A 57158-nucleotide genomic window follows, 5' to 3' on the forward strand; every position below is an offset into this window, starting at 1 on the left:
GCAGCTGCTGGCGTTGACCAGCACTGATGCCCGCACGTGGGAGTTGACGACATTGCGTCTTCGGTTGTTCGCGATCGCGGCTCGGATCGCTCGGCCCGCCCGTCAGCGACGGCTGCGGTTCGATGCCCGTGCCAAGTACACCGGTCTGCTGATCGCCGGGCTCGATCGTCTCGACGGCTACCCGAACAGCACGTGACCAGCGTGTCCTGACGTATCCGAACGACCTGAAAGACACCCTCCGGGCCCGTGAAACCCGGCCGTGATCCGGCGGCAACCGGCCAGCCTGTCGTACCCGAACCGCAAAATCAGCCCTGCCGCAATCAATCCGAACCGCTCAGGCAGGGATAGGCACCGGATGAAAGATCGAGGCTAAAACGCCGATTTCAACCGACGCGCTGTGATTACTGTTCTTCCCATGTCATTCGGGGGGATTGCACAAACAGTCAGCGATGCCGACCTGCTGGCAGCTTGTGCCAGGTCAGACGGCTCGGCGTTCACCGAACTGGTGAACCGGCATCGACAACATCTGTGGGCGGTGGCCCTGCGCACGACCGGCGATCCCGACGATGCCGCCGACGCCCTCCAGGACGCCCTGCTGAGCATCTTCCGGACCGCCGGTCACTTCCGGTCCGACTGCACGGTGGTCAGCTGGATGCACACCATCGTCGTGAACTCCTGCCTCGACCGCCGACGGCGGAACAAGTCGCACAGCGTGTGCCCGCTGCCCGAATGGGACGGCGCCCTGGCCGACCACGTCCAGGACTTCACCGACAACGTGGACCTGGCGCTCTCGATCGGCCGGGCCCTGGACGTCCTGCCCGCCCACCAGCGGGCCGTCGTCGTCGCCGTCGACGTCGAAGGCCGATCGGTTCAGGAGACCGCCCGGCTGCTCGGGATCCCGGCCGGCACCGTCAAGAGCCGATGCTCGCGGGCCCGGCTCAAACTGGCCCTGGTACTCGGCCACCTGCGCGAAGACGACTGACGCCCGAACCGGACTCGCCGCTTGGCGCGACATTCGGATCTTCGTGCTCCCGATCGATCGGGAGCGCGAAGATCCGGATGTCGCGTGAACGTTCGGGCGGGACTACTCCGGGAAGCCGGCGAGGACCGCCGCGGTTCCCGAGAGCCCCAGCCGGCTGGCACCGGCCGCGATCAGCTCGGCGGCGAACTCGGCGGTCCGGATACCGCCGGAGGCCTTCACCCCGGCGTCGTCTCCCACCGCCGCGCGCATCACCCGCACCGCCTCCACGTCGGCCCCGCCGGCCGGATGAAATCCGGTGGAGGTCTTCACGAAATCCGCACCCGCCTCGACCGCCCGTCGGCAGACCTCGGTCAGTCCGTCGGCACCGATGGTCTCGAGCAGCACCGCCGATTCCACGATCACCTTGAGCACGGCGTCGCCGCAGCCCTCGCGGACGGTGATCACGTCGGCGAAGATCTCGTCGAACCGTCCGTCCACAGCGGCACCGACGTCGATCACCATGTCCACCTCGTGGGCGCCGGAATCGACCGCCAGGCGCGCCTCGGCGGCTTTCACCAGCGAATGATGTTTGCCCGACGGGAATCCGGCGACCACACAGGTCCGCTGCTCACCGGTGTCGATCGGCAGCATCGACGGCGACAGGCACACCGCGTAGACGCCCAGCTCGGCGGCCTGCGCGACGGTCGCCTCGGCATCGCCGCGGGTCGCTTCCGGCTTGAGCAGGGTGTGGTCGACCATGGCCGCGACCTCGGAGCGGGTCAGCTTGTTTTCTGTCACGCCAATGAGCTTGGCACACTGGAGCGGTGAGCAACGCCCAGACCTCCCCACGGCCGGACCCCGCCGGCACCGACGAGCGCCGCTACGTGCTGACGCTCGGCTGCCCGGACCGTACCGGCATCGTCGCCGCCATCTCCGGATTCCTGGCCGAGATCGGCGGCTGGATCACCGAGGCCGCCTACCACTCGGACCCCACATCGGGCTGGTTCTTCACCCGGCAGGCGGTGCGCGCCGATTCGGTGGCGCTTAACGTCGAGCAGGTGCGTGAACGCTTCGCCGCGGTCGCCGACGGGCTGGGCCCGGAGACCGAGTGGCGGCTCACCGACACCGGTACCGAGAAGTCGGCGGTGCTGCTGGTGAGCCGGGACAGCCACTGTCTGTCCGACCTGCTCTCCCGGGCCGCCCGAGGCGAGTTCCCGGCGGCGATCCGCGCCGTCGTCGGCAATCACCGCGATCTGCAGCCGCTCGCCGAGCACTACGGGGTGCCCTTCCACCATGTGCCCTTCCCGTCGGCCGCCGACGGGACGCCGGAGGAGCGGGCCGCCGCCAAGACCGCGGCATTCGGACGGCTGCGCGAGATCGTCGACGCCTACCGGCCCGACGCGGTGGTGCTGGCCCGGTTCATGCAGATCCTGCCGCCCGAGCTGTGCGAGGCCTGGGCGGGACGGGCGATCAACATCCACCACAGCTTCCTGCCGAGCTTCGTCGGCGCCCGGCCCTACCATCAGGCCTTCGAACGAGGGGTCAAACTGATCGGCGCCACCTGCCACTATGTGACCGCCGACCTCGACGCCGGACCGATCATCGAGCAGGACGTGATCCGGATCAATCACGATTACAGCGCCGCCGACATGGTGCGGCAGGGCCGCGACATCGAGACCCTGGTGCTCGCCCGCGGCGCCCGCTGGCACCTCGAGGACCGGGTCCTGGTGCACGGCCGCAAGACAGTCGTCTTCGCGTGACCACAGCCTGCGCATGACCACAGTCTGCGCCTGACCGGCCCGCTCGTCCCCGCTCAGCCGAGGCCGGCGGTCAGCACTTGACGTTGGACGAGTTGCTGACCGCCGAGGCCGAGTTCAGGTCGACGTCCTCGCCGAGGAAGCTGAAGTCGATGCCCTCGTCGGTCACCTTGAGGTTGTGCACCTGGATCTCGTCGAAGATCGGGCCGAGCATGCTGTCGGTGACCTGATCGACGAGCTCCTGCGCGAAGTCGTTGGGCAGTCCGAAGACCAGTGCACTGGCCTCCTCCACCGTGAACTCGACCCGGCCGTTCTGCACGGTCGGTTTGACCCGGACCTTGGCCGGCACCGAGAGGAAGGCCAACCGGTAGGTCGAGTCGATCTGCAGGGTTCCCGACTGGGCATCACCGGTGATCGAGTCGATCGTCGGCGAGCCTTCGTCACCGGTGTCGGCGAGTTCCCGCACCCGCGAATACGGCACGAACGCCGTGCCCTCGATCTTCGAGGCCTTGGTGCCGTCGTTGGCCACGTTCTCGGCGCGCGCATGCAGATCCATCTCGCCGGCGTCGCGCTTGCCTTCGGTGTCCACCTGCACCCACTGGACCTTGCCGTCGATCCAGTTGATCAGCATCGGGCGCCGCGGCATCGAGACCTCGGTGGTGCTGCCGGTGAGATTGCCGAAGGCGTTCTGCAGACAGTTGGTGACCTTGCTGCGGAAGTAGAGTTCGGTGCTCACTCCGGCGATCACCAGCACCAGCACCAGCGCCACCGAGACCAGAGCGATGGTGCGGCCGCGGTGACGGCCGCCCTTCTTCCCGGCCGGCGCCGCCCGCACCACCTCGGGGGAGGACGGGGCGGGATCGGCGTGCGGACCACCGGAATCGATGGGCGTGAAGCCGTCGGCGGCGGGCATCTTCGCGGTGGCGGGGCGGCGCGGATCGCTCGGCTCGGACAGCGGCACCCGGGTCTTGGGTCCGTTGGCCTCCGGGCGCGGTCCGCCCGAGGCGTAGGCGTGCCCGGCCGGCGTCGTCGCCTGCGGATCGATCTCCCGGGTGGGCAGCCGCCGCGGATCCACCGGCCCGGTCGGCCGAGCACCCTCCGCGGGCGCTGCGCCCTCGATGGCGGCAGGGCCCTTCGGGGTATCGGCACCCGCCGCGGCCGGGGAGTCCTGCGCAGCCGGGGAATCCTTCGGGGCCGGGGAATCCTTCGGGGTCGGGGAATCCTCCGGGGTTTGAGGCTCTTTCGGGGTTTGAGACTCCTGGGCGCTCTGGGGATTCTCAGTACTTTGAGGCTTCTCGGTACTTTGGGGCTTCTCGGTACTTTGGGGCTTCTCGGTGGATTCCGTCGTCGAGTCGTCCGGTACCGCAGGCTGCGCGCCGGTGTCGTCGGCGTCGCCGGTACCGGGAGTGTGTTCGCTCATCTGCCTCTACTCTGTCCGGTCCAGCCGGGCGATCGGGCGCTCATTGGCCAAGACGGCCAGCGCATCCCGCGCCCGGTGGGCGGTGGTCAGGTCCAACTCGTGCACGCCCAGCGTCACGCCGGGGCCGTAGTCGGCGACTACGCTACCGAACGGATCTGAGATCCGGCTATGGCCGATGCCGGTCGGCGCCGACGATGCGGCGGCCTGCGGGTCGTCGGGCAGCGCCTGCCCCACCGCGGCCACGAACGTCGTGCTGTCGAGCGCCCGCGCGGAGGCCAGGAGCTGCCACTGCGGCAGCTTTCCGGTCCCGTCACCCCACGACGCTGGGACGACGATCAGTTCCGCGCCGCGCCGCGCCAGTTCGGTGAACAGCCGCGGGAACCGGATGTCGTAGCAGGTGGCCACCCCGATGCGGTGGCCCGACAGCTCGAAGACCACAGGCTGATCGCCCGGTGCCACCGTCGCCGACTCGGCGAAGCCGAATGCATCGAATAAATGAATCTTGTCGTAGCCCTGCACCGGCCGGCCCGGTACGGCGATCACCAGGGTGTTGCGCACCCGGCCGTCGCCGGCCGGAGTGAACATGCCGGCCACCACCGCCACCCCGGTCTCGTCGGCGAGCGCGGCGACGGCACCGGCCCACGGACCGTCCAGCGGCTGCGCGACCGTGTCCAGCCGCACACCGAAGCGGCACATCATCGCCTCCGGGAAGACCACCAGCTCGGCGCCGTCGGCCGCGGCCGCCCGCGTGTGCTCGCGGACGATCTCGAGATTGGCCTGCGGATCGGTGCCCGAGTTGACCTGTGCCAGTGCTATCCGCATGTCACTTCCAGTAGACGGTGGTGCCGGTCGGTCCGCGGCTGGAGCTGATCAGTTTGGCGAAGCAGTCGTCCGGGGAGAATCCCTGCTGACGGCACCAGCCGTTGGCGGCCTCCGGGGTGGTGAACCGGTCGGCGATGACGGTCACCCACCAGTCGCTGTGGTTGAACACCGGCCACTGCCCGCTCCACAGCAGCTTGGCGTTCGGATAGCGCGAGGCGAAGCTCTGGTACTGCTCGAGGATGTCGGTGTCGTACCAGGTCTTGCCGTCGGCGACGAGCCCCTGCTGTTTGGCACTGATCTGCGCCGTCCAGGTGTTGTTGAGCGGGCCGGCCATCTGCGCGTAGTCGGCGTCGGCCTGCTGGCGCAGCGCCGCACCGGGGTTCGCGGGCGTGCTGGTGGTGGTGGTGCTCGTCGTCTCCGAGGTGGTGGTGGTCTCGGTGGTCGTGGTGGTCACGGCCGTGCTCGATCCCGAGCCGCCCGGGCTGTCGCCGCTCTGCCACTTCCAGAGCAGGAATCCGCCCACTGCGAGCAGCACGACGATCAGCACGCTCAGCCCGATCTGCACGGCCTTGGCCGAGCCTCCGCCGGAGCCGCCGGGCGGCGGCATCATCGGATACTGACCGCCGGCCGGATACTGACCGCCCGAGGGATACTGACCACCCGCCGGATACTGGCCGCCCGAGGGATACTGACCACCCGCCGGGTACTGCCCGGCCGACGGGTACTGGGTGGGATACGTTCCGCCGATCATGGTCGGTTCCCCGTACGCCTGGTCCCCGTACACCTGGTCCCCGTAAGCCCCGTCGCCGTAGGCCTGTGACCCGTAGGCCGCCTCGTCGCTGTAGGCCTGGCTCCCGTAGGCCGTGTACGGGGTGGTGCCGCTGCCGTACGGATCGGCGGCGGCCCCGTCTTCGGCGGACTGACCGTTGCGCTCGTCGGGCGTGCTCATGGCAGCATCGTAAAGCCCGCCCGCGACTCCGTGCGGTCAGGCGATCAGCTGTTCGGCCGAACGAACTCCCAGGGTACGGTGAGTAGATTGTCCACTTGCCGGCCCCGCCCGCACGAGACCGGGACGCCCCGGTCCCGCATCAGGCCGGCCGCCGCCCGCCACCGGGCGCGCGGGCCGAAGGGTTCCTGGCCGGCTGCCATCTCCCAGCAGCGATCGGCCAGGGCGAGCAGATCGTGCACCCGCTCCCCCGGCACATTGCGGTGAATGAGCGCCTTCGGCAGCCGCGGGGCCAGCTCGGAGGGCCGGCCGGTGTGCGCCGGGGCCCAGCACAGAGTCAGTTCGAGCGGCCCCTGAGCGTCGAGCAGGATCCAGCACACCCGGCGGCCGATCTCGTCGCAGGTGCCCTCCACCAGATAGCCGCCCGGCGCGAGCCCGGACTGCAGCTGGGCCCAGGCGCCGGCCACCTCGTCCTCGTCGTACTGCCGCAGCACATTGAAGGCGCGCACCAGCTGCGGCCGCAGTCCGGCCAGTTCGAAACCGCCGAGGGCGAACTCCACGCCTCCGCGCGGGCCGACGATCCGCTCGGGATCGATCTCCAGCCCCACCAGCGCGAGCCGGGGATTCACGGTGCGCAGGCGGCTCGCCATCTCCACCGCAGTATCCGGGCGCCCGCCGTAGCCCAGGTCCACGGCCAGCGGCTCGGGGACGCCGGTCAGCGCCGCCGCGATGCGCCGATCGTGTGCCATCCACCGGTCGATGCGACGCAGCCGGTTGATGCCGGTGGTGCCGCGGGTGATGCGTCCGGACGGGCCGCCGCGGCCCGGCCCCCGTCCGCCGGTCACCTCAGGACAGGTGCTCGCCCACCCAGTACGAGGTGAACTCGCCCTCGGCGCGGAACAGGTCGACGAGGTTGACCAGCATGAGCTGCTCGAGTTTGCCGTTGACGAAGGGGATGAAGACCTTCACCTGCGTGGTCTTGCGCAGCGTGCAGCCGGTCTCGGTGGGCACCAGGACCTGCTCGCCGGTGAGGCTGCCGGGCCCGGCCGGGATGGACGCGGTGTAGGTGCCCGGGGTCTGCGCGTCGTCGAAGCGCTCGAGCGTCTCCACCCGGGTGATCATCATGTCCTTGACCATCACGGTCTGGGCGATCGGCGGCAGCATGTCACGGGTGATGGCCTGCTTGAGGACCACCCGCATGCCGTCGTCGCCCGACTCGAACTCCTCGACCTCGGAGATGGGCGTGAGCATGCGGAAACCCGCCATCATGTCGTCCCAGTACCGACGTTCGAGGTGGGCCTTGTAGATCTTCTCCGCTGGATGCGTGAAGCGCGCGGAGTAGCTGAGCTGCCGTGCCATGAAAGCCAGCGTAACGACGAATTAACGCTGCTGGAAATCGACGGTGGCATCCCTTTCCGCGTCGAGGAGCTGCTCGACCTGCTCGATGACCGCCTTCTCGATCTTCCCGCCGACGAACGGAATGCCCACCTCGGCCCGGCCTTCGTAGCGGGCGACCGCGGGATCTCCGCTGATCACGATGTCGCCGAAGATCTTGGCCGGGGCCCCGGTGACCGAGGCCTCCATCCGCCCGGTGATCCGGTCCCCGGCGCGGCGGTAGACGATGCTGCGCGGGATCTCCAGGTCGCCGGGGCGCACCTTGGTGATCACCGACGGCAGGTTCTCGGCACCGACGCCCTGCTTGGTGGTCACGGTCAGCTCGTCGCCCTCGGCCGAGACGGACTCCACCGATCCGTGGCCGGCGTTGGTGGCCTCCATCAAGTCGTTCCAGTACTGCTCACCGGTGATGAGCTCCCACAGCCGCCCGGTGGAGAACGGGTACTCGACGGAATGCTCGAAGTTGGTCGCCATGGCGTTCAGGCTACCGTTACCGATGTGAGCGCACAGCACCGGAACCTGGCCGAGTTCACCACCCTTCGTCTGGGTGGCCCGGCGCGCAACCTGACCGTCTGCCGCACCACCGAGGAGCTGATCGCGACGGTCACCGGCGCCGACCGCGCCGGCGAGCCGATCCTGCTCATCGGCGGCGGTTCCAACCTGGTGATCGGCGACGACGGCTTCCCCGGAACCGCTGTTCTGGTGGCCACCGACGGCATCGAGTTCGGCGCCGACGAGACCGGCCCGCATGTCACTGCGGCGGCCGGGGTGAACTGGGACCGGCTGGTGGCCGAGACCGTCGAGAACGGCTTCGGCGGCCTCGAATGCCTCTCGGGCATCCCCGGCGCCGCCGGCACCACCCCGGTCCAGAACGTGGGCGCGTACGGCGTGGAGGTGGCGCAGGCACTGCGCGGTGTGCAGCTGCTGGACCGCCGGACCGGCGAGATCGCCTGGCACGCACCGGAAGACCTCGGCCTGGCCTACCGCACCAGCCGGCTCAAGGGCCGCGACGACGAGGTGGTGCTAGCGGTCTCGTTCCGGCTCGGCGACGGCGGCCGGTCGGCACCGATCCGCTATCGCGAACTGGCCGCGGCCCTCGGGGTGGCCGAGGGCGAGTCCGCCGACGCGGCCCTGGTGCGCGCCCAGGTACTGAAACTGCGCCGCGGCAAGGGCATGGTGCTCGACGACGCCGACCACGACACCTGGAGCGCCGGTTCGTTCTTCACCAATCCGATCGTTGCGGCCGGTGAGCTGCCGCAGATCCTCGACCGCATCCGTGCGCGACTCGGCGACGAGGTGCGGATCCCGCAGTTCCCGGCCGACGGCGGCACCAAACTGTCTGCCGGCTGGCTGATCGAGCGGGCGGGCTTCGTCAAGGGCTTTCCCGGCCCGCAGGCTCCGGCGCGGCTGTCGACCAAACACACGCTGGCGCTGACCAACCGGGGCGCGGCGAGAACCGCTGATCTGATCGAGCTGGCCGCCCGGGTGCGCGACGGGGTGCGGGCGGAGTTCGGCGTGAGCCTGCACCCGGAGCCGGTCTTCGTCGGCTGCGCCCTGCCGGCCTGACCGGACGCGGCGGGTGGTTCAGCCCGCGGCGCTGTCCTCGGCGATCCCGGCCAGCACCTGTTCGAGCACCGCGTTGAACTCGGTGCTGCGTTCGATCGGCACCATGTGCCCGGCGCCGGGGTAGTTCACCAGGCCGGCGAGCACCCCGTTGCGGGCCAGCGTCGCGGCCATGAACTCGGACTGCTCGACGGGGGTCAGCAGATCCGCCGAGCCGACCACCACGGTGGTGGGCACGCTGATCGCCTCGAGACCGGCGATCACGTCCAGGTGGTACATGGCGCTGCCCCATGCCGCACGGGTGGTGGGCGGGTTGCCGGCGATCAGGCTGTCGCTGAACTCGACGTGCGCGGCGCGCACCTGCGGGCCGAGCGCGATGTAATGCGAGAGCACGCTGGTCTGCTCGTTGCTCGGCAACGGGACCGGCAACGAGGTGAACGCCCGGGCGATCAGCGGATTGACCGGGGCGGTGAAACGCGGAAGGGTCGGCGGGGTGAGCTGCTGATTCTGCACCACGTCCCGGGCCGCGGTGTCGACGAGAACCATCGCCGCGATCCGGTCGCTCATCTGCGCGCCGAACTGCTGCGCCCAGGACATCAGGGTCATGCCGCCCATGCTGTGGCCCACCAGCACCGCCCGCTTGCCGGCCGGCAGGGTGGCCTCGAGGACCGCCTCGAGGTCCTGCCCGAGCAGCTCCACGCTGGGCTTGGTGCGGCCCATCTCGGACAGTCCGTGCCCGCGCTGGTCGTAGGCGATGATCGGCCGCTCACCGGCGAAGTGGTTGACCTGCGCGTTCCAGAATCGGGTGCTGCAGGTCCAGCCGTGCGCAAAGACCAGCACCTCATCGCTGGGATGCGTCTCGAGGTCGGTGGAGGTCTCCACGTGCAGCAGCGCGCCGTCGGCGGCGCCCACGGCGGACGAGCGCATGTTCCGCGGCGGTGCCAGCAGCGGGTCCGGACCGTCCTCGACCGGCCGCGGATAGCGGTAGGCCGCCCGCAGGATGCCGCCGGCCACCACGGCGACGTCGGCCGCGGTCAGGGCGGCGAGGGCTCCGCCAACCACCAGGGCTGCGCGGCCCAGGGTGCGCGCCAGGCTGCGGGGCGCACCGGACTCAGGATTCTCGCTCATCACTCTCACCATTTTCATCGAAGTACGTGCTCGCCTCGCCGATCGCCTTGGAGATCTCCGCGTCGAGCGCCTTGCTGAAGGTCGATTCGACGATCTGGTAGGCCATCGGCCGAACCGTCGCGATCAGCTCCGCCAGCTCCGACATCGACTTCTCGCTCAGATTCGGCAGGTTCTCGTCAAAGAACCGGTCGGTGATGATCGAGACGAAGCTCGACGCTACATCGGATAGATCTGACTCTACGCGCACCCACCGTTCGAGCAGCGATTCGATGTCGACGCCCTGCTTGACCAGCAACTCCGCACTCTCGAGGACTTCCGGGCTGCGAACGGCGTAGTGCGCCCCGTCCTTGGCCAGGAGCCCGAGTTTCTGGCTCAGGCTGATCGCGCGGTCGGTGGCGCCGAGGGACTTGCGCAGCTCCGAGATGGTGATGGTGGCGGCCCGTTTGAAGCTGCGTATCCGGCCCGGCTTGGGGGCGGCGCGCAGCATGTGCTCGACCTTCATCCCGTGCTGGGCCGCGATCAGGAGCTCGCTGATGGTCGCGAAGGTGTAACCGCGGTCGAGCAGCCGCGCGATCAGGTTCAGCCGGACCAGATGCTCCTCGGAGTACCAGCCGGTGCGGCCGCGGAGCTCCGGCGGCGGCAGCAGCCCGCGGTCCTGGTAGACGCGGATGTTGCGGACGCTGACGCCGGAGACCTCGGCGAGCTCGTTGATCCGGTACTCGGTCACGCCGACTTCCGGAACCAGGACTTGCCCTGCACCTCGTCGACCCGCGGGCGCACGTCCACCAGGTAGACGATCACCGCGACGACGGCCGCGAGATAGAAGATGCCGAGCATCGACAGCAGCGAGAAGGCGCCCAGAAAGCCACCCACCAGGGTGCTCACCGCCGTCACCACCACCCAGAAGACCTTGCTCTGCGCGTCGACGGCGGTGAAGGCATCGGGCCGGGTCGCGACGGCGTGGATCAGCGATACCACGGCCCCGACGACGGTGAGGATGGTCAGGATCCAGAACAGGTAGTACTGGATGTTGTAGACCACATCGGCAACAGTCACGCCGTCCACCTTAGGACATGCCCTCAGCCGGCAGCCGCGGCGGCGGAGTCGTCGCCCTGCGCCTGTCCGGCGTTCTCGTTGCGGAAGGACTCGTAGATCTCCAGCAGCATCTGCTTCTGCCGCTCGTTGATCGCGGTGTCGGCGAGCAGGGCGTCGCGGACCGGGCTGGCCGGCCGCTCCTCGAGGATGCCGGCCCGCACATACAGCACCTCGGCCGAGACCCGCAGGCCCTTGGCGATCTGCGAGAGCACATCGGCCGACGGCTTGCGCAGCCCCCGCTCGATCTGCGACAGGTACGGATTGGAGACCCCGGCCCGGTCGGCGAGCTGGCGCAGCGAGACCTTGGCCGCCACCCGCTGCGAACGGATGAAGCTTCCGATGTCCTGAGCGGCGTTGGTCACCGCGTCCGCCGCCGCGTCCAGGTTGGACTGGCTCTCGTCGGCGTCGGACTTGTCGCCCGCCGTGTTGGACTGCTTCTCTTCTGGGGCCCCGGCACCCGTCTGATCGTCGTCGGCGCGCCTCGGTCCGCCGGTCTGGTCCTGCTCGTTCACGTCTGCTGCCCGTCCTCTCCCCTCCAGTATCCGAGCGGGTGCTAGCAAGTGCAAGCACGCCGGCTTGATACCCGTACGGGTGTGATCAGCCGAACACCAGCACCGAGACGGTGTAGATCACCAGTCCGGCCAGCGAACCGACCACGGTGCCGTTGATCCTGATGAACTGCAGATCCCGGCCCACCTGCAATTCGATCTTGCGGCTGGTCTCTTCGGCATCCCAGCCGCGGACAGTGTCGGTGATCACCGAGATGATCTCGGTGGCGTAGTTGTCGGCCACGTGCCGGGCCACCCGCGCCACCCAGCCGTTCATCTTCTCCTGCAGCGGCCGGTCGTCGCGGATGCGCACGGCCAGGTCGGTCACCGCCGTGGAGATCGAGGTGCGCAGGGTGGAATGCGGGTCGTCGAGCATCTGCTCGATCACCGCTTTGCCCGCCGACCAGGCCGTCGACGCCGCACCGGTCACCTCGTCGCGGCCGAGCAGTTCGGTCTTGATGCCCTCGAACTTGTCGATCAGCTCCTGATCGTTCTGCAGGTCGTCGGCGAACTGCTGGACGAAGGCGTGCAGCGACCGGCGCATGTCGTGCTGCGGATCGTCGCGCACCTTGTAGGTGAACTCGGTGAGTTCGCGGTAGATCCGGTCGCCGAGCAGATCGCTGACGAACTTCGGCTTCCAGGACGGACCCACGTCACGGTCGACGATGCGCTCGATCAGCGGGCCGCTGCCGAGCGCCCACTCGTGCGCCCGGTCGCAGAGCATCTGCATCACCGGTTCGAGTCGTTCCTCGTCCACCAGCTGCTGCAGCACACGGCCGAGCGGCGGCGCCCACAGCGGTTCGGCGGCCCATTTGAGGCACGCCTGAATGAAGGCTTCGACGTCCTCGTCGCGCAGCATCTCCGAGACCACCTTCAGGCCGCGGGACACCTCGGCGTTGACCCGGTCCGCGTGCTCGGGGTCGGCGAGCCAGTGCGAGACCCGGCCGGGAAGGTCCAGGCTCACCGCCCGCTCCTCGATCACCTCGGGGGTCATGAAGTTCTCTTCGATGAAGCCGCCGAGTTGGTCGCCGATCTGATCCTTCTTGCGCGGGATCAGCGCGGTGTGCGGAATCGGCAGCCCCAGCGGCTGCCGGAAGAGCGCGGTCACGGCGAACCAGTCCGCGAGGGCACCGACCATGCCCGCCTCGGAGGCCGCCCGCACGTAGCCCACCCAGGCGGCCACGTCGGCGCCGTCCCGGTGCTCGATCCAGCGGGTGAGGAAGTAGACGACGGCGGCCAGCCCCAGCAGGCTGGTCGCCATCACCTTCATCTTGCGCAGATTGCGGGTCCGCTCGGCATCGGCTTCACCGACACCGGCCGGACTGCTGGGCCGGTGCGCCGGCGCGGACACAGATGTGGTCATGCCCTCAAGTCTCACCCATCACGGGCGGTGCGAGCCACGGCACGTTTAGAGTTGCCGTGATGGCCAATCTGTCCCGACCCGCAACCGCCGCCCGCGCCGCCGTGAACGCCGCGGCGATGCTCACCCGTGAGCTCGAGCAGCGGATGGTGGCGCCGGCGGTCGAGGCGGTGACCGGCGACGGCCGAAAACAGCGCTGGGATCAGCACAAACAGCGTCGCCGCAGCGAGCTGATCGAGGGCACGATCACCGCGGTCCAGGAGCTGGGGTACCGGGCCGGAATGGACGAGATCGCCCGGCACATCGGGGTCTCCAAGACCGTGCTGTACCGCTACTTCGCCGACCGCAACGAGCTGGCCGATGCGGTGACCGACGTCTTCCTGGCCGAGACGGTGCTGCCGGCCCTGACCGAGTCGCTCACCGAGGAGCTCGACGACTACGAGCTGGTGCACACCGTCATCCGGGTGTGTGTGGGCGTCGTCGCCGACAACACCGCGGTCTACCGGTTCTGCGCCTCGCAGGATTCGGCCAAGCGCGGCGCGGCCACCCACCGGATCCTGGCCAGCACCATCGAGTCGACGCTGGCCGGCCGGCTCGCCGACCGCAGCGCCGAGACCGACGGCGCCGGTGTCTGGGCGCTGGCGATGGTCGGCAGCGCCGACCGGGTGCTCGAGTGGTGGATCTCCGACCAGAGCCTGGCGCCGGAGCTGCTCGCCGACCGGCTCACCATGCTCATCTGGGGCGGTGTGGCCGGGATCGTGATGGCCGACGGATCGCCCGAACGGTTCACCGCAGATCCCCCGCAGATCCCGCCGATCCTGCGCCCCGTCGATTCCGGGCAGACCGACCCCGGACAAGGAGTACGACAGCCATGAGCACGTCCCGGGTGGCACTGGTCACCGGCGTCAGTCGCGGTGTGGGCAAAGGGATCTCGTCGGCGCTGGCCGAAGCCGGCTGGCAGGTCTTCGGCACCTCGCGCCGCGGCGACGGTCCGGACGGGGTCACCGCGCTGGCCTGCGATCACCGCGACGACGAGGCGGTGGCGCAGGTCTTCGGGGACGTCCGCGAGCAGGCCGGCCGGCTGGATCTGCTGGTGAACAACGTCTGGGCGTCGCCACCGGGCTTCGCCGGATTCACCGAGAAGTTCTGGGAGCGGCCGATCAGCGACTGGGACACCCTCATCACGGTGGGTCTGCGCGCGCACTACGTCGCCTCGGTACACGCCGCCGCGCAGATGACCTCCCAGGGTTCGGGGCTGATCGCCTCCATCTCGTCGTTCGGCACCCGCGGCCACCTGCATTCGGTGCTGTACGGGATGAGCAAGGCCGCGCTGGACAAGATGACCTTCGACATGGCCCACGAGCTGGCCGGCACCGGGGTGTCGGCGGTGTCGCTCTGGCCCGGTCTGGTGCGCACCGAGCTGCTGCTCGGATCGGGGCTGACCGAGTTCGCCGGCTTCCCGCTCAGCGAGGCCGAGGATCCCACCTTCATCGGCCGGGTGATCGACCGGCTGGCCGGCGACGAGCGGCTGCCGCAGCTGTCCGGGCACACCCTCATCTCCGCCGAACTGGGTGCGCGTTACGGGCTGACCAACGACGACGGCACCGCTCCGGCCTCGCACCGCGCCGCGTTCGGCGGCGGCGCGCTGTTCCCGCCCGGCTGAGCGCCGGGCGGTTTCCGCACCTCGAGAGAACGGACGACGCGCATGGGCAAGAAGTCGGCGAAGGACAAGAACACGAAGGACGGGGCCCTCTGGTCGCAGGAGCCGTGGCAGGCGCTGCGCGCCGGGACCCTCGGTCCGATCGCCGAGTTCGATCCCGACCGGACCCCCGGCTTCGACGGCGACCGCGAGGACGGCGAGAAGCTGCTCGCACAGTACGGCGAGGAGCTCTCCGATCTGCAGGAGATGCTCTTCGCGCAGGGCCGGTCCGGCGGCACCCGCAGCGTGCTGCTGGTGCTGCAGGGCATGGACACCGCCGGCAAGGGCGGGATCGTCCGGCATGTCGGCGGCCTGCTCGATCCGCAGGGGCTGGCGATCACCGGTTTCGGCAAACCCACCCCCGAAGAGCTGGCCCACGACTTCCTGTGGCGAATCCACAAGGCGCTGCCGCGGGCCGGCCGGATCGGTGTCTTCGACCGCTCGCACTACGAGGACGTGCTCCCCGTCCGGGTCCACGGCCTGGTGCCGGAGTCGGTCTGGTCGCAGCGCTACGACCTGATCAACGAGTTCGAGGCCGAGCTGACCGCGGCCGGCACCACGGTGATCAAATGCGCCCTGGTGGTCTCCAAGGACGAGCAGAAGACCCGTCTGGCCGAACGGCTCGACCGGCCGGACAAGTTCTGGAAGTACAACCCAGGCGATGTGGACGAGCGCGCCTACTGGGACGACTATCTGGACGCCTACCAGGCGATCTTCGACACCACCGACACCGATCACGCGCCGTGGTTCGTGATTCCGGCCAACCGCAAGTGGTTCTCACGGCTGGCGGTGGCCCGGCTGCTGCTGCAGACGCTGCGCGGGCTGGACCTGAGCTGGCCGCCGGCCGACTTCGACGTGGCCGCCGAGAAGCAGCGGCTCGCCGCCTCCGACTGAACCCGGCACCGCCGGATGCGGCAAGACCCTGCTCTCCCCTCGGGGAGCAGGGTCTTGCCGACTGTCTGGTTCGCTCAGCGGGCTGAGCGAGGACTCACTTCTCGGTCTTCGGGGCGGCCTTGCGGGCCGGCGCCTTGCGCGCAGTGGTCTTCTTGGCCGGAGCCTTGGCGGCGGAGATCCGCTTGGCCGGGCTGCTCTTGGCGGTACGGGCCTTGGCCTCGACGGTGCCGGCGGCGCCGTCGATCTTGCTGGCGGCGGTGTCGGCGTCGGCCTTGACCTTGTCGCCGGCCTCTTCCACGGCGGCGGCGGCGTCGACGACCTTGGACACGGCGACCTTGCTGTCGGAGAGCGCCTTGTCGCCGGCCTCTTCGATGGCCACGGCCACGTCGCCCACCTTGCCGGCGGTGCGGCCGGCCAGCGCGGCGGCCTTCTCACCGGCGGCGCGGGTCTGCGAGGAGACGGCGCCGATGGCGCCCTCGGTGCGGTCGACGGCGTCGTTGTAGGCCTTGCCCACGCGGTCCAGGTTCTCCTGCACGCGAGCGGTGGAGCGCAGCCGCTCCACGGCGCCCTCGCCGCGCTCGGCGAGCGAGGAGTAGAAGCCGGTGGCGGTCTCCAGGTACGGGCCGGCGAGCTTGAGCAGCTCATCCTTGTTCAGCTTGCTGCGCAGCTCCTCGACGTCGAGGTCGGTGGGCAGCTCGGAGAGCTTGGTGCCGGTCTCGACCAGGCGGGCCTGGGCGGTCTCGGCGCGGTTCCGCAGACGATCGATGGCGTCCTTGGTCTCCTGCACGACGATGTCTCCGGCGCCGACGACGGCGTAGACGGGGGTGGGGAGGGTGCGTTCGGCGGTGCTCATGGCAACTCCTTCGAGTTGATCCACCCGGTACGGCGACTACCTGCAGGGGCGGTATCTGAATTTCTTACACCACTAGTATGACCTGCAATGCTAACTCTTGCAAGCACTGTGCTAGCAGATGTGGTTCAGTTCACGGACCACCCGCGACGGGCGGGACGGTCACAGCACCGGCCGCGACCGCCCACCCCGGCCGTCGCTACTGCCCGTCGGCCATCCGCCGGCGCAGGCGGCGAGCCGCCGCCACCATGTTCCGCAGCGAGGGCTCGAGCTGCCAGTAGTGCCGGGTCTTGAGTCCGCCGTCCGGATTGGCCCACAACCGTGCCGGGTCGATCACCGACGCGGCCCGGGTGAGCCGCTCATCGATGGTGGCGATGTCCGGGATCACCGCGCTGCGGCTCTCGTACACACCCGGCCCCACCTGCCGTTCGATGGCCGTGCCGTGTTCGGTCAGCTCCTCGAGCACCCACTCGATCTTGCGGGTCGCCACGATCGACGTGACATCGGCGTCGAGGGCGTTGAACGCCTCCACCACCTGCTGGATCGACGAATAGCCCAGATGCGTGTGGATCTGCGTCTCCGGTTTGGCGCCACCGGTGGCCAGCCTGAACGCCGCCACCGCCCAGTCCAGGTAGCCCTCCCGGCCGCGCTCGCGCAGCGGCAGCAGCTCCCGGATCGACGGCTCGTCCACCTGGATGATCTTGATGCCGGCCTGTTCCAGGTCGCGCACCTCGTCGCGGATCGCCAGCGCCAGCTGCTCGGCGGTCTCGTGCAGCGGCTGGTCCTGCCGCACGAACGACCGCGCCAGCATGGTCACCGGACCGGTCAGGATGGCCTTGACCGGCTTGTCGGTCAGCGACTGCGCGTACGAGATCCACTCGACGCTCATCGGACCCTTGCGCTTGACGTCGCTGTAGAGGATCGGCGGCCGCACATAGCGCGAGCCGTACACCTGCACCCAGCCCATGTGGGTGAAGGTGTAGCCGTCCATCAGCTCGGCGAAGTACTGGACCATGTCGTTGCGTTCGGCCTCGCCGTGCACCAGCACGTCCAGACCGATGTCCTCCTGCAACTCGATGACGCGCTTGATCTCCTCGCGCAGCCGGTCCGCGTACTCGTCCCAGGTGAGCCGACCCTGCCCGTAGTAGTAGCGGGCGCGGCGGACGTCCTCGGTCTGCGGGAACGAGCCGAGCGTGGTGGTCGGCACCGGAGGCAGCCCCAGGGCGGCCTCCTGCGCGGCCTTGCGCTCCGGGTAGGGCGCACGCTCGCGCTGGTCCGGCCGGATGTTGGCCACCCGCTGCCGCACATCGTGCTTGAGCTTGAAGTGCACCGACGTCGGGCGGGTGTACCAGTGCTCGGGGGCGCCGTGGGTGATGGCCTTGGCCAGCGCGATCACCTCGCCGACCTTCTGCTTGGCGAACGAGAGCCGGTCGGCCACGTCGCCGGGGATGTCCGGCTCGATCAGCTTGTCCACCGGGACGTGCATCAGCGTGCACGAGGTGGACACCACCAGATCGGGAATCTCCTTCTTGATCTCCAGCAGGTAGTCGAGCTTGCCTCCCTTGGCGGCCTTCCAGATGTTCCGGCCGTCGATCACGCCGGCGTAGAGCCGCTTGCGCTTGAGTCCGGGGATCTTGCCGAGCGCCGCCGCGCTGAGCGGTGCGCTGATCAGGTCCAGGCCGATGGCCTCGATCGGGGACTCGGCCAGGATCGGCAGGGCCGGTCCCAGATCGCCGTATTCGCCGGTGACCAGGATGCGCGGCCGCAGACCGGCGTGGCCGAGCCGCTGATACGCCCGGTGCAGCGCCTCGAGCTCTTCGGGGGTGCGATCGGAGGTGAACGCCGGCTCGTCGAGCTGGACGCACTTGGTGTTCTGCTTCGAGAGCTTCTCGAAGAGCTTGATGTAGACCTCCACCAGATCGTCGAGACGATCGAGGGGGGTGAAGTCCTCCGGCGCATCGGCCGGAGCGCCGGACATGAGCAGCAGACTGACCGGGCCGAGCATGATCGGCCGCAGCTCGATGCCGGCGGCGGCCGCACGGCGGTGCTCGTCGAGCAGCATGTCCGACAGCGCCGGGAAGGTCTCCAGCGAGAACTCGACGTCCGGATCGATGATCGGCTGCCGGTAGTAGTAGTTCGTGTTGAAGTACTTGCGCAGTTCCAGCGGCGGGAAGTCCGGCTTGCCGCGGGCCATCGCGAAGTACAGATCGATCGGCTCGAGTTCGGCGGCCAGCGGCTCGAAGCGCCGGGGCAGCGCACCGAACATGAGCGCGTTGTCCATCACGTGGTCGTAGAACGAGAAGGTGTTGCCGGGCACCTGTTCCAGGCCCGTCGCCGCCAGCTCGCGCCAGGTGCTCTCGGCCAGGTCCCGACCGGTCGCGAGGAGTTCCTCGCGACCGATCGAGCCGTGCCAATAGCTCTCGAGTGCGTGCTTGAGTTCGCGCCGGGCACCGATCCGGGGGTACCCCAGGATCGACGAGCCGTGTTCGATTCCGTCAGCGCGTGCCGTCGTCATGCCTGCACCTTATCCACGTGGGTGAACTCGAAGAATGTTCGGTCAGGCCTTGGCCGAAACTTTGTCGCCGTACTGGTAGAAGCCGTGTCCGGCCTTCTTGCCCAGCCGGCCCGCCTCCACCATGCGCAGCAGCAGCGGCGGCGGCGAGTACAGCGGCTCCTTGAACTCCTCGTACATCTTGTCGGCGATCGCCTTGACGGTGTCCAGGCCGACCAGATCCGAGAGCTTGAGCGGGCCCATCGGGTGAGCACAGCCGAGCACCATCGCCTTGTCGATGTCCTCGACGGTGGCGAAACCGCTTTCGACCATCCGGATGGCCGAGAGCAGGTAGGGCACCAGCAGCGCGTTGACCACGAAGCCCGAGCGGTCGGCCGAGCGGACGACCTGCTTGCCGAGCACGTCGTGGGCGAAGGCCTCGGCGCGCTCGCTGACCTCCGGCGCGGTCATCAGGGTGGTGACCAGCTCGACCAGCGGCAGCACCGGCACCGGGTTGAAGAAGTGCATGCCGATGACGCGGCCGGCGTTGCCGGTGGCCATTCCGAGCTTCATGATCGGGATGGACGAGGTGTTGGAGGCGAGCACGGCGTTGGGGTCGGTGACCACCTTGTCGAGCTCGCGGAAGATCTCGGTCTTCACCTCTTCGTCCTCGACGACGGCCTCGACCACCAGCTGGCGGTCGGCGAAGTCGCCGAGATCGTCGGTGAAGCGCAGCCGCCACGTCGCCTGTTCGCGTTCGCGTTCGGTCAGCTTGCCGCTGGACACGCCGCGGTCGAGCGAGCGCAGGATGCGGGCGCGGCCGGCGGCGGCCAGCTCCCGGGTGCTCTCGTAGACGAGGACGTCGGTGTTCGCGCGGGCGCACACCTCGGCGATGCCGGCGCCCATCTGACCGGCGCCGATGACGCCGACGCGCGAGATCTTTTCGCTTGCCATGGTTGGCTCCTGATTCGTGATGTGACTCTTGCGCCGGGGGGGACGGCGTGGCGAGAGCTCTTAGTGAAGAAGGTAGGGGAAAAACGTAGGCGGGAAACCGAATCGGCGTCAGGTGTGACGTGGTCGACCCGGTTAGCAGACGATCCCGGGCCAGGCGGGGTGAGACCCCCTTGCCTGACCCGGGATCGTCATGGCGTCAATCCTCCGTGAGAAGGAGCTGGTTCCTAGTGGAACTGGCCCTCTTCGGTGGAGCCCTTCAGGGCTGCGGTGGAGGTGTTCGGATCGACGGTGGTGGCGATCCGGTCGAAGTAGCCGGCACCGACCTCGCGTTGGTGCTTGGTGGCGGTGTAGCCGCGCTCCTCAGCAGCGAACTCGCGCTCCTGCAGGTCGACGTAGGCCGACATCTGGTTGCGGGCGTAGCCGTAGGCCAGGTCGAACATCGAGTAGTTGAGGGCGTGGAAGCCGGCCAGGGTGATGAACTGGAACTTGAAGCCCATCGCGCCGAGCTCGTTCTGGAACTTGGCGATGGTGTCGTCGTCCAGGTGCTGCTTCCAGTTGAAGGACGGGCTGCAGTTGTAGGCCAGCAGCTGGTCCGGGAACTCGGCCTTGACCGCCTCGGCGAACTTCTTGGCCAGCTCCAGGTCGGGCTTGCCGGTCTCCATCCAGATCAGGTCGGCGTACGGAGCGTAGGCCTTGGCGCGAGCGATGCAGGGCTCGATGCCGTTCTTGATCCCGTAGAAGCCCTCGGAGGTGCGGGTGCCGTCCAGGAACGGGCGGTCGCGCTCGTCCACATCGGAGGTCAGCAGGGTGGCGGCCTCGGCGTCGGTACGGGCGACGACGACGGTCGGGGTGTTCGCGACGTCGGCGGCCAGACGGGCCGAGGTCAGGGTGCGGATGTGCTGCTGGGTGGGGATCAGCACCTTGCCACCGAGGTGGCCGCACTTCTTCTCCGAAGCGAGCTGGTCCTCCCAGTGGGTACCGGCGGCGCCGGCCTTGATCATGGCCTTCTGCAGCTCGTAGACGTTCAGCGCGCCGCCGAAGCCGGCCTCGCCGTCGGCCACGATCGGCACGACCCAGTTGTCCACCGAGTCGTCGCCCTCGACGCGGGCGATCTCGTCGGCGCGCAGCAGCGCGTTGTTGATGCGCTGGACGACGGACGGCACCGAGTTGGCCGGGTACAGCGACTGGTCCGGGTAGGTGTGACCGGAGAGGTTCGCGTCACCGGCGACCTGCCAACCCGAGAGGTAGATGGCCTTCAGGCCGGCGCGCACCTGCTGCACGGCCATGTTGCCGGTGAGTGCGCCGAGGGCGTTGATGTAGCTGTCGTCACCCTTGGTGACACCCTCCCAGAGGATCTCCGCGCCGCGACGGGCGAGAGTGTGCTCCTCGACGACGTTGCCCTGCAGCTCGGCGACCTGCTCGGCGGTGTACTCGCGCTTGATGCCCTTCCAGCGGGGGTTGGTGTCCCAGTCGTTCTGGATCTCCGCGGCGGTACGCGGCTTTCCGACGTTGCTCATAGCCTTCGCTTTCTTCGTGACTGCGGCAGTGCAGTGTCTTCGTTTTCCAGCGGCCGTCGGTTTGTGCAAACCGAACCGCGCCTCGAGGCAATGCCTGACAACACTGTGCCACACGGAAAACTCCCTGGTCCAGCCCTTGTCAAGTGCAAAACGCGGCTATCTTTTTGACCCGATTTGCAAAGTTTGTAAATATCGAGGGGTGCCCCACTTTCACAACACCGCAAAAAGTACGCGCGTACTGCGAAAACCACGGGGCGCGGCACGTCGGGGGCTGCGCGACGACCGCGGCAGGCCGGACCGGCCGGGCCCGATCGACGCCGGAGATTTGTGGGTGACCTCACAGAACGTCAGGCTACCGACGGGTAGCCCGTTCGACCGACCGGTCCACCAGAGCGGTGAAGTCCTCGTCGCTCATCGGGGCGGTGAGCTGATCGGGGACCTCCCGGGTGACGGCGGAGTCCTGACCGCCCACATTGAGCTGCAGAGTGATCTGCGTGCCGTCGGGCCGGCGGACGAGCACATTCGACAGCAGCGAACTGCGCGTCCGGATGCCGCCGTCGGGCATGGTGGTGATGGTCTCCGAGCGCACCAGCAGTGCCTGCTCCACCGCTTCGGCTGCGGGACTGGGCAATTCGGTGCTGCGGGTGACGATCCGGGCGCCGGCCAGAGTGCCCTTGGACGGCACCGCGGTGACCAGTGCGCAGCGGCCGGTGGTCGCCCGGCGGTCGGCGTCGACGTTGCGGACCACGGTGCTGACCAGCTCCGAGAGGGTCGCGGTGTCCGACTGCGCCACCTGCAGCACGGTGTTCTTCTCGGTGAGCATCGGATTGAACTGCGCGTCGGCGGTCGGCGCGCACGCCGCGGGCTCGAAGGTCACCGACTGCGCCTGCTCGAGCGTGAGCCGGTTGGCCGCGACCAGCTCGTCCACCGCCGCGGGGAAGACCGTGTACCCGGCCGGCAGCGCATCGGAGGGCAGGACCAGCGCCGTCAGCGGCAACTCGGACTCGTCGTCGCCACCGCTGCAGGCGGCGAGCAGTCCGGCTGCGCTCACCGCACACAGAAAGACCGTCGCCGGCCGGCGGACGCTGGAAAGATTCGGCACGCGGTCACCGTACCGGTTCGCCGGAGGGCGAGGAGGAATCCATGAGCAAGACGTTCGTCGGTTCGCGGCTGCGGCAGCTCCGCGGCGAGCGAGGCCTGTCCCAGCAGGCGATGGCCAAGACCCTGGGCATCTCGGCGTCGTACCTCAACCAGATGGAGCACGACTCCCGGCCGCTCACCGCCTCCGTGCTCGGCCGCATCAGCGAGGTCTACGGCATCGACATCGGCTTCTTCGATCCGCACGACGACGTCCGGCTGATCGCCGAACTGCGCGAAGCCCTGATGGAGGAGGACATCGAGGCCGCGCCCGGCGCCGCCGAGGCCGCCGAGATCAGCGCGATGGTCAGCGGCCACCGGCAGATCGCCGAATCGATGGTCGAACTGCATCGCCGCTACCGGCTGGTCTCCGAACAGCTGGCGGCAGTGACCTCCGGCCGCGGCGATCCCGGGATGCGCGGAGTGATCAGCGCGCCGCACGAGGAGGTGCGCAACTACTTCTACAACCGGCGCAACTACATTCACGAACTCGACGTGGCGGCCGAGGAGCTCACCTCCCGGATGCGCATGCACTCCGCCGACATCCGGGCCGGACTGCTCGACCGGCTCGAGGACCGGCACGGCGTGCGCGTGATGCGCCGGGTGGACCTGGGCGACAACGTCTTGCATCGGTTCGATCCGAACACCCGGCTGCTGGAGTTCTCGGCAGCCCTCTCCCCCGGCCAGCGCAGTTTCCGGGTGGCCTCGGAGATCGCCTTCCTCGAATTCGGCGACCTGATCGACGATCTCGTCGCCGAGGGCAGCTTCTCCGACGAGGACGCCGTCACCCTGGCCCGCCAGGGGCTGGCCGGCTACTTCGCCGCCGCGGCGATCCTGCCGTACTCCCAGTTCCACGGCGCCGCCGAGGACTACCGCTACGACATCGAGCGGCTGTCCGCGTTCTATTCGGTGTCCTACGAGACCATCTGCCACCGGCTCTCCACGCTGCAGCGCCCCAATCTGCGCGGGGTGCCGTGGACCTTCGTGCGCATCGATCGCGCGGGCAACATGTCCAAACGCCAGTCCGCCACCAGCTTTCACTTCTCGGCGAGCGGCGGCACCTGCCCGTTGTGGAACGTCTACGAGACCTTCGGCTCGCCGGGCAAGATCCTCACCCAGATCACCGAGATGCCCGACGGCCGCGAGTACTTCTGGATCTCCCGCACCGTCGAACGCCGTGCCGCGCGATACGGCCAGTCCCCCAAGACCTTCGCGATCGGCATGGGCTGCGAGTTGCGGCACGCCGGACGGGTGATCTACTCCGACGGGCTGGAGATCGGCCCGCAGGCCCGGGTCACGCCGATCGGCGCGGGCTGCCGGGTGTGCGATCGCACCAACTGCGCGCAGCGGGCCTTCCCGCCGCTCGGCGCCGCTCTGGACATCGACGAGCACCGCAGCACCGTCTCGCCCTATCAGTCGCAGCCGGCCGCCCACTGACGCCGCGGCGGTGACGGCGGGACGATCAGGGGGCGCCACATGGTGATGGGGGCCACATTCGGCTACCGTCGGGTGCCATGAGCACTCCACGGGTGAGTCCGGGCCACTTCGCCGAACTCGGACCGATCAACTGGCTGGTGGTGCGGGCGATGTCGCTGGCCACCGGCACCGACAACGCGCACATCTTCGCCACCCTGGGCCGCAGCAAGGGGCTCTTCCGCGGCTGGCTGCACTTCTCGAGCCGGATGATGCCGTTCGGCGAGCTCTCCCGCCGGGAGACGGAGATGATCATCATCCGCGTCGCCCACCTGCGCGGCTGTGACTACGAACTCGACCATCACCGCCGGCTCGGCGCCAAGGCCGGCATCGACGGCGGTGAGTACGCCCGGATCCTGCAGGGTCCCGACGCCGGCTGGGGCGACCGTGAGCGCACCCTGCTGCTGGCCGCGGACGAGCTGGTCGGCACACGGGACATCTCCGACGACACCTGGCAGGCGCTGCGCCGCCATCTCACCGAACGCAAGGCGATCGCCTTCGTACTGCTGGTGGGCCAGTACGACATGCTCGCCACGGCGATCGGCACGCTGCGGGTGCAGCGCGACGATTTCTGAGCAGCGAAGAACCCATGTCCGACTTCGCCTCCCGGCTGATGCGCAGCGAGACCTTCTCCCGGGTCTACGGGCTCTGGCGGCCGCTGTTCACCCGCGGCTTCAGCCTGGGCGGCTCGTCCACCGTCGACGCCGACCGCGCGCTGCGCGCCTATCTGTCGCGGCCGGGCGAGCGCTTCGTCCTGGATGTGGCCTGCGGCCCGGGCAACTACGCCCACGATGCCGCCGCGGGCCTGACCGGCGACGGCCGCTATCTGGGTCTGGACTTCTCGCCGGCGATGCTCGACCGGGCCGCGCATCGGCACGACGATCCGCGGATCTCGTTCGTCTGCGGCGATGCGCACCGGCTGCCGCTGCCCGGCGAATCGGTGGACACCGCCACCTGCCTGGCGGCGCTCTACCTGATCCCCGATCCCCTGCCGGTGCTCGACGAGATGGTGCGGGTCCTGCGGCCCGGCGGTGAGCTCATCGTGTTCACCTCGGTGTCGGCGTCGGTGGCCCGCCTGCCCGGCGCCGGCGCGGTGGCCGGACTGTCCGGGCTGCGCATCTTCGGCCGCACCGAGATCACCGAGCGGCTCCACGCTCTGGGCATGGAGCAGGTGGAGCAGACCGTCACCGGCTTCGCGCAGTACGTGCTGGCCCGCAAGCCGCGTCGCTGAGACTGCGATCACCCGTTCCGGGCTGTCCACCCGCTCCCGGTAAGGCTAGGCTATTAACAGGAGATGAGTTCCTTTAAACAATAGGAGTCGGCCATGAGCCAGAACGGAACCCCGCACGACGGCCTCCCGCTCGCCGGACGCAAGGACGAGGACATGCCCGGCCACTGGCTGCTGGCCCGCATGGGCAAGCGCGTGCTGCGGCCCGGCGGTCTGGAGCTGACCACCGCGCTGCTGGCCGATGCCCGCCTGCCCGGGGCCGACGTCGTCGAACTCGCCCCCGGACTGGGCAAGACCGCCGCCGACATCCTGGCCGCCGGACCCCGGTCGTACGTGGGCGTCGAGGCGGACCCGGAGGCGGTCGCACTGACCCGCAAGGCCGTCGGCGCGCGCGGACGGCTCGTCGAGGCCGACGCCGCGCAGACCGGACTCGACGCGACCAGTGCCGACGTGGTGGTGGGCGAGGCCATGCTGACCATGCAGTCCGACCGCGGCAAGGACGCGATCATCGGCGAGGCCTTCCGCGTGCTGCGCCCCGGCGGCCGCTACGCGATCCACGAACTGGCCCTGCATCCCGACACCCTGAGCGACGAGCAGAAGACCGAGATCCGCAAGGCGCTGGCCCGCTCGATCAAGGTCAACGCCCGCCCGCTCACCGAAGCGGAGTGGCGCGGCGCACTGACCAAGGCCGGTTTCGAGGTGGAGCGGGTGCGCTTCGCCAAGATGGCCCTGCTCGAGCCGAAGCGCAATCTGGCCGACGAGGGCCTGCTGGGCACCCTGAAGATCGTGGGGAACGTGCTGCGCAACAGCGATGCGCGGGGACGTATCCTGAGTATGCGCAAGGTGTTCCGCACCTACCGCGACGAGCTGGCCGCCATCGAGGTCATCGCCCGTAAACCCGAAACCGCCGCCTGAAAGCCGTCCGTCATGATCGACAGCCCCGGTCGCCCGGTCTGGTCCTATCTGACCGGGCTCGCCGAGCCCAACACCGAGGAGACCGGTGACCGGCCCAAGGTGAAGGTGATCCATCGCGGCGAGACCGAGACGGTGATCCGGCTGGCCTTCCGGGCCGGGCAGGAGATGCCCGACCATCAGGCCGCGCACCCCATCGTGGTGCTCGGCCAGCAGGGCGACGTCGACTTCACCGTCGAGGGCGTGACCAATCCGCTCAGCCCGGGCACCGCCATCCGGGTCGATGCCCGGGTCAAGCACCACCTCCGCGCCCAGACCGACGGCACGCTGACACTGATCGTCGTCCATGGCAGGTAAGCAGCAGGACAGGGGACCGATGAGCACCTCCGCACCGCGCCAGCGCGACCGGGTCCGCACTCTGGTGGCCGAGGCCGCCGAGCCGATCGACGCCCAGGCCGTGGCCTCGGCGCTCGGCGTGCACGTGACGACCGCCCGATTCCACCTGAACAACCTGGTGAGCGAGGGGGCCGCCGAGACGGTGACGATGGCGCCCGAGGGCGTCGGCCGGCCGCGGGTGGGCTACCGCATGGTGGTGGCGCCGCCGATCGACGAGCTCTTCCTGATGCTGATCGCCCGGATCGGCGCCACCCCGGAGGTGCGCGAGCATCTGGCCGCCGAGGCCGGACGCGAGTGGGCGGCCCGGCACGCGGCCGAAGCCGTGACCATCGCCGAGGAGCCCGGGGTGCCCGACCCGGTGGTGGTGGTCGAGACCATCCTCACCCGGCTCGGCTTCCGGATCACCGACGTGATGAGCGCTTTCGGCCGGCACGAGATCCACCTGTGCGGCTGCCCGCTGCAGGAGATCAGCGACGAACTGCCCGAAGTGGCGCGCGGGGTGGTGCGCGGCATCGTCGAGCAGTCCCTGGCGGCCGCACTCCCGCTGCTCGGCACCGCGTACACCGTCACCGTCGCACCCGACACCGCGGCGGGCGACTGCGAACTGCAGCTCGGCCTGACCAAGGTCGCCGCCTCCTCACACTGACGCGGCAACCCAGATCACAGTTCTTAGGGTTGCCTGAGCTCATTTAGTGCAATATCTTTACTTTTATCCGTTTTCCTCTCCCTGGAGACCATCATGATCCGCCGCTTCCGACTTCTCGCCCTCACCCTGCTGACCGTGGCCGCGACCGCCGCCGGACTCACCTTCACCGCAGGTCAGGCCCAGGCACTGCCCGCCGACTTCACGGTCACCTCGGACAACCCGTCCGTGCAGGAGCTCGACGACATCGTCGAATTCCTGGTGGAGACCAACGCCTCCGACGAGGCCAAGGCCCGCAACCTCGAAGGCGGCATGGACGCGGTGATCGTTCCGAAGACCGTCTACAACCTGGGCCTGTTCCGCGCCCCGAAGGGCTGGAACAAGATCACTGAGATCAGCGCTCACGACGGCGACTCGATCCAGGCCCGGCTGCAGGCCGGTTCGTCGGGCCGCCCCACGGTCAACGTGACGGTCGAGTTCAAGAAGATCGGCAACTGGAAGCTGTCGAACAACTCCCTGTGCACCGGGGTGAAGACCGTCGGCCTGAACATCTACTGCAACGCCTGACGCACCTTGATCGAGATCGACGATCTGCGGGTCGACCTGGGCCGGCGCACCATCCTGCGCGAGGTGAACCTGACCGTCGCCCCCGGCGAGATCGTCTACCTCCTCGGTCGCAACGGGGCCGGCAAGTCCACTCTGTTGCGCAGCGTCTGCGGCATGGCGCCCCTTCGGAGCGGAGAGATCCGCATCGACGGGGCGCCGTTGCGCACCGCCCCCTCCCCCGCCCGCCGGATCGGCATGCACCTGGGTATCGACCCGGTCCATCCCGGCCACACCGGCCGCCGCCAGTTGCGCTGGCTGGCCGCCGGGGCCGGAGTGCCGCGCAGCCGGGTGGACGAGGCGATCGCGCTGACCGCCATCGGCGGGTACGCCGGCAAGCCGGTCGGCGGCTACTCCCTGGGCATGCGCCAGCGACTGGGCATTGCCGGCGCCCTGCTGCCCGACGCCCGGAACCTCGTCTTCGACGAGCCGCTCAACGGCCTCGACGCCGAGGGCATCATCTGGTTCCGCGGCCTGCTCGAGACCCTCGCCGCCGACGGCCGATCGGTGCTGCTGGCCTCACATCTGCTCTCCGAGGTCCAGCGCAGCGCCGACCGGGTGGTGGTGATCGACGACGCGACCGTCGTCGCCGACCGGCGCACCGCCGACGTCGTCGACCGCTACGGCGATCTGGAGACCGGATACCTGGCGCTGGCCGGCGCACGGGACGGGGCGGAGTGAGCGCGGCGACGGCGGCCGCCGGACAGGTGGCCCGCGGAGTGCGCGCCGAAGCGGTCCGCAGCAGCGGTCTGCGCGGGGTGCTGCTGCGCGGCGCCCTGCCGGCCGGTGTGCTGCTGCCGCTGCTGGTGACCTACGTGATCGCTTTCGCCTTCGAGCGGATCGCCCACTTCGACGGCAGCGACATCACCGTCACCGAGACCACCACCACCAACTCGGTGTTCTGGGTGCTGCAGTTCACCGTCGCAGTGGGCACCATCACCGCGGCCTTCGCACAGGCGTCGGCACTGCGCGGGCCGGGCCGCGACGTGGACCGGTACCTGTATCCGCGGAGCGGAACGTCGGCGCTGTCGCGCTGGATCTTCTACGGGCTGCTCTCCGCGGCCGTCAGCCTGGTGCTGGTGACCGTCATCATGGCCACTCTGGCTCCGGCCTTCCCCACCGTCTACGGGCAGGTGGATCTGACCTCGTCGGCCGGGGTGCGCTTCCTGATCACCACCCCGATTCTGGCGTTCTTCGCCTGCGGGCTGGGCGTGGGCGTGGCATCGGTGATCGGTCACCCGGCCGGCAGCGTCGCCTTTCTGCTGCTGTGGATCTTCCTGGTGGAGGATTCGATGTACCTGGTGCCCGACGGCACCAGGGTGCAGGCGTACATGCCCTTCCTCAACGGGATCTGGTCCACCGGCCAGGAGATCGTCATCACCCCGATGTGGGGTAAGGACGGTGCACTGGTCTACTTCGCGCTGGTCTCGACGGCCGCATTCCTGGTCGGCACCGGGGTTCTCGCACTGCGCCGGCGCCGGAGCTGAGCGCCGGTTCAGACCCGGCACGAATCGAGCGCAGTGCGCGCCGGAACGAGTGCCGGATGCGCCGGTCCGGTCGATACAGTTTCAGGCAGGATCATCGACCACAATCGAAGAAAGCAGACTGCACATGTGCACTCGGGTCATCTGGCCGGACGCCGGCGGCGCCGTCGTCGTCGGACGAAACATGGACTTCCATATGGAGTTGCGGACCAACCTGTGGAAGCTGCCGCGCGGAATCCAGCGCGACGACCGCGTGCACGGCGAGCTGAAGTGGACTGCCAAGTACGGCAGCGTGGTGGCCGGTGTCTACGACCTGCTCTCCGCCGACGGCATGAACGAGAAGGGCCTGGCCGGCCACATCCTGTGGCTGGCCGAATCGGAGTACGGCGAGCCGGATGCCTCACGGCCACAGCTGGCCATGTCGGTGTGGCTGCAGTACTACCTCGACAACTTCGCCACCGTCGCCGAGGCCGTGGACTGGACCAACGCGAACAATCCTCAGGTCGTGCCGATGACCGACCCGACCGGCGGCAGCCATCCGGCCATCCACCTCGCGCTCGACGACGCGACCGGCGATTCGGTGATCTTCGAGTACATCGACGGCGAGCTCAAGGTCTTCCACAGCCGCGAGTACCTGGTGATGACCAACTCCCCCACGTACGACCAGCAGATCGAGCTGGTCAAGCAGTTCGACGGGCTCGGCGGCGACGCCCCGCTCCCGGGCACCTGCAACGCCAAGGACCGCTTCGCCCGCGCCCTGTACTACGTCAACCATCAGGTGCCGCCGACCGGCCAGGTGCAGGCGCTCGCCGCGATGTTCAGCATCATCCGCAACGCCGCGCAGCCCTTCCGCACCCCCGAGCCGGGTAAGCCGGACGCCTCACAGACCCTGTGGCAGACCGTCTCCGACCTGACCAACCTGCGCTACGTCTTCGAGTCGACCACCCGTCCGAACACCGTCTGGGTGGACCTGAAGGACCTGGACTTCTCGGAGGGTTCGGGCGAGACCAAGCTCAACCTCATCAGCGGTCTCGAGGTGGAGAACGGACTCTCGGGCAATGTCACCAAGAAGTTCGGCAAGCACCACAAGTTCCACATCATCTCGATCGAGCAGGCCGATATCCTCGGCACCGCCGTCAGCAAGGCGATGGCCGCCGTCGACGCGGGCAAGAAGGCCCACGCCGGCGAGGAGAAGGTCCAGGACCTGGTCCGCGCGAAGTACCTGGAGCTGGTCGGCGCCGAATAACCCCGGCGGCGGCGACGCGCTCGGTCAGATCCGGCGGCATCCGGCCGGCGAATCGGCCAGCAGTGCGGCGCCGCCCTCCGGGATCAGCATGCCGTGCAGGACCACGTCGTGCAGATGATCCAGTTCGGCGCGTTCCCGCTCGCTGAGCGGATAGTCCTCCGGGTGCGCATAGACGTCCGCGAACGGGAGGATCCGGCAGTCGACCGTGTTGTTCTCGCGCGGTGCGTTGAGCAGGTACAGCGGCAGCATCCGCAGGTTCGCCAGGTAGGTGCGGGTGCCGTCGGCCGTTTCCTCCTGCACCACGTCGAAACGGACGGTGTAGGCCAGCTTCGAATTGCGGCTCTCCGGGTGGTAGCTCACCAGGTCGCCGAAGGCGTACACGATGAGCCCGTCGGGCCGGCCGTCGCGCACCACCCGCTGCATCGGCTGCGGGACATGCGGGTGGCTGCCCAGCACGGTGTCGATGCCCAGGTCGATCAGGGTGTTGGCGGCCTCGACCACGTTCTCACGCGGGTACATCTCCAGCTCCCGGCCCCACTGGCAGTAGGCGATCAGATAGTCCGCGCCCCGGGCCCGGGCCGCGGCGATCTGCCGGCGCACCAGTGTGTAGTCGGGGGCCGGCGCCGCGTCGTTGAAACGCACCTCGTCGACGAGGTACGGCTTGTCCGCGGGCGGGCGACGGCCGTTGAGATCCATGGTGAACGAGAGCAGACCGATCCTGATCCCGTTCACCTCGAGCACCACCGCGTCGTCCTGCTGCGCCTGGCTCGCAGCGGTTCCGGCATGCGCCGCGCCCGACCGGGCCAGGGTGCGCAGCGTCGACAGCACACCCTTCTCGCCCCAGTCCAGCGCGTGGTCGGTGGCGGTGGCGAAGAAGTCGATGCCGCCGCGCTCGACGAACCGGTGCAGCATCTCCGGCGAGGTGTTCAGCCGGGCCGCCGCACCGGCAGGCTGGGAGCGGCCGACGGGCAGCCCGGGCGCGACCGTCGACGACAGAGTCGCGCTGACGATGTCGGCGGTGCTGTAGAAGCCGCCGATCGAACCGAAGAGCCGCTCGGTGTTCTCCGGGGTGAGCGCGTCGACGGCCAGCAGATCGCCGGCCGCACTGATGCTCACCCGCCGGGTGGTGCCCGGTCCTTCCGGGAAGTCCAGGTCCTGGGTGCGGAAGAAGTCCTCGAGGCCCGACCCCGGCTCGGCGATCTCGAGCTGGTTGAACCGGTAGCGATAGAGCCACTTGAGTTTTTCGAGGCTGTCGGCGGTCGCGTCGTAGCGGCCGGTCTCGCGCTGAGGGACGTGGAACTCGTCGTACATGATGTACGCGGCCAGCAGGACCACCAGGCTGACCAGGTGGTCCTTGTAGATGCCCGGCAGTCCGCCGTGGTGGTCGACGTCGCGGAAGAGTCCGCCCGGCAGCTGGCGCGCGATGGCGGCGAACGGCCGCGGCCGGGCCGCCCGCGCATCGCCCCAGAGCGGCAGCACGATCTGCCGGTCGAGGAGCAGCGGAGTGAGCTGTGCCCACACCGCCGACGGCCCCACCTCGGCGATCCGGGCGAAGATCGCCTGGACGTGCTCGCGCTCCCCCGGACCGAAGGTCTCGGGCATCGCGAGTTCGCCGGTGGACGCCCGGCGCAGTCGCCGCGTCACCCGGTCTTCGTTGGTCTCGAGGTGCTCGGTGAGGCGGTCGATGATGTCCTGCACCACGACGATCGGATTGTCTGACACGGTCGTCCTTCCCACGTTTCCGCCGCCCGGAGATCCGTCCGGGCACACGAAGAACACTACGAAGGAAAACCGGCCCGATCGGGCCCGAAAAAGGCCTCTGAGCACGGACTTCAGTGCGATATCCACTCAGATCTGAACGGTCCGGAAACACCCGCCGCCGGTCGGTCTCACTTCCGCACAGAGGCAGGCAGGCCCGCATCTCACAAGTGCACTGGGAGAGCCCGCCGGCGGTGCCGGCGTGGGAGAGGACCGCCGGGCGGTGACCGCTCTGGACAGACCGTCTAGCGGTCCAGCGGCAGCCGGCTCAGCGCCACCCGGTGGATGTCCGGGCAGGCGATGAACGCCAGGATCGTGCGCAGCCGGCAGACCTCGTCGGACAGATCGATGCCGGCCACCGCGGAGATCCGATCGATCCGGGCGCGCATCGAGTTCGCGTGGATGCCCAGCGGCCGCGCCGCGGCCGCCACATTGGTCTGGTTCTTCAGGGCCGCGAGCGCAGTGGGCAGCAGATCGGTCCGGTTGTCCCGGTCGTAGCGCTCGAGGATCCGCAGCCGCGCCGCGAAGGACTCGGCGTGCGGCTTGAGCGCATCGACGGCCTGGATGAGCGCGAGCGCGTCCTCGACGTCGCCGGCCCGGGCCACCCGCACCTGACCGGCGTCGACCAGCGGCAGCCCGCCCAGCTTCACATTGAGCGCCCGCAGGACCAGCCCCGCCTCGGCGGCCGACCGGTGCAGCTCGCCCACCCCGTCGACGATCGGTCCCACACCGATCGGAAGATCCCTGCCGCCGTGACCGCTGCGCGAGAACCGGGTGCGCAGGCGGTCGGCGCAGGTCTGCGCCTGATCGTCGTCGTCGACGGGCAGCACGCCGAGGAAGACACCGTCGCTGACCACGTCGCGGACCTGCGGGAACTCCATCGAGACCGCGACCCGGAACCATTCGGCGTCGGGCACTCCCACGCCGGCGGCGATCACCAGATACCGCCGGTCGGGCCGCAGCCCGGCGATCGTCGCCGGGATCGCCGTCTCCGCGGTGCCCGAGAGCAGCGCCAGCAGCGCGCTCTCCCGCCGCACCACCACCTGCGCCGCGTCGCGGGCCAGCACCTCGGCGGGATCGGCCCGCCGCAGCGCCGTCCCCGGCATGCCGATGATCGCGGTCATCGCCCGGATCAGGATCTCCCCGGTGGCCCAGGTGGAGCGTCGCAGCAGCACCGGCCCCGACTCGGTGCGCAGTGTGCGCGGGGTGGACGGCTGCAGAATCAGCGCGGTGGCCTCGGCGCACTCGGCGCAGACCCGCTCAAGGCTCGCCGGGTCCTGTGTGGGCACGGTGACCAGAACCAGCCGGCCTCGGTAGTCGGTGACGGTGCCGGGCTGATGGAATTCGAAGCCCTCCACCGCACGGCCGAGCTCACCGGCACCGGCCGCCGGATCCAGCGGCGCCAGAATCCCTTCTGCGGCAGCCAGTATCGCGGTGAGTGTCAGCGGTTCCATCCCGGTGGATTCCGCTCCCATCGCAGTCACCGTCTCTCGCTAAGGCCCGACGCGAGAAGAGTATCGCTCACTTCTTGCACGATGTGCGCCGACGCCGCCGGAGCCGCCGGAGCTGCCGCTAGCATTCGGGCACGCGACCGATCGACCGAACAGGAATCCGAACTGTGCATGGTGACGCCCGTCCCGAGCCCGCGGCCACCGAGCCGGGCGGCTCGCAAGCGCTCGGCATGCTCGAACTCATCACCGCGGCCGGCAAGGCGCTCAACCGATGCTCCTATCCGGTTCCGCGGATCACCAAGGTCATCAACGAGATCTGCGATGCCTACGGCTACGAGATCACCACCGAGGTCTTCGCGACCTATGTGATCGCGGTCGACCGCAACGCCGGCCAGGTGGAGGTGGCCAACACCGGCGACACCTACCGCTTCGATCAGATCGCCGACACCGAGGATCTGATCCACCGGCTGCGGAATGCGGAGCTCGCGCCCGAGGACGGGGTCCGCGGGCTGCAGGCGATCGCCGATTCCGCCCCGCCCAACCGCCCGCTGGTGCGCATCATCGGCTACGTGCTGATGGCGCTGGGTTTCGCGCTGTGCTTCCGGATGAGCTGGGCAGCGTCGCTGACCGCGGTGCTGATCGCGGTGCCGGCGGCGGCGGTGCTGCTGTGGAGCAACCTGCAGGGCACCCTCGCCGCACTCATGCCGTTCCTCCTGACCTTCATCTCCGCCCTGGGCATCACCTTGTGGGCGGTGCACGGCGACATCGGGGATCCCGTCCGGCTGGCGGTCATCCCGGTGCTGGCGCTGATCCCCGGCGCCGCCCTCACCACCGCCATCATCGAGATCACCACCGCCGACATGATCGCCGGCTCCACCCGGCTCATCTATGCGCTGATGGTCCTGATGTCGATGGCCTTCGGACTGGCGCTGGCCATCGACCTCGTCGGCCTGAGCAACAACGATCTGCAGGACCTCACCCCCACCCAGGCGCCGGTGTGGGTGCTCTGGTTCGCCGCACCGGTCTTCGCCCTGGGGAACTCCCTGTACACGTGCACCCCGCTGCGGTTCTGGGGCTGGGTGGTCACTTTCGCATTCGGCACCTACAGCCTGAGCCTGGGCCTGCAGAAGGTGATGCTGCCGGCCTTCGCGGGCGGCATCGCCATCGGCGTCGCCCTGCTCGCCGCCTGGGTGGTCAACGCCTACGCGAAGGGCCACCCGAGCGTGCTGGTGATGTTCCTGCCCACCTTCTGGCTGCTGGTGCCCGGCTCGATGGGGTTCGTGGCGGTCAGCGGCGCCATCACCGAGGACCGTCAGCTCGACAGCCTCGGGAACAATGCGGCGCTGTCACTGATGAGCATCGCCATGTGCATGATGATCGCGAGCGTGCTCGCGCCGTACGTGGCCCGCCGCCGCAAGGCCCGCGCGGACTGAGAACCGCTGATCTGTGCCGAGTTCCGGTGCGGCTTTGCAGCCGACCCCACATATGCATAGGGCGACGTGTAAGCAGAGAACCATGACGACCATCATCCTGCAGAATGCGCGCCTGATCGACGGCACCGGAGCCGATCCGGTGACCGACGCCGTCCTGGTGATCGAGGACGACAAGATCACCTACGCGGGCGCCGCCGACGGTGCGCCGAAGGCCGCTGACGGGGCGGTGACCGTCGACGTCGGCGGCAACACCGTGACCCCGGGGTTCTTCGACTGCCACGTGCACCTGTCGCTGCCGGGCACCAAGGGCTCGCCGATCATGGACGCGATGGTCCCGCCGTCGTACCGCTACTTCGAACTCCTCGATCGACTGAAGGTGACGGTCGAGGCCGGCATCACCACCGTGCGTGACCTGATGGGCACCGACGTGGGCGTGCGCGACGCCGTCAAGCATTCCCTCATGCCGGGCCCGCGCCTGCTGGTCGCCGACAAGATGTTCTCCCAGACCGGCGGCCACGCCGACTTCCACATCCCGTCCCACATCAACGGCACCCCGCTGGTCGGCGGCCTGCTGGTCGATTCGGTCGACGAGGCCCGCCACCACGTGCGCGCGCTGCTGCGCGACGGCATCGACGTGGTCAAGGTGGCCTCCTCCGGCGGCGTCACCTCCCCGAGCGATGATCCGGACTGGCTCGGCGCCCGCACCGAGATCGTCGCCGCGCTGGTCGAGGAGGCGCAGAACTACGGCGGCCGCAAGGTCGCCGCGCACGCCATCGGTTACGCCGGCATCAAGGCCGCCGTGCAGGGCGGCGTGCATTCGATCGAGCACGGTTACGCCCTCGACGACGACCTGCGTCAGGAGATGGTCGGCCGCGGCCAGTACCTGGTGCCCACCCTGATCGAGACCCTCAAGCCCGACACCGCGACCCCGCAGGCCGTGGCCAAGTCCACCAAGTGGCACGCCCTGGCACACGAGTCGATCCAGGCTTCGGCCGAGGCCGGCATCAAGATCGCCGTCGGCACCGACGCAGGTCTGGTCCCCGATCACGGCGACACCCTCGGCGAGCTGGGCTGCCTGGTGAAGTTCGCGGGCATGACCCCGATGCAGGCCATCGTCGCCGGCACCAAGACCTCGGCCGAACTGTGCGGCGTCGACGAGACCCTGGGCACCCTCGAAGCCGGCAAGATCGCCGACGTCGTCGTGGTCAAGGGCGACCCGACCGCCGACATCGACTCGCTGAAGGATCACGACAACATCCTGCTGGTCCTCAAGGAGGGCAAGGCGATGGGTAACCGGGGTGGTTACGCTCTCTGAGCGTCGCCCGCTCCGCAGCCGGAGCCTCCTGCCCGGCTGGGTCACCGCACCCGATCCCGGACGGACCCGGCTGACCACGGCCCTCACCATCGCGAGCGCGGTGCTGATCAGCGCCCTGATCTCCTGGCTGCTCGTCAGCCGCGCCCATGTCGATCACGGTGCACTGGCCGTGGGTGCCTTCCTGCCGCTGCAGGCCGGCCTGAGCGTCAAGGATCCCCGGCCGCGTGACCGGCTGATCACCACCGCGCTGATGGCGGTGCCGCTGTTCACGGCTCTCACCGCCGCCGCTGCACTCACCCGGTGGCCGCTCGCCGAGGTCGTCGTCTTCGTGGCGATCGGCGGCCTGGCCACCTGGCTGCGCTCCCACGGGCACCGGGCCTCGGCGCTGGGCTCGGCACTCTTCTTCGGGTACTTCTACGGTCTGGTCCTGCGGCCGACGATGGCCGAGGTGCCCGGCCTGTACCTGGTGGTCGGCGGCGCGGTCGCCGCACTGCTCGCGACCCGCCTGGCCACCTTCCGGCGCCGGCCGGAGCGCCGGCTGCGCACCCTGCTCGAGCAGGTGCGGGCGACCTGCTCGACCCTCGTCCGCCTGGCCGCCGTGCGGCCGATCGAGCGTGAACTCGGGCAGCTCGACGAGCTGTGCCGGGCCGTGGACGAGTGGCAGGGCGACTTCTCCACCGAGCGGTACACCGGCTGCACGCCGACCGACCTGGCCGAGCGGGTGCTCGCCGCACGGCTGGACGTGGAGAGTCTGTGCACGGCGCTGCACGACCGGCCGCCCGGACCCGACGATCCGGCCGCCGCCTCGCTGGCCGGGCTGCAGACGGTCCTCGCACCCGGCACGTCGCCGGCACAGTGCGCCGACGCCGGCGATCGCGCCCGGACCCGGCTGGCCGCAGCCGATCCGGATCCGGCGGCATGGACCATCGCCTCGCTCGCCGACCGGGCGGCGCTCTCGCAGGCGCGGCTGCGCACAGTACGGCCGTCGGCCGGCCGGCCGCAGCCGGCACCGGCCGACGGCGCTCCGGTACCGCTCGAGACACGAACGAGAGCCCGCCCGCACTGGCCGCGGCTCCGCTGGGATGCCTCCGCCCGGATGACCCTGCAGGTGATGACGGCCACCGCCCTGGCCACCGGGATCGGCGCAGCGATCTCCGCGCACCGCTGGTACTGGGCGGTGCTGACCGCCTTCCTGGTGTTCGTCGGATCCACCACGCGCGGAGCGATTCTCACCCGCGCCTCCTACCGGGTCGCCGGCACCGCCACTGGGGTGGTGGTGGGTTCGGCGATCGCCCTGCTGCTCGACGGCGACGTGCCCTGGCTGATCGCCACGGCGGTGGTCGGCGTCTTCTGCATGCTCTACTTCGGCCCGGTCAAGTACTCGGCGCAGACCTTCTTCATCACCGTCGTGCTGGTCGCGCTGTACGGTCTGCTCGGGGTGCTCAACCGGCATGTGCTCGAGCTGCGCGTGGTCGAGACCGTCGCGGGCGCGGTGACCGGCGTCGTCTGCGCGTACGTGGTCTTCTCCACCAACTCCCGGTCCACCCTGAGCAGCGACGTCGACGAGTACTTCGCCGCCTTGGACGCGGTGCTCGCCCGGATCGGCGACGACGATGACGACGCTCTCCTGCAGTCGGTGCATCACCTCGATTCCGCGGCCGCCGGAGTGCACGGCACCCTGACAAGCCTGACGGTCTCGCTGATCGACGGACGACGGTCCCGCTACCGGGAGCTCAGCCGGCTCATGGACGAGGCCACCCGGCACGCCGAGCGGGTGGCCGACCACCGACTGACCGGTGCCGACGCCACGGATCCGTCCACGCTCGCACCGATCCTGGACCGGGTCCGCGCGCAGGCCGCCGTCACCCACGCCATTCTCTGTGGCGGCCCCACGCCGGCCCCGGTACCGCCTCCGCCGTCGTCCGGCGTGGCACGTTCCCGGGACGAGCTCGCGCTCGCCGCCCTAGACACCGCACTGCGCCACGCCGCCCGGCGCTGGGCGCCGGACACGTCGCCCACCGTGTGAGAGAGCTGTGGCCCGGATTCCGGCTAAGCCGGAACCCGGGCCACAGGTTCGTCCCGGTACTGCGACCGGGGCTAGCGATCCGCGGTCAGGACAGGATCTTCTTGAGCCACGGCGTGGAGTCGGGCATCGACGCGAGCACTGCGCTGGAGTGGTCGTCGTCCGGGTACACGTGCAGGGTGACCGGCTGGTTGTTCGCCTTCATCTGCGCGTACAGCGACAGCGCCGACGGAGCAGGGACGTCCACGTCGCGCAGCCCCTGGCCGAGGAAGATCGGCCGGTCGTAGCCCTTGTACGGGGTGGCCATGTACGTGTGCAACGCCTGGCTCAGCCCCGGGATGTCCATCAGCGGGCGGGTGAACCAGGTGTTCACGTGCTCGCCGGAGAGCTGCTTCTTGAAGATCGGGTAGCAGGTGGTCTGCGCCTGCTTGAGCCGCTGCTTGCCGCGGGCGTTCATCGTCGAGGTGATGTGCATGCCGGGCCGGGTGTTGTTGAAGCCGGCCAGGATGAAGGCGGTGTACGCGTTGAGCGAGCCGGGCAGCGCCACCGGCGGCACATTCGGGCCCAGCGCCTGGTACAGGTACTCCAGGTTCGCCGGGATTCCGGTGGCGACGACGCCGCGGTAGTCCAGACCGCTGCCGCGGCTGAACTGCGTCGCGTACCGCGCACCGTTGAGCGCGGCGGCCGCCCCCTGCGACTGGCCGATGATGGCCCAGCGCTTGGCCAGCGGCAGGTCCGCCTGCTGCGCCGCGACCACGATGTCGACGATCGAATGCGCGGCGGTGACGCCGTTGAGGTAGGCCATCAGGCCGGGGGTGCCCAGGCCCACGTAGTCGGAGGCGACCACGGCATAGCCCTGATTCAGCCAGTGCCCGAGGTACTCGTTGTCACGGGCGCTGCGCGGGAACGCCGACGGCGTGCAGTCGTCACCCATGCCGACGGTGCCGTGTGCCCAGGAGATCACCGGCCAGCCGCCCTTCGGCGCCTTCCCCTTGGGCAGGAAGATCGCGCCGGTGCTGGTCGCCATCCGGTTGTGCTGGTTCATCGAGGTGAAGTGCACGCGGTAGGCCGGGCCGGCCGCCGGGATGGTCAGCGACGCGGCGAGCGGCACCTTCCGCAGCAGCACGCCACCCTTGTTCGGGACCGGACCGGAGTAGCCGGTCACGTCCATGCCGGACCAGTTCGGCACACCCACCGAGACGTCGTCGTCGGCCCGCGCAGCGGGAGCGGTCAGGAACGAGGCCGCCAGCAGCGGCAGCACGCAGAGCGCCACCAGAGGACGCAGTCGGGGAGGAATCTTCATTCCGGTGACCTTAGGCAGTGCGGGGCCCGTCCCGGACCGGTCACCGCGGCGCTGTCGCAAAACGCCGGAGATCCGGCAGGCGATGCCGGTGCCCGGGTCAGCTCGCGGCCCGCGCCAGGTACTCGTCGAGCAGAACGTCGAACGCCCGGGCCGCCGGATTCTTGTTGTCACCGCGGACGGCCAGGGCCACGGGCAGCTGCACCGGCCGACCCGCCAGCTCGGCGATCTCGACGCCGGGGACGGCGAAGGCCCGCGCCCGCCCCACCGGGATCGGTGCGATGCCCACCCCGGCGGCCACCGCCCGCAGGGTCAACTCGTAGTCCGGTTCGAGTTGGCGCACCCGCGGCCGGGCGGACGGCCAGACGGCGCCGACGATGAGGTCGTAGAGGCCGGGCGCGTTCTCCCTGGGCCACAACACCACCGGCTCGTCGGCGAGCTGATCCGGATCGATCGGCTGCCCATCGGCGAGGCGATGGCCGGCGGGCAGCGCGATCACCAGGCGTTCACTGTCGACGGCCCGGATGCTCACCCTGTCGTCGAAGAGCGGCGGCCGCACCACGGCCACGTCCACGGCGCACTGCGCGATCAGATCGACGTTCACCGCGGTGCACCGGCGCTGCTCCTGAATCGTCACGTCCGGGTACCGTTCCCGGAAGGCGTCGAAGACCTCCTCGACGGCGCCGCCGGCCCACGACCGGGTCAGCGCCACCCGCAGGACGGCACCGCTGCCGACGTCGGCCGCCCGGATCCGCTGCACCGCCCGATCGGCGGTGCCGAGCAGATGCTGGGCCTCGGTCACGGCCACCTCGCCGGCCGGGGTCAGACTGATCCGCGGGCCGTGCCGCTCGACCAGCGTGACGCCGAGTTCGCGTTCGAGCACTTTGATCTGCTGGCTGAGGGCAGACTGGGCGATGTACAGCGAGGCGGCCGCGCGGGTGAAGTTCATGTACTTGGCCAAGGCCACCAGGTACGCCGCCCGCTGAAGATTCACACCGGAAATTATAGGCAGTCCGGGTGATCAGCGTTCTGGGATTATAAGTGCCGGCGATGATCCGGTCGGCAATCTGTGTTGGAAGCCCCCGCGACCCGGACGGCACCCTGGACATGGATCCCGAAGCGATGCGCACCGCCGGCATCCGCCGGGCCATCCGGTCGTTCACCTGGGGGGTAACACCGGAGGCACCGTCGGTCGATCGCCGGATCCGCTCGGGTGCCCGGAACTCCGGGCACCCGAGCCCTGCACTCACGGCCGGGGGACGGCAGAGCGCCCCGCCGGATCGGCGGGCGCTCTGTCGTGGCTTCCGGGGTGAACGGCTACAGGTTGATCATGTGGCCGATCGCGCCGTGGAAGGTCTCCTGCAGTGCCTCACTCATCGTCGGGTGGGTGTGCACGTTGCGGGCCAGTTCACGGGCCGTGAGATCCCACTTCTGCGCCAGGGTCAGCTCGGGAAGCATCTCGGACACGTTGTCGCCCACCAGATGTCCGCCGAGCAGTTCCTCGGTCTCGCTGTCGGTGATCAGCTTGACGAAGCCCTCGGTGGCGGCCAGGCCCTGCGCCTTGCCGTTCGCCGAGAACGGGAACTTGCTGACGGTCACCGCGTAGCCCTCGGACTTGGCCTGCTCCTCGGTGAGACCGAACGAGGCCACCTGAGGCTGACAGAAGGTGGCCCGCGGCATCATCCGGTAGTCCCCGAGCGTCATGGTCTCGGCACCGGAGATGGTCTCGGCGGCCACCACGCCCTGCGCCTCGGCCACATGCGCCAGCTGCAGCTTGGCGGTCACATCGCCGATCGCGTAAATGCCCGGAACCGAGGTGCGCATGTGATCGTCGATCGCGATGGCGCCGCGGTCGGTGAGCGCCACCCCGGTCGTCTCCAATCCGAAGCCCTCCACCCGCGGCGCGAAGCCCACGGACATCAGCACCTTGTCGACGGTCAGGCTGCCCTCGGCGCCCTTGTCGTCCTTGTAGCTCACCACCACGTCGCCGCCGCGGTCGGTGACGCTCTGCACCGCGGTGCCGGTGAGGATCTTCACGCCGAGCTTCTTGTACGCCTTGGCGATCTCCTTGGAGACGTCGGCGTCCTCGTTCGGCAGCACCCGCGGCATGAACTCGACGATGGTCACGTCCACGCCGTAGTTCGCCAGCACATAGCCGAACTCCATGCCGATGGCACCGGCGCCGACGATCACGATGGATCCGGGAAGGTCGCGCGAGAGGATCTGGCTCTCGTAGGTCACGACGTTCTCGGACAGTTCCACGCCGGGCAGCAGGCGCACGGTCGAGCCGGTGTCGATGATGACGTTGTCGAAGGTGACGGTGCGGTCACCCACCGCGATCGTCTTCGCGTCGGTGAAGACGCCGTAGCCGTCGATCTCGGTGATGCCGTTCTTCTTCATCAAGAAGTGCACACCCTTGACGATGCCGTCGGAGACCTTGCGGCTGCGGTCGAAGGCGGCCCCGAAGTCGAAGCTGACCTCACCGGACATTCCGAAGGTCGCGGCTTGATGGTTGAAGATGTGCGCCAGCTCCGCATTGCGCAACAGAGCCTTGGACGGGATACAGCCGACGTTCAGACAGACACCTCCCCACCATTTCTCCTCGATGACGGCGGTCTTCTTGCCGAGTTGGGCTGACCGGATCGCGGCCACATACCCACCTGGACCAGCTCCCAGGACAACTGTGTCGAAGTGTTCAGTCACGCGATCCAGCCTATCCCTGACGCCGCACCGTCGCAGTCGAGCCGTCAGGCGGGCGCGTGGACTTCGTCACCATCAGGTTTCAAACACTGAATGAAACAGTGTTTGAATATGTGCTTGAATGGCTCCGTGACCACCACCGAGAACCCCACGACGCGCAGCCGGCTGATCGACGCCGCCGAGGAGCTGCTGCTGACCCGGCGCTACGACGCCGTCTCGGTGCGCGGCATCTGCGCTCGCGCCGGCGCCAATGTGTCGGCGGTGCACTACCACTTCGGCTCCAAGGAGAACCTGGTCGCCGCCCTCCTCGAGGAGCGCCTGGCACCGTTGTGGGCGCATCCCATCGACGGCGTGCTCAGCGGCCCCTACGACGTCGCCGATCTGGTCAACGCCATCTGGGCACCGATGCGCGAGCTGCAGCACGACCGGGCCGGCGCCCTGCGACTCTCGCTGCTCGCCCGGTTCGTGCTGGCCCGGCCGGACACCGCGTGGAGCACCCGCTGGTTCCAGCTCGACTCCTGGGCCGGAGCGCTGACCGAGTCGGTTCCCGGCCTCTCGCTCGACCAGGCCCGGCGCCGCTGGCAGCTGGCCTTCACGCTGCTGCTGAGCCGGCTCGCCGAGCCGGGGCCGATGACCCCCGAAAGCGCCGAATCCCTTCGCCGTTTCCTCGTCGCCGGTCTGGGTGACCCCCTCACCGGCTGACGTCCCCACCGGCCGGCGCCGCCACCGGTCCGACCATTCCACCGACCCCGAAAGGCAGAGATGACCAGCCCCTTCTCGCCCGCCGCCCTCGGTCCGCTGACCCTGCGGAACCGGCTGATCAAATGCGCCACCTTCGAGGGCATGACCCCCGAGGCGCTGGTGACCGACGAGCTGATCGAGTTCCACCGCGAGCACGCCGCCGGCGGAGTCGCCGTCAGCACCCTGGCCTACTGCGCGATCTCACCGGAGGGCCGCACCGATCGCCACCAGATCTGGATGCGGCCCGAGGCCGTGCCCGGACTGCGCCGGCTGACCGATGCCGTCCACGCCGAGGGCGCGCTGGCCGCCGCCCAGCTCGGCCATGCCGGCGCCGTCGCCAACTCGGTCTCCAACCGGGCCGCCGCGCTCGGCCCGGGACGGATCCCCGCCCCGATGGGCATGTCCCTCACCCACAAGCTGGCGCAGGACGAGATCCCCGCTCTGCGTGCGAAGTTCGCCGACGCCGCCCGGCTGGCCGTCGACTCCGGCTTCGACGCCCTCGAGGTGCACTGCGGACACAACTATCTGATCAGCTCGTTCCTCTCACCGTTGCTCAACCATCGCCGGGACGGCTACGGCGGGAGCCTGGCCAACCGGGCCCGGCTGGCCCGCGAGGTGATCGAGACCGTCCGCGAGGCGGTCGGCGACCGGGTGGCCGTGTGGGCCAAACTCAATCTGTACGACGGCGTGGGCACCCCCGGGCCCGGACACAGCTCCCGGCTGAGCGGATTCAACGTCGACGAGGCCTGCGCCGTGGCGCAGTTGCTCGAGTCCGACGGCCACCTCGATGCGATCGAACCGACCGCCGGCAGCTCACTGCTCAATCCGATGTACCTGTTCCACGGGCGTGCCCCGCGCAAGGCCTTCGCCAACGCCTTCCACGGCGCGATGAAGGCGGGGCTGCAGGTGGCCGGCCCGATCTTCCTCAAGCACTACCCCTATACCGACGCCTATCTTCTGCCGCTGGCCCGCGAACTGCGCAAGGCCGTGGATCTGCCACTGATCCTGCTCGGCGGCATCACCGATCGCGCCTCGATGGATCTGGCACTGGACGAGGGTTTCGACTTCATGGCGATGGGCCGGGCGCTGCTGCGCGAGCCCGACCTTCCGCTGCGCATCGAGGCCGATCCGTCGACGGAATCGTTGTGCACGCACTGCAACCTGTGCATGCCGACGATCTACTCGAGCACCCGCTGCCCGATCCGGACCGGAGAGGCCACCGCTCCCGGCTGGTGACCCCTCCGGCCCGCCCCCGATCTTGACTTTCAATCCATTCGCGTATTGGATACAGAGTTGCATCAGCGCGTGTGAGTAGCATTACACCACGTATGCGCAGCCGGCCGACGCCACATCGGGCCGGGCACACGCACCGCAGCCAATGGGACGGGGATCCATCTATGCGCGAGTTCGCAGCGTTGCGCCGAATCGTCACGGCCGCACTGGCCGTCACCACCTCGGCCGCCCTCATCGTCACCGCATCGCCGACGACGGCCGGTGCCGCACCGCATCGGGCCGTGCACGCCGGCGGCGGCGTCGGCCAGGCCTACATCACCGACGTCGCCCCGGGCACCGCGCTCACCCTGCGCAGCGCCGGCGGCTCGGTCGCCGGCACCGGCGTGGCCGACCGGCTGGGCTCGCTCATCGTCCGGGACCTCGCCCCGGGCACCTACCGCTGGTCCGGCCGCGGGGTGCCCGAGCGCAGCGTGCGGGTCACCGGCGCCGACTCGCCGCCGCCCGACGCCGCCCTCTACCGGCAGACCCTGCACGAGGGGCTGAACTACATCCGGATGCGCGACGGCATCACGCTCGCCGCCACTGTCCGGCTGCCCTACGGCAAGACCCTGGCCGACGGACCGTTCCCGACCGTCGTCGAGTACTCCGGTTACCAGAACGCCGCCCCCAACGACCTGATCGTCGGCGCCGCCGGCGAGAAGCTCGGGGCCGGCGATCCGGAGGCGCCCGACAGCTCGGTGATCGTCGGCGCCACCCTCGCACCGCAGATGCTCGGCTTCGCCACGGTGAGCGTGCAGATGCGCGGCAGCGGCTGCAGCGGAGGCGATTTCGGGCTCTTCGATCAGACCGCGGCCTTCGACGGCTACGACGCCGTCGAGACGATCGCCCGCCAGGGCTGGGTCAAGGGCGGCAAGGTCGGCATGGTCGGCATCTCGTTCTCGGGCATCTCGCAGATGTACACCGCCGGCACCCGTCCCCCGCATCTCGCGGCGATCGCCCCGATGAGCACCACCGACGACCTATACTCCACCGGGCTGCCCGGCGGCATGTACAACAAGGGCTTCGCCGACTCGTGGCTGCGCGAGCGGGTGGAGCAGGCCCGCCCCGGAGCCAAGAGCACCCAACCGTGGGTGGCCGACCGGATCGCCAAGGGCGACAAGGCGTGCAAGAACAATCAGAAGCTGCGCCTGCAGACGCAGGACGTCTTCAAACTGATCGACGACAATCCGCTCCGCTCGGCCGAGGTGTACCGGCAGCGGTCCATCCCGGACTGGACGGAGAAGATCGACGTCCCGGTGTTCCTGGTGGGCGCCGCACAGGACGAGCAGACCGGGCCGTCCTGGGTCAATCTGATCAAGCACCTCGACCACAATCCGAACGTGTGGGTCAACATCGTGAACGGCCATCACTTCGATTCGCTCGCCCCGCAGGTGCTCTCCCGGTGGGCCGAGTTCCTGCAGATCTTCGTCGCCGATCGGGTGCCCACCACCGGTGCGGTGATGCAGCCGCTGGGCACCGTGCTCTACCCGGTGGCCACCGGAGCCCCGGGTCAGGTCATTCCGTCCGTGCGCTTCTCCGACGCACCCGACCGGAAGGCCGCCGAGGTCCGCTTCAAGAAGAGCACCCCGCGGGTGTGGGCGCTGTTCGACAACGGCAACGGCGCGGCCGGCCCCGGCGGCCTGTCCTCGCCCTGGCAGCGCTCCTTCGGCTCCTGGCCCGGTAAGGCCGGTGCCGAACGCCTGTACCTGGGCGAGCACGGCACGCTGAGCAGCAGTGCGGGCACCGGTGAGGTCTCGCTCCGGCCCAACCCGAGCACCCGTCCGCTCAACACCTTCGCCGAGGCGTCCACCGACACCGCGGCGGTGTGGACCGCCGACCCGGACTACGACTGGCGGCAGGCTCCCGGCCGCAGCGGACTGGGCTTCATCAGCTCGCCGCTGCGCTCGGACAAGGTGCTGCTCGGCAACGGCTCGGTGACCCTGCAGGTGGCCAGCACCGCCGACGTCACGGATCTGCAGGTCACGCTGAGCGAAGTGGCCCCGGACGGCAAGGAGAACTCGGTCGGCACCGGCTTCCTGCGCTCGAGCTTCCGCGGCGACGGCACCGCCCCGGACTTCACCGCAGACCGGCCGCTCGGCTCGGGCTTCAACCAGATCACCATCCCGATCGACCCGGTGATGCACGCCTTCCGCGCAGGCTCCCGGATCCGGCTGACCGTCACCGCCCCCGGCGGCGACCTGCCGGCCTGGCAGTTCCGCACCCTGCAGACGCACGGCTCGGTGGTCGACACCATCGATCTGAGCCGCTCGTTCATCACCCTGCCGACCGTGGCGCACCAGGCGCCCGGCGACCGGCCCGGCTGCGGGGTGCTGCGCGGCGAGCAGTGCCGCGGCTACCGTCCGGCGGTCAACGGCGGTTAGGGCTCAGCGGCCGCCGCCCGCGCGGCGGCCGCACCGCCGGCCGGGACGAGCCGGTCCCGCCACGGTCCCGTCAGAACGAACCCGGTCCCGTCAGGCAGAACCCACAGTGCGCCACAGGAATTCGTAGGCGAGTGCGGATTTGAAGGCGGCCTGGGCGTTGTCGGCGGCACCGCCGTGTCCGCCCTCGATGTTCTCGTAGTACTCCACCGGGTGGCCGTACTCCTCGAGCCGTGCGACGAACTTGCGGGCATGGCCGGGGTGGACCCGGTCGTCGCGGGTGGAGGTGGTCATCAGCAGCGCGGGATAGGGTCCGTCGCGGCGGATCCGCTGATACGGCGAGTACTCGCCGATGAACTCCCACTCGGCGGGGTCGTCCGGGTCGCCGTACTCGGCCATCCAGGAGGCGCCGGCCAGCAGCAGGTGGTACCGCCGCATGTCCAGCAGCGGCACCTGGCACACCAGTGCCCCGAAGAGTTCCGGGTAGCTCGTGTACATCACACCCATCAGCAGTCCGCCGTTCGAACCGCCCTGCGCGGCCAGCCGTTCCGGTGTGGTGAGGCCGCGGGCCACCAGATCCCGGGCCACCGCCGCGAAGTCCTCGTAGACCAGATGCCGGCCGGCCTTGACCGCCTGGGTATGCCAGGTGGGGCCGTATTCGCCGCCGCCGCGGATGTTGGCGATCACGTAGATCCCGCCGCGCGCGATCCAGCTCGATCCGGCGATCGCCAGATAGCCGGGCGTCATGGAGTTCTCGAAGCCGCCGTAGCCGTAGAGCAGCGTCGGCCCCTGCGTCACGTCCTCGCGCCGCACCACGAAGTACGGCACGGGCGTGCCGTCGTCGGAGGCCACGAAGAACTGCTCCACCGTCACCCCATCGGCGTCGAAGAAGGCCGGTGACTGCTTGATCGCGGCCACCGCATCGGTGGCGTCACCGCGCAGCAGGGTCGGCGGCCGGGTGAACGAGCTTGCGCTGAGCCAGATCTCGTCGTCGCGGTCGGGGTCGGTGTCGAGTACGGTGACCGTCGCCAGCTCCGGGAGCCCGTCGAGTGCGGCGGGCTGCCAGTCCCCGACGGTCAGCACCCGCACCTCGGTGGCCACATCGCGCAGGGTCACCAGGATCAGCCGGCTCCGGGTGAACGAATAGCTCTCCAGACTGGTGTGCGCGTCGGGAGCGAAGAGCACCGTGTGCTCACGACCGCCGGCCAGGTAGTCCTCGTAGCCGAAGACCAGCAGGGTTCCGGCCGGATAGGTGTGCCCGCCGACCGTCCACGGTGAACGCGGCAGCACCAGCAGGTGCTCGCGGAAGACCGCGGAGTGGGCGTCGGTGGGGACGTCGATCCGGATCTGCCCGGCGCCGCCGTCCGTGTCCGGCCGCAGCTCGTAGTCCACGGAGTTGTAGAAGTCGGTGGCCCGGGTGAGGAAGTGCCGCTCGAATCCCGGGGTGTGATCGTAGGCTGCACCCACCGCCACATCGCTCACCTCACCGGCGAAGACCGTGGGCGCCGCCTGCAGATCGGTGCCGCGCGCCCAGCGTCGCACGGTGCGGGGATAGCCCGAGGAGGTGAGCGAGGGCAGCCCGTCCGGTGCGGTCCCGAAGTCGGTGCCCACGTACACGGTGTCCCGGTCGATCCAGGCGATGTCGGTCTTCGCCTCCGGCAGCAGGAAGCCGCCGTCGGCCTCGGTGACCCAACGTCGCTGCGCCAGATCGAATTCCCGCACCACCACCGCGTCGGCACCGCCCCGCGACAGGCAGACCAGCGCGCGGTCGTAGTCGGGATAGACCATCGACACCGACGACCACACCCAGTTCTCGTCCTCCTCGGCGGCCAGCGCGTCGACGTCGATCAGCACCTCCCAGCCGGGGTCGTCGGAGCGGTACTCCTCGAGGGTGGTCCTGCGCCAGATGCCCTTGGGGTGCCGGGCATCGCGCCAGAAGTTGTAGAGCAGGTCCCCGCGCCGGCGCACATAGGGGATCTTCTCGTCGGTGTCGAGCACGTCCAGTGCGCTCGCCTCAAGGGCGACGAACCGGTCGCCGCCGGTCAGGTCGGCGACGGTCGGTTCGTTGTGGCGGCGCACCCAGTCCAGGGCGCGCTCACCGGTGACGTCTTCAAGCCAGAGATAGGGGTCGTCGGTCTGCACCCGACCACGGTATCGTTCCCGGCCGCGCGGTGTCGGCGGCGCAGGTCACCAGCCCGGCGACCGGGCCCCGCCGACCGACCGGAGCACCAGCCCCAGAACCACCACCGCCGCCCCGACACAGGCCACCACGATCGACAGGGTGGTCAGCGAATCCACGATGTGCGAGACCACCGCCCGGACGGTCTGCTGGGCGCTCAGATCCGTGTCGGCGGCACCGTCGTCGGCGACGTGCTTGAGATAGATCGACAACAGCCAGCCGGCACCACCGGCGAGGATGCCGCCCACCCCGAGCCAGGCCAGCACGGTGCCGCGCCGGCGTCCCAGGATCAGCGCCGCCAGCGAGCCGATCGCGGCGACCGCCACCGCGATCCAGGACACTGCGGTGACCGCGGTCCCGGTGTCCTCCATGGAGCCGGCCGTCAGCCGGTTCTGGTCCACCGGGACGGTGATCTCCCGGTCCACCGACGGGTGACCGGGCACCTGCCCGATCACCCGGTTGACCATCGGGGTGATGTTCAGGTTCATCACGTGGCGGCTCTCGTCCGGCTCCGGCGCGGTGAACAGCCAGTCGTGCTGCTGAGCGGCCACGTCGGCGAAGTCGTCGACGAATCCGGGACCGGCCGTGTACTGCTTGGCGAGCGGCTCCACCACCACGGCCGTCAGCGGGATGTCGGTGGCATCGCCCACCTCGACGACGATCTGCCGGGCGAAGTAGTCCCGCACCGTGGGCAGTTCCGCGGCCTCGCGCGCCGACGCCACGAAGCCGTCCTTGTCGACCAGCTTCTGCGTGGTCCAGACGCCGGGCACGGCCAGGATCATGCCGACCATCGCCAGCACGGTGAACAGACCGGTGAGAAAGCTACGCACGCTACGAGGCTACCGAGTCGCCGCCGCAGCGGCGGCGGGCCGCCCGGCGATCACTCACCGATGGTGTCGCGGGCCCGGCTGACGATCAGCGGGTCCGGGTCACCGACCAGCGCATGGTCCTTGCCGTCGTACTCGTGCAGGCTCAGCACGTGCCGCATGGCGTTGATCCGGGCACGCTTCTTGTCGTTGCTCTTGACCACGGTCCACGGCGCCCAGTCGGTGTCGGTGCGGGCGAACATGTTCTCCTTGGCCGACGAGTACGCGTCCCAGCGGTCGAGGGAGGCCAGATCCATCGGCGAGAGCTTCCACTGCCGCACCGGATCGATCTGCCGGATGGCGAACCGGGTGCGCTGCTCGAGCGGGGTCACCGAGAACCAGAACTTCACCAGATGGATGCCGTCGTCGACGAGCATCTTCTCGAAGGCCGGAGCCTGCTCGAGGAACTGCTGGTACTGCTCGGGCGTGCAGAAGCTCATCACCCGCTCCACTCCGGCGCGGTTGTACCAGGAGCGGTCGAAGAAGACCATCTCGCCGGCGGCCGGCAGGTGCTGGACGTACCGCTGGAAGTACCACTCGGTGGCCTCCCGCTCGGTGGGCTTCTCCAGCGCGACGGTGCGTGCGCCGCGCGGATTGAGATGCTCGTTGAAGCGCTTGATGGTGCCGCCCTTGCCGGCGGCGTCCCGGCCCTCGAAGACCAGCAGGTGCCGGATGCCGTTCTGCTTGGACCACTTCTGCAGCTTGAGCAGCTCCACCTGCAGGCGGCGCTTGACCACCTCGTATTCGCGGCGGCTCATCCGTTCCTCGTACGGGTAGTCCTCGCGCCAGGTGTCGACCACATTGCGTTGCGGCAGGGTCAGCAGCACCGGATCGTCGTCATCGTCGTCGACCACGACGAAGCCGTCCGTGTCGTGCAGATCGACGAGCGTCTGCAGGGCCTCGCGGCCGGAGACCCGCGAGAAATCCGGACCGACCTTCAGGTCTTCTCGAGTCAGATAATCATCCACGCACCTAGCGTATCCTGCGACGATGCCTGTCTGCCGGGTAAGGCTCACCACAGTTCGCACGATCATGTGAACAGCCGATGGCCGACGCGGGAACCGGCCGGGAACACCGCTGAGCACGACGGCGCCCGGGGCGCGATCCGCCGGATGCGGACCGCGCCCCGGGCGCGATGGTCGGTGGTTGCGGGTCAGGCCTTCGCGCGGCGCTCGGCCTCGGCCGTCAGCCCCTTCTTGGCGGTCTCGGCGGCGGCCTTCTGACCGCGCTTGACGATCAGCCCGGGCAGCTTGATCTTCAGATCGATGGCCAGGTCCATCCGCACGTGCGTCTTGTCGTCGGACACCGCGGCGAGGGTGTACTGGCCGTGCTGGCTCGACAGCTGGCCCGAAGAGACCAGATCCCAGGTGCAGGTGGTGTCGGTCCAGGTGTAGGCCAGTTCCTGGGTGTCGTTGATGCCGGCCAGACCCACCGAGACCTCGGCGTGGTCGGGGGTGCCGTCCTCGTGTGTACTCAGGACCTTCGCCGACTTGTGCGCGCTGGACCAGTCCGGCAGCGCGTCGATGTCCTTGAGAACGTCCATCACGACGGACAGCGGTGCATTGATGTCGAATTCCGTGCTTACCTCAACAGCCATGTGAGTAAACTACCGCGCCGCTGTTCTCAGCCGACGAGGAATCGGTCACGCAGCTGCTGCTGCGCCGCGGAGTCGAGCTGCAGACCCTTCTCGAAGTAACCGGCCATTCCGCCGAACTGCTTGTCGACCTCGGTGAACGCCGCGTCGAGGTAATCCGCACGCACCCCCAGGACCGGTTTGAGGACCGCGGAGTTGCCGCCGGCCGCGTCGAGGGCCTCGAAGAGGTGGTCGAAGCTCGGCAGCAGGCGGTCGTTGGTGAGCAGATAATCGTGGTAGACCTCGTCGCGCCCCACCCCCATCAGCGTCAGGAATGATGCTGCGGCCCAACCGGTCCGGTCCTTGCCGGTGGTGCAGTGAAACAGTGCCGGCTCCTGATCGGCACCGAGCAGTCCCCGGTAGAAGCGCCGATAGGCGGTGAGCGCACTGGGCATCGCGATCATGTCGCGGTAGGTGCCGACGATCAGTGAGACCGGGTCGAAGTCCTTGCCGCCGTACTGTTTCTCCATCTCCAGGATCACCTTGGGATCCGACAGCACCTTGTCGAGGTTGCCGGGAATGGCGGTCTGGTCGTCGGCGAGGACGTCGAGCGCCACATCAGCGGCTCCCGGCAGCGACGGATCGGGGCTGGCGCTGCGCTCGGCCTGCGAACGCAGGTCGTAGACGGTGCGCAGACCCAGCGGTTCGAGGACGGCCACGTCGCCGCCGATGGTGCGGAAGTCGGTGGAGCGGTAGAGGACCGACGACCGGACGGTCCGGCCGTCGGCGGTGGACCACCCGCCGAGGTCCCGCAGGTTGGGCAGAAGTGCGATCGGGCTGGGCGAACCCGGGGCCGGGTGCTGAGTGCTCATACCTCGATCCTGGCAGAGTCTCTCCCTCCCCGGGGCTCTCCACCCGGGCCGATTCGTGCCGGATCTCCGGCGCGCGATGCATTCCGGGTCCCGGCGTGAGCCGGGACCCGGAATGTGCAGACGCTCCGAGTGTGCCTCCGCGTCAGCGGCGGGTCACCGTGAGCACGGTGAGCTTGCCGTTCTGGTGCTGAGAGGCGTACACGGTACCGGTCCGCTCGTCGACGGCCACGGTGTGCGGCGCGCCCTTGACCGGGACGGTGGCGATCACCTTACGGCTGGCGGTGTCGATCACCGTGATGGTCTTCTTCTGCAGGTTCGAGGTGTAGAGCAGGCCACGCTGCGAGTCGATGGCCACCTTGGCCGGGGTGGTCTTGGTGTCGATGGTGCCGACGATGCGCAGGCTGTCCGGATCGATGATGGTCACCTTGCCGGTGTCGAAGCTGGCCGCCCACACCAGGCCGGTCGCATGATCGACCTTGGGCCGGGAGTTGGACGGGGTGGCGATCTTCTTGATCACCTTGTCGGTGCGGGTGTCGACGACGGTCAGATAGTTGACCTTCTTGTCGTTGTAGTCTGCGTTGCCCACGTACAGACGGTGCCGCGAGTCGTCGACGTCGAGGAAGCTCGGCATGAAGATGTTCTTGATGCTGCCGACCTGCTTCCCGGTCACCGTGTTGACCACGGCGACGGAGTTGTCGGCGTTCAGTGCGACGTAGGCCCGGCCGGCGTCGGTCACCGCCACACCCATCGGATGCGCGAGCGGCAGCGAGATCAGATTCGCCGCACTGGTGGTCTTGGCCTTCATGTCGACGACGGTGATGCCGTTGGCGTGCGAGTTGGAGGTGATCACCTTGCCGTGCACGGTGTCGAGGCCGATGCCGTCGGGCACCTGCGGGGTGGGCACCACCGGGACGTTGCCGAAGGGCATGACGCCCCACGGCTGGCCCGAGAAGTCGATCGAGCGCACCGGTCGCTTGGACGCGGTGTTCACCACGCTCACCTTGGGGGTGATCTCGTGCAGTTTGAGGGTGACGTCGGTGCCGCCCTTGGTCATCATCACGAAGTCGCTGTCGGTGACGAAGACCGAGTTGCGGCTCGGGTCGACGGCCAGTTCACCGCCGCTGGCGACCCCGGCGGGCACCGACGAGGTGGCGAAGGACCAGCCGCCGCCGACCGTGTCGGCGTGCGCCGTCGCCGGGACCGCGACAGCGCCGATCATCAGAGATCCGGCGAAGACGGTCCCGGCGAGGCGGGCGGTGAGAGAGCGGGCGCGAATCGTCATGCGGGCAGATTACGCCCGCTTAGGATCTCCTAACAAGAATCCGTCAGGAGCGAGTGACCGAGAGCACGGTGAGCTTAGAGCTCTGGAACTCGGTCGCGTACACGCGGCCGGTCTTCTCGTCCACGGCCACCGTGTGCATGCTGCTCTTGGTGGGCACCGTGGCGAGTACCGCGTCGGTGTTCAGATCGATGATGCTGATCGACTTCTTGAACAGGTTGGCGGTGTAGGCCAGCTGGCGGGTGGAGTCCACCGCGATCTTCACCGGGGTGGAGCCGGTCTCGATGGTGTCGATCACGGCCAGCGAATCGGGATCGATCACGGCCACCTCACCGGTGTCGAAGCTGCCGGCGTAGATCTTCCCGGTCGCCCGGTCCACGGTGGGCCGGCTGTTGGACTTGGTCGGGATCTTCTTGATCACCGTGTTGGTGCGGGTGTCCACGACGGCGACGAAGTTGTTCTTCTTGGCCTTGGTGTCGGCGTTGCCCACGTAGAGGCGGTGCCGGGCCGGGTCGACGTCGAGCAGCGAGGGCTTGAAGATGCCCCCGATCCGCGCGACCTCACGGCGGGTGGCGGTGTCGATCACGGCGACGGCGTTCTCGTCGTGCACGGCGATGTACGCCCGGCCGGCCGGACCGTCGACGGTCACGCCCATGGTGTGCGCCAGCGACTTCGACGACTTGACCATGTCGCGGTCGGTGGCCTTGGCCGCGTTCATCGAGACCACGGTGGCGGCGTTGTTGTGCGCGTTGGTGGTCACCACGCGGCCGTGCGTGGTGTCCAGGGCGATCCCCACCGGCACCTGCTGCATCGGCACCGAGGCGACGCCGCCGTACACCGGCAGCTGGGTGAGCGGCAGACCCGAGTAGTCGATCTCGCGCAGCACCTTGCGGCTGTCGGCATCGATCACCGAGACCGCGGGGGTGAGCAGGTGCGGGTTCGGGCCCACCTGGCCGGTCTTCGGGTCCTTGTGGTTGTAGTCGTCGCCGTCGGAGACGAAGATCTTCCGGCGCGAGGTGTCGACGGCCAGCTCGGCGCCTTCGGCGACGCCGGCGTCGATCGACGACAGCCGGTACTTCACGGCGGGTGCGGCCTGCGCCGGGGCGGCGTCGATCAGCGGAACGGTCAGAAGCAGGCTCGCGGCCACGGGCACGGCGGCCCGGCGGAGTGCACGCAAAGAGGTCATAGCTGGTAACCGTAGCAAATCAGTGGAGGCTAACCTAAGTGGGAATTCTCACTCCTGAGCGTCGAGCACGATCGACACCAGTTCGTCGACCGTCTCCGCCTGAGCCAGTTCCTCGAAGTCGAGCCCCTGCGCACCGCCGGCCCGCCATTTGTCGAGCAGCGCCATCAACGACAGCGAGTCGATTCCGGTGTCCGCCAAGGGAATCGATCCCGTGATCGCCGAGACGTCCAGACCGAGTTTGGCCGCCAGGTCGGCCCGGACCCGCTCTCCCGGGCCGGCATCGGCCGCCGGCTCCGGCTGCGCCGTGGGCGCCGCGGCGCCATCGCCGGAGTCCGGTGCGGATCCATCCCGCTGCGCGTTCTTGCTCACCTTGCCGACCGCGGTGGTCGGGAACTCGTCCACCACCTCGATCTGATCCGGGATCTTGAACTGAGCCAGCCCCTGCTCCCGCAGGTGACCGCGGATCGCGAAGGCATCCGGCAGCGGCTCGTCCCGGGTCTCCGAGGGGATCAGATAGGCCACGATCCGCTCGCCCAGCCGGTCGTCGGCCACTCCGACCACCGACACGTCCCGCACCCCGGGCAGCGCCAGCAGCAGGTTCTCGATCTCCTCCGGCGAGATCTTCTCGCCGGCCCGATTGATCTGATCCTTGTCCCGGCCCACCACGGTGAGATAGCCGCGCGCGTCGCGCACCGCGAGGTCACCGGTGATGTAGAAGCCGTCGTCGGTGAACGAGTCGGCAGTCCGTGCTGCGTCGGCCGCCGAAGTGGCGCTCGTCCCGTGCCAGTAGCTGCGGATCGTGTACGGGCCGCGCGTCTGCAGACTGCCCGCCTCACCGTCGGGCAGCACCCGGCCCTCACGATCGACGATGCGGATCTCGTCGTCGGGACTGATCGGGCGCCCCTGGGTGGCGACGATGGTCTCGAGATCGTCGTCGAGCCGGGTGTAGTTCACCAGCCCCTCCGCCATCCCGAAGACCTGCTGCAGGGTCGCCCCGAGCGCCTGCGGCACCCGCTCGGCGAGCGAGCGCGACAGCTTGGCGCCGCCGACACCCACCACCTGCAGCGAGGACAGGTCGTAGCGGGTGCGCGCGCTGCTGTCGATCCAAGCGGCCAGCAGCGGCGGCACCACCGACAGATGCGTGATGCCGTGCTGGGCCACGGCGGCGAAGACCGAGTCCGGGTCCGGGCCGCCGATCATCACGATCGGGCTGCCCGCGTGGACGGCTCCTAGGACGCCGGGCGAGCTCATGGTGAAGTTGTGCGAGACCGGCAGCACCACGCCGAACACCGAATCGTCGGTCAGGCCGCAGATGGCGGCGCTCTCCCGAACCGAGTACAGATAGTCGTCGTGGCTGCGCGGAATCAGTTTGGGTGCACCGGTGGTGCCGCCGGAGAGCTGCAGAAAGGCCAGTTCCTCAGGACCGGAGCTGCGGCCGGTCGACGCCGAGCCGTCGCCCCGGAAGCCGTCGAGACCGGGCAGGACACCGGTGGAACCGTCGCCGACCGGGACCACCGCGACACCCACGCCCGGATGTTCGGCGGAGAGCTCGGCCACCACGCCGAGGTGGTTCTGACCGCCGATCCGGTCGGCGGTGACATAGCCGACCGCCTCCGAGCGGGTCAGCAGGTCGTCGATCTCGGATCGGCCGTGCGAGGCGAGCGCGAACACCGGCACCAGCCCGGCGTCGTAGAGCCCGAAGATCACCTCGAGGTATTCGCTGACATTGGGCAGGTGCACCACCACCCGCTGCCCCGGCTCCCAGCCGGCCGCGGCGAAGCCGTGCGCGAGGGCCCGCGACCCGGCGAGCAGGTCGGCGTAACTCAGACTGCGGCGGTCGTCGATCACCGCGACGCGCTCGGGATGCCGTTGCGCCGACTGTTCGAGCAGCGCGGTATGCGTCTGCCCGATCCAGTACCCCTGCTGCCGATACCGTTGTGCGAAGTCTGCGGGAAAGAGAGCCACGGACCGAGCTTATAGTATGGGTACCCTAAGTTTGCTTCCCGTCCCCTTCGGACCACTGCGTCGGCGTTCGCCCGGCGCCGAGAAGAAAGCAGTGTGAAAGACCTCGATGTCTGCCCCGTCACCTGCCCTCACCGGGCTCTCCGCCACCCAGCTCGCCCTCTGGTTCGGACAGCAGCAGACACCCGGTTCCCCGGTGTATCAGTGCGCCGAACGCATCGACGTCCACGGCGACTTCGACGTGGCGGTCTTCGCCCCGGTCCTGGCCCACTGCCTGTCGCAGATTCCGGCTCTCAACGCCCGGTACGTGTCCGGGGCCGAGGGGCCCGAGCGTCTGGCCGATCAGCG

At 69.2% G+C, this 57158-nt stretch carries 52 protein-coding genes and 2 pseudogenes (1 of these 54 running past the window's edge); 24 read left to right on the top strand and 30 right to left on the bottom strand.

The genetic code is table 11. From position 1 onward, the window contains the following. Window positions 1–196, top strand: a pseudogene (locus ACJMNC_RS15575) (IS1380 family transposase); the annotation flags it as partial. 219 nt (window positions 197–415) lie between these two features. Next, window positions 416–982, top strand: coding sequence for an RNA polymerase sigma factor SigM (gene sigM, locus ACJMNC_RS15580; protein ID WP_408948879.1), 567 nt, complete (start codon window positions 416–418; stop codon window positions 980–982). A gap of 102 nt (window positions 983–1084) precedes the next feature. Here the strand turns inward: sigM and deoC are convergent, their stop codons facing one another. After that, window positions 1085–1759, bottom strand: coding sequence for a deoxyribose-phosphate aldolase (deoC, locus tag ACJMNC_RS15585; protein ID WP_408948880.1), 675 nt, complete (start codon window positions 1757–1759; stop codon window positions 1085–1087). 26 nt (window positions 1760–1785) lie between these two features. On the opposite strand from deoC, the gene purU reads away from it, so the two are divergent. Further along, window positions 1786–2721, top strand: coding sequence for a formyltetrahydrofolate deformylase (purU, locus tag ACJMNC_RS15590; RefSeq protein WP_408948881.1), 936 nt, complete (start codon window positions 1786–1788; stop codon window positions 2719–2721). A 70-nt stretch (window positions 2722–2791) separates the two neighbouring features. On the opposite strand, the gene ACJMNC_RS15595 is transcribed toward purU, so the two are convergent. From ACJMNC_RS15595 to ACJMNC_RS15620, 6 genes are read right to left on the bottom strand one after another with little or no spacing between them, the layout of a single operon-like run. Then, a complete protein-coding gene (locus tag ACJMNC_RS15595) occupies window positions 2792–4138 on the bottom strand; it encodes an LmeA family phospholipid-binding protein (RefSeq protein WP_408948882.1) in 1347 nt (448 codons plus the stop codon). A gap of 6 nt (window positions 4139–4144) precedes the next feature. Beyond that, window positions 4145–4960: a carbon-nitrogen hydrolase family protein gene (locus tag ACJMNC_RS15600; protein ID WP_408948883.1), complete on the bottom strand. Its 816-nt coding sequence runs from the start codon at window positions 4958–4960 to the stop codon at window positions 4145–4147. 1 nt (window position 4961) lies between these two features. Further along, window positions 4962–5909 (bottom strand): hypothetical protein, encoded by a 948-nt coding sequence (locus tag ACJMNC_RS15605; protein ID WP_408948884.1) that lies wholly within the window; start codon window positions 5907–5909, stop codon window positions 4962–4964. Between the two features lie 44 nt (window positions 5910–5953). Further along, a complete protein-coding gene (locus ACJMNC_RS15610) occupies window positions 5954–6706 on the bottom strand; it encodes a class I SAM-dependent methyltransferase (RefSeq protein ID WP_408948939.1) in 753 nt (250 codons plus the stop codon). A 46-nt stretch (window positions 6707–6752) separates the two neighbouring features. Further along, a complete protein-coding gene (locus tag ACJMNC_RS15615) occupies window positions 6753–7265 on the bottom strand; it encodes a DUF2505 domain-containing protein (RefSeq protein ID WP_408948885.1) in 513 nt (170 codons plus the stop codon). Window positions 7266–7286: 21 nt separating this feature from the next. Then, a complete protein-coding gene (locus ACJMNC_RS15620; RefSeq protein WP_408948886.1) occupies window positions 7287–7775 on the bottom strand; it encodes a DUF2505 domain-containing protein in 489 nt (162 codons plus the stop codon). Here ACJMNC_RS15620 and ACJMNC_RS15625 point away from each other — a divergent pair. After that, entirely contained in the window at window positions 7755–8867 is a 1113-nt protein-coding gene (locus ACJMNC_RS15625; RefSeq protein ID WP_408948887.1) for a UDP-N-acetylmuramate dehydrogenase, read from the top strand. The genes ACJMNC_RS15620 and ACJMNC_RS15625 overlap by 21 nt on opposite strands. An 18-nt stretch (window positions 8868–8885) precedes the next feature. Here the strand turns inward: ACJMNC_RS15625 and ACJMNC_RS15630 are convergent, their stop codons facing one another. The 5 genes from ACJMNC_RS15630 to ACJMNC_RS15650 all read right to left on the bottom strand — a co-directional run bounded on the left by ACJMNC_RS15630 (window position 8886) and on the right by ACJMNC_RS15650 (window position 12998). After that, window positions 8886–9992 (bottom strand): alpha/beta fold hydrolase, encoded by a 1107-nt coding sequence (locus tag ACJMNC_RS15630; RefSeq protein WP_408948888.1) that lies wholly within the window; start codon window positions 9990–9992, stop codon window positions 8886–8888. Beyond that, on the bottom strand, window positions 9976–10719 hold the full coding sequence (locus ACJMNC_RS15635; protein ID WP_408948889.1) for a MerR family transcriptional regulator: 744 nt from the start codon (window positions 10717–10719) through the stop codon (window positions 9976–9978). The genes ACJMNC_RS15630 and ACJMNC_RS15635 overlap by 17 nt, the downstream gene beginning before the upstream one ends. After that, window positions 10716–11048, bottom strand: a complete 333-nt coding sequence (locus tag ACJMNC_RS15640) for a DUF2516 family protein (protein WP_408948890.1) — start codon at window positions 11046–11048, stop codon at window positions 10716–10718. The genes ACJMNC_RS15635 and ACJMNC_RS15640 overlap by 4 nt, the downstream gene beginning before the upstream one ends. A gap of 23 nt (window positions 11049–11071) precedes the next feature. Beyond that, window positions 11072–11599 carry a helix-turn-helix domain-containing protein gene (locus ACJMNC_RS15645; protein WP_408948891.1) on the bottom strand — a complete coding sequence of 176 codons (528 nt, stop codon included), beginning with the start codon at window positions 11597–11599 and terminating at the stop codon, window positions 11072–11074. 85 nt (window positions 11600–11684) lie between these two features. Then, the gene (locus tag ACJMNC_RS15650; protein WP_408948892.1) at window positions 11685–12998 is read right to left on the bottom strand and encodes a DUF445 domain-containing protein; all 1314 of its coding nucleotides are present in this window, start codon (window positions 12996–12998) and stop codon (window positions 11685–11687) included. A 59-nt stretch (window positions 12999–13057) separates the two neighbouring features. Here ACJMNC_RS15650 and ACJMNC_RS15655 point away from each other — a divergent pair, with 59 nt between their 5' ends. The 3 genes from ACJMNC_RS15655 to ACJMNC_RS15665 are packed head-to-tail and all read left to right on the top strand — an operon-like array spanning window position 13058 to window position 15588. Continuing rightward, on the top strand, window positions 13058–13870 hold the full coding sequence (locus ACJMNC_RS15655) for a TetR family transcriptional regulator (protein WP_408948893.1): 813 nt from the start codon (window positions 13058–13060) through the stop codon (window positions 13868–13870). Then, window positions 13867–14658 (top strand): SDR family NAD(P)-dependent oxidoreductase, encoded by a 792-nt coding sequence (locus ACJMNC_RS15660; protein WP_408948894.1) that lies wholly within the window; start codon window positions 13867–13869, stop codon window positions 14656–14658. Before ACJMNC_RS15655 ends, ACJMNC_RS15660 begins: the two co-directional genes overlap by 4 nt. Window positions 14659–14700: 42 nt before the next feature. Next, window positions 14701–15588 (top strand): polyphosphate kinase 2 family protein, encoded by an 888-nt coding sequence (locus ACJMNC_RS15665; RefSeq protein WP_408948895.1) that lies wholly within the window; start codon window positions 14701–14703, stop codon window positions 15586–15588. A gap of 94 nt (window positions 15589–15682) precedes the next feature. Here ACJMNC_RS15665 and ACJMNC_RS15670 read toward each other — a convergent pair whose 3' ends face one another. From ACJMNC_RS15670 to ACJMNC_RS15690, 5 genes are all read right to left on the bottom strand, one after another. Next, the gene (locus tag ACJMNC_RS15670; RefSeq protein WP_408948896.1) at window positions 15683–16441 is read right to left on the bottom strand and encodes a heparin-binding hemagglutinin; all 759 of its coding nucleotides are present in this window, start codon (window positions 16439–16441) and stop codon (window positions 15683–15685) included. A 196-nt stretch (window positions 16442–16637) separates the two neighbouring features. Beyond that, window positions 16638–18953, bottom strand: a complete 2316-nt coding sequence (gene metE / locus ACJMNC_RS15675; protein WP_408948897.1) for a 5-methyltetrahydropteroyltriglutamate--homocysteine S-methyltransferase — start codon at window positions 18951–18953, stop codon at window positions 16638–16640. A gap of 42 nt (window positions 18954–18995) precedes the next feature. Further along, window positions 18996–19883, bottom strand: a complete 888-nt coding sequence (locus ACJMNC_RS15680; RefSeq protein WP_408948898.1) for a 3-hydroxybutyryl-CoA dehydrogenase — start codon at window positions 19881–19883, stop codon at window positions 18996–18998. Between the two features lie 224 nt (window positions 19884–20107). Next, window positions 20108–21400 carry an isocitrate lyase gene (aceA, locus tag ACJMNC_RS15685; protein ID WP_408948899.1) on the bottom strand — a complete coding sequence of 431 codons (1293 nt, stop codon included), beginning with the start codon at window positions 21398–21400 and terminating at the stop codon, window positions 20108–20110. Between the two features lie 352 nt (window positions 21401–21752). Continuing rightward, a complete protein-coding gene (locus ACJMNC_RS15690; protein ID WP_408948900.1) occupies window positions 21753–22502 on the bottom strand; it encodes a hypothetical protein in 750 nt (249 codons plus the stop codon). Window positions 22503–22543: 41 nt separating this feature from the next. Here ACJMNC_RS15690 and ramB point away from each other — a divergent pair, with 41 nt between their 5' ends. The 10 genes from ramB to ACJMNC_RS15740 all read left to right on the top strand — a co-directional run bounded on the left by ramB (window position 22544) and on the right by ACJMNC_RS15740 (window position 30522). Further along, window positions 22544–23974, top strand: coding sequence for an acetate metabolism transcriptional regulator RamB (gene ramB, locus ACJMNC_RS15695; protein ID WP_408948901.1), 1431 nt, complete (start codon window positions 22544–22546; stop codon window positions 23972–23974). A 77-nt stretch (window positions 23975–24051) separates the two neighbouring features. Next, window positions 24052–24585: a carboxymuconolactone decarboxylase family protein gene (locus ACJMNC_RS15700; protein WP_408948902.1), complete on the top strand. Its 534-nt coding sequence runs from the start codon at window positions 24052–24054 to the stop codon at window positions 24583–24585. A gap of 14 nt (window positions 24586–24599) precedes the next feature. Continuing rightward, a complete protein-coding gene (locus tag ACJMNC_RS15705) occupies window positions 24600–25241 on the top strand; it encodes a class I SAM-dependent methyltransferase (protein WP_408948903.1) in 642 nt (213 codons plus the stop codon). Between the two features lie 93 nt (window positions 25242–25334). Further along, window positions 25335–26153, top strand: coding sequence for a methyltransferase domain-containing protein (locus ACJMNC_RS15710; RefSeq protein ID WP_408948904.1), 819 nt, complete (start codon window positions 25335–25337; stop codon window positions 26151–26153). A 12-nt stretch (window positions 26154–26165) separates the two neighbouring features. After that, on the top strand, window positions 26166–26507 hold the full coding sequence (locus ACJMNC_RS15715) for a cupin domain-containing protein (RefSeq protein ID WP_408948905.1): 342 nt from the start codon (window positions 26166–26168) through the stop codon (window positions 26505–26507). Between the two features lie 19 nt (window positions 26508–26526). Beyond that, window positions 26527–27192, top strand: a complete 666-nt coding sequence (locus ACJMNC_RS15720) for a hypothetical protein (RefSeq protein ID WP_408948906.1) — start codon at window positions 26527–26529, stop codon at window positions 27190–27192. Between the two features lie 93 nt (window positions 27193–27285). Then, on the top strand, window positions 27286–27756 hold the full coding sequence (locus ACJMNC_RS15725) for a hypothetical protein (RefSeq protein ID WP_408948907.1): 471 nt from the start codon (window positions 27286–27288) through the stop codon (window positions 27754–27756). 6 nt (window positions 27757–27762) lie between these two features. Next, window positions 27763–28473 carry an ABC transporter ATP-binding protein gene (locus ACJMNC_RS15730; RefSeq protein ID WP_408948908.1) on the top strand — a complete coding sequence of 237 codons (711 nt, stop codon included), beginning with the start codon at window positions 27763–27765 and terminating at the stop codon, window positions 28471–28473. Beyond that, window positions 28470–29279, top strand: coding sequence for an ABC transporter permease (locus ACJMNC_RS15735; RefSeq protein ID WP_408948909.1), 810 nt, complete (start codon window positions 28470–28472; stop codon window positions 29277–29279). Before ACJMNC_RS15730 ends, ACJMNC_RS15735 begins: the two co-directional genes overlap by 4 nt. Before the next feature lie 124 nt (window positions 29280–29403). Continuing rightward, the gene (locus ACJMNC_RS15740; protein ID WP_408948910.1) at window positions 29404–30522 is read left to right on the top strand and encodes a linear amide C-N hydrolase; all 1119 of its coding nucleotides are present in this window, start codon (window positions 29404–29406) and stop codon (window positions 30520–30522) included. A gap of 24 nt (window positions 30523–30546) precedes the next feature. On the opposite strand, the gene ACJMNC_RS15745 is transcribed toward ACJMNC_RS15740, so the two are convergent. Both ACJMNC_RS15745 and ACJMNC_RS15750 read right to left on the bottom strand, forming a co-directional pair. Further along, window positions 30547–32244 (bottom strand): CapA family protein, encoded by a 1698-nt coding sequence (locus ACJMNC_RS15745; RefSeq protein ID WP_408948911.1) that lies wholly within the window; start codon window positions 32242–32244, stop codon window positions 30547–30549. A gap of 281 nt (window positions 32245–32525) precedes the next feature. Next, window positions 32526–33755: a PucR family transcriptional regulator gene (locus tag ACJMNC_RS15750; protein WP_408948912.1), complete on the bottom strand. Its 1230-nt coding sequence runs from the start codon at window positions 33753–33755 to the stop codon at window positions 32526–32528. 143 nt (window positions 33756–33898) lie between these two features. On the opposite strand from ACJMNC_RS15750, the gene ACJMNC_RS15755 reads away from it, so the two are divergent. The 3 genes from ACJMNC_RS15755 to ACJMNC_RS15765 all read left to right on the top strand — a co-directional run bounded on the left by ACJMNC_RS15755 (window position 33899) and on the right by ACJMNC_RS15765 (window position 38505). Continuing rightward, complete coding sequence (locus ACJMNC_RS15755; protein WP_408948913.1) at window positions 33899–35164, top strand: threonine/serine exporter ThrE family protein; 1266 nt, start codon at window positions 33899–33901, stop codon at window positions 35162–35164. Window positions 35165–35246: 82 nt separating this feature from the next. Next, window positions 35247–36479, top strand: a complete 1233-nt coding sequence (locus ACJMNC_RS15760; protein ID WP_408948914.1) for an amidohydrolase family protein — start codon at window positions 35247–35249, stop codon at window positions 36477–36479. Then, window positions 36463–38505, top strand: coding sequence for an FUSC family protein (locus ACJMNC_RS15765; RefSeq protein WP_408948915.1), 2043 nt, complete (start codon window positions 36463–36465; stop codon window positions 38503–38505). The genes ACJMNC_RS15760 and ACJMNC_RS15765 overlap by 17 nt, the downstream gene beginning before the upstream one ends. Window positions 38506–38590: 85 nt before the next feature. Here the strand turns inward: ACJMNC_RS15765 and ACJMNC_RS15770 are convergent, their stop codons facing one another. The 3 genes from ACJMNC_RS15770 to lpdA form a co-directional block, all read right to left on the bottom strand. Continuing rightward, a complete protein-coding gene (locus tag ACJMNC_RS15770) occupies window positions 38591–39805 on the bottom strand; it encodes an alpha/beta hydrolase family protein (RefSeq protein ID WP_408948916.1) in 1215 nt (404 codons plus the stop codon). 97 nt (window positions 39806–39902) lie between these two features. After that, a complete protein-coding gene (locus ACJMNC_RS15775) occupies window positions 39903–40796 on the bottom strand; it encodes a LysR family transcriptional regulator (RefSeq protein WP_408948917.1) in 894 nt (297 codons plus the stop codon). 323 nt (window positions 40797–41119) lie between these two features. Continuing rightward, entirely contained in the window at window positions 41120–42505 is a 1386-nt protein-coding gene (gene lpdA / locus ACJMNC_RS15780; RefSeq protein ID WP_408948918.1) for a dihydrolipoyl dehydrogenase, read from the bottom strand. 126 nt (window positions 42506–42631) lie between these two features. Here lpdA and ACJMNC_RS15785 point away from each other — a divergent pair, with 126 nt between their 5' ends. The 3 genes from ACJMNC_RS15785 to ACJMNC_RS15795 all read left to right on the top strand — a co-directional run bounded on the left by ACJMNC_RS15785 (window position 42632) and on the right by ACJMNC_RS15795 (window position 46896). Further along, window positions 42632–43204: a TetR/AcrR family transcriptional regulator gene (locus ACJMNC_RS15785; protein ID WP_408948919.1), complete on the top strand. Its 573-nt coding sequence runs from the start codon at window positions 42632–42634 to the stop codon at window positions 43202–43204. Window positions 43205–43264: 60 nt separating this feature from the next. Next, a complete protein-coding gene (locus ACJMNC_RS15790) occupies window positions 43265–44479 on the top strand; it encodes an NADH:flavin oxidoreductase (RefSeq protein ID WP_408948920.1) in 1215 nt (404 codons plus the stop codon). Between the two features lie 161 nt (window positions 44480–44640). Next, entirely contained in the window at window positions 44641–46896 is a 2256-nt protein-coding gene (locus ACJMNC_RS15795; protein WP_408948921.1) for a CocE/NonD family hydrolase, read from the top strand. 90 nt (window positions 46897–46986) lie between these two features. Here the strand turns inward: ACJMNC_RS15795 and ACJMNC_RS15800 are convergent. The 8 genes and pseudogenes from ACJMNC_RS15800 to ACJMNC_RS15835 all read right to left on the bottom strand — a co-directional run. Continuing rightward, window positions 46987–49047 (bottom strand): annotated as a pseudogene (locus ACJMNC_RS15800) (prolyl oligopeptidase family serine peptidase); the annotation flags it as partial. Between the two features lie 33 nt (window positions 49048–49080). Beyond that, window positions 49081–49902 (bottom strand): hypothetical protein, encoded by an 822-nt coding sequence (locus tag ACJMNC_RS15805; protein ID WP_408948922.1) that lies wholly within the window; start codon window positions 49900–49902, stop codon window positions 49081–49083. A gap of 50 nt (window positions 49903–49952) precedes the next feature. Next, a complete protein-coding gene (gene ppk2 / locus ACJMNC_RS15810) occupies window positions 49953–50906 on the bottom strand; it encodes a polyphosphate kinase 2 (RefSeq protein ID WP_408948923.1) in 954 nt (317 codons plus the stop codon). Between the two features lie 185 nt (window positions 50907–51091). Beyond that, window positions 51092–51535, bottom strand: coding sequence for an SRPBCC family protein (locus ACJMNC_RS15815; protein ID WP_408948924.1), 444 nt, complete (start codon window positions 51533–51535; stop codon window positions 51092–51094). Between the two features lie 26 nt (window positions 51536–51561). Continuing rightward, window positions 51562–52383 carry a tyrosine-protein phosphatase gene (locus ACJMNC_RS15820; protein WP_408948925.1) on the bottom strand — a complete coding sequence of 274 codons (822 nt, stop codon included), beginning with the start codon at window positions 52381–52383 and terminating at the stop codon, window positions 51562–51564. Window positions 52384–52525: 142 nt separating this feature from the next. Further along, window positions 52526–53665, bottom strand: a complete 1140-nt coding sequence (locus ACJMNC_RS15825) for a YncE family protein (RefSeq protein WP_408948926.1) — start codon at window positions 53663–53665, stop codon at window positions 52526–52528. Between the two features lie 43 nt (window positions 53666–53708). Further along, window positions 53709–54848: a YncE family protein gene (locus ACJMNC_RS15830; protein ID WP_408948927.1), complete on the bottom strand. Its 1140-nt coding sequence runs from the start codon at window positions 54846–54848 to the stop codon at window positions 53709–53711. A 48-nt stretch (window positions 54849–54896) separates the two neighbouring features. Next, a complete protein-coding gene (locus ACJMNC_RS15835; protein ID WP_408948928.1) occupies window positions 54897–56813 on the bottom strand; it encodes an AMP-binding protein in 1917 nt (638 codons plus the stop codon). A gap of 106 nt (window positions 56814–56919) precedes the next feature. Between ACJMNC_RS15835 and ACJMNC_RS15840 the strand changes: the two genes are divergently transcribed. After that, window positions 56920–57158, top strand: the 5' end (the start) of a protein-coding gene (locus ACJMNC_RS15840; RefSeq protein WP_408948929.1) for an amino acid adenylation domain-containing protein. The gene runs 3592 nt beyond the window's last position; only the first 239 of its 3831 coding nucleotides appear in the window; it begins with the start codon at window positions 56920–56922; its stop codon lies beyond the right edge, outside the window.

Source organism: Gordonia sp. VNK21, from assembly GCF_046098115.1.
In the GTDB taxonomy this organism is placed as follows: domain Bacteria; phylum Actinomycetota; class Actinomycetes; order Mycobacteriales; family Mycobacteriaceae; genus Gordonia.

Bases quoted from the DNA above. Each gene is read 5' to 3' on its own strand.
- sigM (WP_408948879.1), top strand. From the start codon at position 416: ATGTCATTCGGGGGGATTGCACAAACAGTCAGCGATGCCGACCTGCTG.
- ACJMNC_RS15595 (WP_408948882.1), bottom strand. From the start codon at position 4,138: ATGAGCGAACACACTCCCGGTACCGGCGACGCCGACGACACCGGCGCG.
- ACJMNC_RS15600 (WP_408948883.1), bottom strand. From the start codon at position 4,960: ATGCGGATAGCACTGGCACAGGTCAACTCGGGCACCGATCCGCAGGCC.
- ACJMNC_RS15605 (WP_408948884.1), bottom strand. From the start codon at position 5,909: ATGAGCACGCCCGACGAGCGCAACGGTCAGTCCGCCGAAGACGGGGCC.
- ACJMNC_RS15615 (WP_408948885.1), bottom strand. From the start codon at position 7,265: ATGGCACGGCAGCTCAGCTACTCCGCGCGCTTCACGCATCCAGCGGAG.
- ACJMNC_RS15625 (WP_408948887.1), top strand. From the start codon at position 7,755: ATGCTCGAAGTTGGTCGCCATGGCGTTCAGGCTACCGTTACCGATGTG.
- ACJMNC_RS15620 (WP_408948886.1), bottom strand. From the start codon at position 7,775: ATGGCGACCAACTTCGAGCATTCCGTCGAGTACCCGTTCTCCACCGGG.
- ACJMNC_RS15630 (WP_408948888.1), bottom strand. From the start codon at position 9,992: ATGAGCGAGAATCCTGAGTCCGGTGCGCCCCGCAGCCTGGCGCGCACC.
- ACJMNC_RS15650 (WP_408948892.1), bottom strand. From the start codon at position 12,998: ATGACCACATCTGTGTCCGCGCCGGCGCACCGGCCCAGCAGTCCGGCC.
- ACJMNC_RS15655 (WP_408948893.1), top strand. From the start codon at position 13,058: ATGGCCAATCTGTCCCGACCCGCAACCGCCGCCCGCGCCGCCGTGAAC.
- ACJMNC_RS15660 (WP_408948894.1), top strand. From the start codon at position 13,867: ATGAGCACGTCCCGGGTGGCACTGGTCACCGGCGTCAGTCGCGGTGTG.
- ACJMNC_RS15665 (WP_408948895.1), top strand. From the start codon at position 14,701: ATGGGCAAGAAGTCGGCGAAGGACAAGAACACGAAGGACGGGGCCCTC.
- ACJMNC_RS15670 (WP_408948896.1), bottom strand. From the start codon at position 16,441: ATGAGCACCGCCGAACGCACCCTCCCCACCCCCGTCTACGCCGTCGTC.
- metE (WP_408948897.1), bottom strand. From the start codon at position 18,953: ATGACGACGGCACGCGCTGACGGAATCGAACACGGCTCGTCGATCCTG.
- ACJMNC_RS15680 (WP_408948898.1), bottom strand. From the start codon at position 19,883: ATGGCAAGCGAAAAGATCTCGCGCGTCGGCGTCATCGGCGCCGGTCAG.
- aceA (WP_408948899.1), bottom strand. From the start codon at position 21,400: ATGAGCAACGTCGGAAAGCCGCGTACCGCCGCGGAGATCCAGAACGAC.
- ramB (WP_408948901.1), top strand. From the start codon at position 22,544: ATGAGCAAGACGTTCGTCGGTTCGCGGCTGCGGCAGCTCCGCGGCGAG.
- ACJMNC_RS15700 (WP_408948902.1), top strand. From the start codon at position 24,052: ATGAGCACTCCACGGGTGAGTCCGGGCCACTTCGCCGAACTCGGACCG.
- ACJMNC_RS15705 (WP_408948903.1), top strand. From the start codon at position 24,600: ATGTCCGACTTCGCCTCCCGGCTGATGCGCAGCGAGACCTTCTCCCGG.
- ACJMNC_RS15710 (WP_408948904.1), top strand. From the start codon at position 25,335: ATGAGCCAGAACGGAACCCCGCACGACGGCCTCCCGCTCGCCGGACGC.
- ACJMNC_RS15715 (WP_408948905.1), top strand. From the start codon at position 26,166: ATGATCGACAGCCCCGGTCGCCCGGTCTGGTCCTATCTGACCGGGCTC.
- ACJMNC_RS15720 (WP_408948906.1), top strand. From the start codon at position 26,527: ATGAGCACCTCCGCACCGCGCCAGCGCGACCGGGTCCGCACTCTGGTG.
- ACJMNC_RS15725 (WP_408948907.1), top strand. From the start codon at position 27,286: ATGATCCGCCGCTTCCGACTTCTCGCCCTCACCCTGCTGACCGTGGCC.
- ACJMNC_RS15740 (WP_408948910.1), top strand. From the start codon at position 29,404: ATGTGCACTCGGGTCATCTGGCCGGACGCCGGCGGCGCCGTCGTCGTC.
- ACJMNC_RS15750 (WP_408948912.1), bottom strand. From the start codon at position 33,755: ATGGGAGCGGAATCCACCGGGATGGAACCGCTGACACTCACCGCGATA.
- ACJMNC_RS15760 (WP_408948914.1), top strand. From the start codon at position 35,247: ATGACGACCATCATCCTGCAGAATGCGCGCCTGATCGACGGCACCGGA.
- ACJMNC_RS15770 (WP_408948916.1), bottom strand. From the start codon at position 39,805: ATGAAGATTCCTCCCCGACTGCGTCCTCTGGTGGCGCTCTGCGTGCTG.
- ACJMNC_RS15790 (WP_408948920.1), top strand. From the start codon at position 43,265: ATGACCAGCCCCTTCTCGCCCGCCGCCCTCGGTCCGCTGACCCTGCGG.
- ACJMNC_RS15795 (WP_408948921.1), top strand. From the start codon at position 44,641: ATGCGCGAGTTCGCAGCGTTGCGCCGAATCGTCACGGCCGCACTGGCC.
- ACJMNC_RS15815 (WP_408948924.1), bottom strand. From the start codon at position 51,535: ATGGCTGTTGAGGTAAGCACGGAATTCGACATCAATGCACCGCTGTCC.
- ACJMNC_RS15820 (WP_408948925.1), bottom strand. From the start codon at position 52,383: ATGAGCACTCAGCACCCGGCCCCGGGTTCGCCCAGCCCGATCGCACTT.
- ACJMNC_RS15825 (WP_408948926.1), bottom strand. From the start codon at position 53,665: ATGACGATTCGCGCCCGCTCTCTCACCGCCCGCCTCGCCGGGACCGTC.
- ACJMNC_RS15830 (WP_408948927.1), bottom strand. From the start codon at position 54,848: ATGACCTCTTTGCGTGCACTCCGCCGGGCCGCCGTGCCCGTGGCCGCG.